55 protein-coding genes, 1 tRNA gene and 1 rRNA gene (1 of these 57 running past the window's edge) are annotated in these 56,981 nt (G+C 70.2%); 13 read left to right on the forward strand and 44 right to left on the reverse strand.

What is annotated here, in order from left to right:
* Both G6038_RS14445 and murA read right to left on the reverse strand, forming a co-directional pair.
* A 16S ribosomal RNA gene (locus G6038_RS14445) occupies window positions 1-61 on the reverse strand; the annotation flags it as partial.
* 638 nt (window positions 62-699) lie between these two features.
* Window positions 700-1,962 carry a UDP-N-acetylglucosamine 1-carboxyvinyltransferase gene (murA, locus tag G6038_RS14450; protein ID WP_165038545.1) on the reverse strand — a complete coding sequence of 421 codons (1,263 nt, stop codon included), beginning with the start codon at window positions 1,960-1,962 and terminating at the stop codon, window positions 700-702.
* 56 nt (window positions 1,963-2,018) lie between these two features.
* Here murA and G6038_RS14455 point away from each other — a divergent pair, with 56 nt between their 5' ends.
* Entirely contained in the window at window positions 2,019-2,591 is a 573-nt protein-coding gene (locus G6038_RS14455; RefSeq protein WP_165038546.1) for a cob(I)yrinic acid a,c-diamide adenosyltransferase, read from the forward strand.
* Window positions 2,592-2,610: 19 nt separating this feature from the next.
* On the opposite strand, the gene G6038_RS14460 is transcribed toward G6038_RS14455, so the two are convergent.
* The 13 genes from G6038_RS14460 to prmC form a co-directional block, all read right to left on the reverse strand.
* Complete coding sequence (locus G6038_RS14460) at window positions 2,611-3,033, reverse strand: DUF2550 domain-containing protein (protein WP_037200752.1); 423 nt, start codon at window positions 3,031-3,033, stop codon at window positions 2,611-2,613.
* 47 nt (window positions 3,034-3,080) lie between these two features.
* Window positions 3,081-3,446, reverse strand: coding sequence for a F0F1 ATP synthase subunit epsilon (locus G6038_RS14465; RefSeq protein WP_165038547.1), 366 nt, complete (start codon window positions 3,444-3,446; stop codon window positions 3,081-3,083).
* A 6-nt stretch (window positions 3,447-3,452) separates the two neighbouring features.
* Window positions 3,453-4,904, reverse strand: a complete 1,452-nt coding sequence (gene atpD / locus G6038_RS14470; protein WP_165038548.1) for a F0F1 ATP synthase subunit beta — start codon at window positions 4,902-4,904, stop codon at window positions 3,453-3,455.
* Between the two features lie 4 nt (window positions 4,905-4,908).
* A complete protein-coding gene (locus tag G6038_RS14475) occupies window positions 4,909-5,892 on the reverse strand; it encodes a F0F1 ATP synthase subunit gamma (RefSeq protein ID WP_165038549.1) in 984 nt (327 codons plus the stop codon).
* A gap of 48 nt (window positions 5,893-5,940) precedes the next feature.
* Window positions 5,941-7,584 carry a F0F1 ATP synthase subunit alpha gene (gene atpA / locus G6038_RS14480; protein ID WP_165038550.1) on the reverse strand — a complete coding sequence of 548 codons (1,644 nt, stop codon included), beginning with the start codon at window positions 7,582-7,584 and terminating at the stop codon, window positions 5,941-5,943.
* Between the two features lie 64 nt (window positions 7,585-7,648).
* Complete coding sequence (locus G6038_RS14485; RefSeq protein WP_165038551.1) at window positions 7,649-8,488, reverse strand: F0F1 ATP synthase subunit delta; 840 nt, start codon at window positions 8,486-8,488, stop codon at window positions 7,649-7,651.
* Window positions 8,489-8,493: 5 nt separating this feature from the next.
* Window positions 8,494-9,054 (reverse strand): F0F1 ATP synthase subunit B, encoded by a 561-nt coding sequence (locus G6038_RS14490; RefSeq protein ID WP_006944352.1) that lies wholly within the window; start codon window positions 9,052-9,054, stop codon window positions 8,494-8,496.
* A gap of 10 nt (window positions 9,055-9,064) precedes the next feature.
* Window positions 9,065-9,316, reverse strand: a complete 252-nt coding sequence (locus G6038_RS14495) for an ATP synthase F0 subunit C (RefSeq protein WP_003935756.1) — start codon at window positions 9,314-9,316, stop codon at window positions 9,065-9,067.
* Between the two features lie 89 nt (window positions 9,317-9,405).
* Window positions 9,406-10,254, reverse strand: a complete 849-nt coding sequence (gene atpB, locus G6038_RS14500; RefSeq protein WP_170914067.1) for a F0F1 ATP synthase subunit A — start codon at window positions 10,252-10,254, stop codon at window positions 9,406-9,408.
* A gap of 259 nt (window positions 10,255-10,513) precedes the next feature.
* Window positions 10,514-10,930: a hypothetical protein gene (locus G6038_RS14505; protein WP_206024729.1), complete on the reverse strand. Its 417-nt coding sequence runs from the start codon at window positions 10,928-10,930 to the stop codon at window positions 10,514-10,516.
* Between the two features lie 62 nt (window positions 10,931-10,992).
* Complete coding sequence (locus G6038_RS14510) at window positions 10,993-12,198, reverse strand: MraY family glycosyltransferase (RefSeq protein WP_165038553.1); 1,206 nt, start codon at window positions 12,196-12,198, stop codon at window positions 10,993-10,995.
* 18 nt (window positions 12,199-12,216) lie between these two features.
* A complete protein-coding gene (locus tag G6038_RS14515; RefSeq protein WP_165038554.1) occupies window positions 12,217-12,879 on the reverse strand; it encodes an L-threonylcarbamoyladenylate synthase in 663 nt (220 codons plus the stop codon).
* 36 nt (window positions 12,880-12,915) lie between these two features.
* The gene (gene prmC, locus G6038_RS14520) at window positions 12,916-13,836 is read right to left on the reverse strand and encodes a peptide chain release factor N(5)-glutamine methyltransferase (protein WP_165038555.1); all 921 of its coding nucleotides are present in this window, start codon (window positions 13,834-13,836) and stop codon (window positions 12,916-12,918) included.
* Between the two features lie 122 nt (window positions 13,837-13,958).
* On the opposite strand from prmC, the gene G6038_RS14525 reads away from it, so the two are divergent.
* On the forward strand, window positions 13,959-14,429 hold the full coding sequence (locus tag G6038_RS14525) for a hypothetical protein (protein WP_165038556.1): 471 nt from the start codon (window positions 13,959-13,961) through the stop codon (window positions 14,427-14,429).
* A 24-nt stretch (window positions 14,430-14,453) separates the two neighbouring features.
* Here G6038_RS14525 and prfA read toward each other — a convergent pair whose 3' ends face one another.
* The 8 genes from prfA to argS form a co-directional block, all read right to left on the reverse strand.
* A complete protein-coding gene (prfA, locus tag G6038_RS14530; protein WP_165038557.1) occupies window positions 14,454-15,533 on the reverse strand; it encodes a peptide chain release factor 1 in 1,080 nt (359 codons plus the stop codon).
* Window positions 15,534-15,642: 109 nt separating this feature from the next.
* Window positions 15,643-15,876, reverse strand: coding sequence for a 50S ribosomal protein L31 (gene rpmE / locus G6038_RS14535; protein WP_165038558.1), 234 nt, complete (start codon window positions 15,874-15,876; stop codon window positions 15,643-15,645).
* 141 nt (window positions 15,877-16,017) lie between these two features.
* Entirely contained in the window at window positions 16,018-18,045 is a 2,028-nt protein-coding gene (rho, locus tag G6038_RS14540; RefSeq protein WP_165038559.1) for a transcription termination factor Rho, read from the reverse strand.
* Window positions 18,046-18,400: 355 nt separating this feature from the next.
* Window positions 18,401-19,330, reverse strand: coding sequence for a homoserine kinase (thrB, locus tag G6038_RS14545; protein WP_165038560.1), 930 nt, complete (start codon window positions 19,328-19,330; stop codon window positions 18,401-18,403).
* Between the two features lie 35 nt (window positions 19,331-19,365).
* A complete protein-coding gene (gene thrC, locus G6038_RS14550) occupies window positions 19,366-20,460 on the reverse strand; it encodes a threonine synthase (protein WP_165038561.1) in 1,095 nt (364 codons plus the stop codon).
* Window positions 20,457-21,767: a homoserine dehydrogenase gene (locus G6038_RS14555; RefSeq protein WP_165038600.1), complete on the reverse strand. Its 1,311-nt coding sequence runs from the start codon at window positions 21,765-21,767 to the stop codon at window positions 20,457-20,459. The genes thrC and G6038_RS14555 overlap by 4 nt, the downstream gene beginning before the upstream one ends.
* An 11-nt stretch (window positions 21,768-21,778) precedes the next feature.
* Window positions 21,779-23,200: a diaminopimelate decarboxylase gene (gene lysA / locus G6038_RS14560; protein ID WP_165038562.1), complete on the reverse strand. Its 1,422-nt coding sequence runs from the start codon at window positions 23,198-23,200 to the stop codon at window positions 21,779-21,781.
* Window positions 23,197-24,879 (reverse strand): arginine--tRNA ligase, encoded by a 1,683-nt coding sequence (gene argS / locus G6038_RS14565; protein ID WP_165038563.1) that lies wholly within the window; start codon window positions 24,877-24,879, stop codon window positions 23,197-23,199. The genes lysA and argS overlap by 4 nt, the downstream gene beginning before the upstream one ends.
* A gap of 180 nt (window positions 24,880-25,059) precedes the next feature.
* Between argS and G6038_RS14570 the strand changes: the two genes are divergently transcribed.
* Together G6038_RS14570 and G6038_RS14575 are read left to right on the forward strand one after the other, a co-directional pair.
* On the forward strand, window positions 25,060-25,893 hold the full coding sequence (locus G6038_RS14570; protein WP_165038564.1) for a DUF3105 domain-containing protein: 834 nt from the start codon (window positions 25,060-25,062) through the stop codon (window positions 25,891-25,893).
* Between the two features lies 1 nt (window position 25,894).
* Entirely contained in the window at window positions 25,895-26,584 is a 690-nt protein-coding gene (locus tag G6038_RS14575) for a DUF305 domain-containing protein (protein ID WP_165038565.1), read from the forward strand.
* Between the two features lie 73 nt (window positions 26,585-26,657).
* Here G6038_RS14575 and G6038_RS14580 read toward each other — a convergent pair whose 3' ends face one another.
* Window positions 26,658-29,048, reverse strand: a complete 2,391-nt coding sequence (locus tag G6038_RS14580; RefSeq protein WP_165038566.1) for a phosphoketolase family protein — start codon at window positions 29,046-29,048, stop codon at window positions 26,658-26,660.
* A gap of 245 nt (window positions 29,049-29,293) precedes the next feature.
* Here G6038_RS14580 and G6038_RS14585 point away from each other — a divergent pair.
* Window positions 29,294-29,369 (forward strand) — tRNA-Arg (locus G6038_RS14585).
* 55 nt (window positions 29,370-29,424) lie between these two features.
* Here the strand turns inward: G6038_RS14585 and G6038_RS14590 are convergent.
* From G6038_RS14590 to G6038_RS14615, 6 genes are all read right to left on the reverse strand, one after another.
* On the reverse strand, window positions 29,425-29,805 hold the full coding sequence (locus tag G6038_RS14590) for a limonene-1,2-epoxide hydrolase family protein (protein ID WP_165038567.1): 381 nt from the start codon (window positions 29,803-29,805) through the stop codon (window positions 29,425-29,427).
* A gap of 13 nt (window positions 29,806-29,818) precedes the next feature.
* Complete coding sequence (locus G6038_RS14595; RefSeq protein ID WP_165038568.1) at window positions 29,819-30,814, reverse strand: MBL fold metallo-hydrolase; 996 nt, start codon at window positions 30,812-30,814, stop codon at window positions 29,819-29,821.
* Window positions 30,815-30,867: 53 nt separating this feature from the next.
* Window positions 30,868-31,983, reverse strand: coding sequence for a 3'(2'),5'-bisphosphate nucleotidase CysQ (locus G6038_RS14600; RefSeq protein ID WP_165038569.1), 1,116 nt, complete (start codon window positions 31,981-31,983; stop codon window positions 30,868-30,870).
* Complete coding sequence (cysC, locus tag G6038_RS14605) at window positions 31,980-33,815, reverse strand: adenylyl-sulfate kinase (protein WP_165038570.1); 1,836 nt, start codon at window positions 33,813-33,815, stop codon at window positions 31,980-31,982. Before cysC ends, G6038_RS14600 begins: the two co-directional genes overlap by 4 nt.
* The gene (gene cysD / locus G6038_RS14610) at window positions 33,815-34,732 is read right to left on the reverse strand and encodes a sulfate adenylyltransferase subunit CysD (RefSeq protein WP_165038571.1); all 918 of its coding nucleotides are present in this window, start codon (window positions 34,730-34,732) and stop codon (window positions 33,815-33,817) included. The genes cysC and cysD overlap by 1 nt, the downstream gene beginning before the upstream one ends.
* A gap of 189 nt (window positions 34,733-34,921) precedes the next feature.
* Complete coding sequence (locus G6038_RS14615) at window positions 34,922-35,836, reverse strand: helix-turn-helix domain-containing protein (RefSeq protein ID WP_165038572.1); 915 nt, start codon at window positions 35,834-35,836, stop codon at window positions 34,922-34,924.
* Window positions 35,837-35,919: 83 nt separating this feature from the next.
* On the opposite strand from G6038_RS14615, the gene G6038_RS14620 reads away from it, so the two are divergent.
* The 3 genes from G6038_RS14620 to G6038_RS14630 all read left to right on the forward strand — a co-directional run bounded on the left by G6038_RS14620 (window position 35,920) and on the right by G6038_RS14630 (window position 39,093).
* On the forward strand, window positions 35,920-37,086 hold the full coding sequence (locus G6038_RS14620) for a hypothetical protein (protein ID WP_165038573.1): 1,167 nt from the start codon (window positions 35,920-35,922) through the stop codon (window positions 37,084-37,086).
* Window positions 37,083-37,883 carry an SDR family oxidoreductase gene (locus tag G6038_RS14625; protein ID WP_165038574.1) on the forward strand — a complete coding sequence of 267 codons (801 nt, stop codon included), beginning with the start codon at window positions 37,083-37,085 and terminating at the stop codon, window positions 37,881-37,883. The genes G6038_RS14620 and G6038_RS14625 overlap by 4 nt, the downstream gene beginning before the upstream one ends.
* A gap of 61 nt (window positions 37,884-37,944) precedes the next feature.
* On the forward strand, window positions 37,945-39,093 hold the full coding sequence (locus G6038_RS14630; protein WP_165038575.1) for a sulfotransferase: 1,149 nt from the start codon (window positions 37,945-37,947) through the stop codon (window positions 39,091-39,093).
* Here G6038_RS14630 and G6038_RS14635 read toward each other — a convergent pair.
* The gene (locus G6038_RS14635) at window positions 39,078-39,623 is read right to left on the reverse strand and encodes a low molecular weight phosphatase family protein (RefSeq protein WP_165038576.1); all 546 of its coding nucleotides are present in this window, start codon (window positions 39,621-39,623) and stop codon (window positions 39,078-39,080) included. The two genes, G6038_RS14630 and G6038_RS14635, sit on opposite strands and share 16 nt — an antisense overlap.
* 189 nt (window positions 39,624-39,812) lie before the next feature.
* Between G6038_RS14635 and G6038_RS14640 the strand changes: the two genes are divergently transcribed.
* Entirely contained in the window at window positions 39,813-40,340 is a 528-nt protein-coding gene (locus G6038_RS14640) for a MarR family transcriptional regulator (RefSeq protein ID WP_165038577.1), read from the forward strand.
* A gap of 54 nt (window positions 40,341-40,394) precedes the next feature.
* Here the strand turns inward: G6038_RS14640 and G6038_RS14645 are convergent, their stop codons facing one another.
* The 7 genes from G6038_RS14645 to G6038_RS14675 form a co-directional block, all read right to left on the reverse strand.
* A complete protein-coding gene (locus G6038_RS14645) occupies window positions 40,395-41,171 on the reverse strand; it encodes an enoyl-CoA hydratase (protein ID WP_165038578.1) in 777 nt (258 codons plus the stop codon).
* Window positions 41,168-42,076, reverse strand: a complete 909-nt coding sequence (gene mmsB, locus G6038_RS14650; protein WP_165038579.1) for a 3-hydroxyisobutyrate dehydrogenase — start codon at window positions 42,074-42,076, stop codon at window positions 41,168-41,170. Before mmsB ends, G6038_RS14645 begins: the two co-directional genes overlap by 4 nt.
* A gap of 1 nt (window position 42,077) precedes the next feature.
* Entirely contained in the window at window positions 42,078-43,139 is a 1,062-nt protein-coding gene (locus G6038_RS14655; RefSeq protein WP_165038580.1) for an enoyl-CoA hydratase/isomerase family protein, read from the reverse strand.
* Window positions 43,136-44,290: an isobutyryl-CoA dehydrogenase gene (locus G6038_RS14660; protein ID WP_165038581.1), complete on the reverse strand. Its 1,155-nt coding sequence runs from the start codon at window positions 44,288-44,290 to the stop codon at window positions 43,136-43,138. Before G6038_RS14660 ends, G6038_RS14655 begins: the two co-directional genes overlap by 4 nt.
* A 12-nt stretch (window positions 44,291-44,302) precedes the next feature.
* On the reverse strand, window positions 44,303-45,808 hold the full coding sequence (locus G6038_RS14665; protein WP_165038582.1) for a CoA-acylating methylmalonate-semialdehyde dehydrogenase: 1,506 nt from the start codon (window positions 45,806-45,808) through the stop codon (window positions 44,303-44,305).
* A 186-nt stretch (window positions 45,809-45,994) separates the two neighbouring features.
* Window positions 45,995-46,753 (reverse strand): SWIM zinc finger family protein, encoded by a 759-nt coding sequence (locus G6038_RS14670; protein ID WP_165038583.1) that lies wholly within the window; start codon window positions 46,751-46,753, stop codon window positions 45,995-45,997.
* Window positions 46,750-49,554, reverse strand: coding sequence for a DEAD/DEAH box helicase (locus tag G6038_RS14675; RefSeq protein WP_240918500.1), 2,805 nt, complete (start codon window positions 49,552-49,554; stop codon window positions 46,750-46,752). Before G6038_RS14675 ends, G6038_RS14670 begins: the two co-directional genes overlap by 4 nt.
* A gap of 182 nt (window positions 49,555-49,736) precedes the next feature.
* Between G6038_RS14675 and G6038_RS14680 the strand changes: the two genes are divergently transcribed.
* A complete protein-coding gene (locus G6038_RS14680) occupies window positions 49,737-50,063 on the forward strand; it encodes a hypothetical protein (RefSeq protein WP_006940172.1) in 327 nt (108 codons plus the stop codon).
* A 180-nt stretch (window positions 50,064-50,243) separates the two neighbouring features.
* Here G6038_RS14680 and G6038_RS14685 read toward each other — a convergent pair whose 3' ends face one another.
* From G6038_RS14685 to G6038_RS14705, 5 genes are read right to left on the reverse strand one after another with little or no spacing between them, the layout of a single operon-like run.
* Window positions 50,244-51,056 carry an ABC transporter permease gene (locus tag G6038_RS14685; RefSeq protein WP_165038584.1) on the reverse strand — a complete coding sequence of 271 codons (813 nt, stop codon included), beginning with the start codon at window positions 51,054-51,056 and terminating at the stop codon, window positions 50,244-50,246.
* Window positions 51,053-52,216: an ABC transporter substrate-binding protein gene (locus G6038_RS14690; protein ID WP_346772820.1), complete on the reverse strand. Its 1,164-nt coding sequence runs from the start codon at window positions 52,214-52,216 to the stop codon at window positions 51,053-51,055. Before G6038_RS14690 ends, G6038_RS14685 begins: the two co-directional genes overlap by 4 nt.
* A complete protein-coding gene (locus G6038_RS14695; protein ID WP_165038586.1) occupies window positions 52,213-52,953 on the reverse strand; it encodes an ATP-binding cassette domain-containing protein in 741 nt (246 codons plus the stop codon). The genes G6038_RS14690 and G6038_RS14695 overlap by 4 nt, the downstream gene beginning before the upstream one ends.
* Window positions 52,929-53,978, reverse strand: a complete 1,050-nt coding sequence (locus tag G6038_RS14700) for an acyl-CoA dehydrogenase family protein (protein WP_165038587.1) — start codon at window positions 53,976-53,978, stop codon at window positions 52,929-52,931. The genes G6038_RS14695 and G6038_RS14700 overlap by 25 nt, the downstream gene beginning before the upstream one ends.
* Before the next feature lie 8 nt (window positions 53,979-53,986).
* The gene (locus G6038_RS14705; protein ID WP_165038588.1) at window positions 53,987-54,502 is read right to left on the reverse strand and encodes a DUF4242 domain-containing protein; all 516 of its coding nucleotides are present in this window, start codon (window positions 54,500-54,502) and stop codon (window positions 53,987-53,989) included.
* Between the two features lie 253 nt (window positions 54,503-54,755).
* Here G6038_RS14705 and G6038_RS31345 point away from each other — a divergent pair, with 253 nt between their 5' ends.
* The 3 genes from G6038_RS31345 (at window position 54,756) to G6038_RS14720 (ending at window position 56,970) form a co-directional block, all read left to right on the forward strand.
* On the forward strand, window positions 54,756-55,331 hold the full coding sequence (locus G6038_RS31345) for a helix-turn-helix domain-containing protein (RefSeq protein WP_346772821.1): 576 nt from the start codon (window positions 54,756-54,758) through the stop codon (window positions 55,329-55,331).
* Between the two features lie 95 nt (window positions 55,332-55,426).
* Window positions 55,427-56,095, forward strand: coding sequence for an HNH endonuclease family protein (locus G6038_RS14715; protein WP_165038602.1), 669 nt, complete (start codon window positions 55,427-55,429; stop codon window positions 56,093-56,095).
* Between the two features lie 50 nt (window positions 56,096-56,145).
* Entirely contained in the window at window positions 56,146-56,970 is an 825-nt protein-coding gene (locus G6038_RS14720) for a shikimate 5-dehydrogenase (protein ID WP_165038590.1), read from the forward strand.
* 10 nt (window positions 56,971-56,980) lie between these two features.
* Here G6038_RS14720 and G6038_RS14725 read toward each other — a convergent pair whose 3' ends face one another.
* Window position 56,981, reverse strand: partial view of a sulfurtransferase gene (locus tag G6038_RS14725; RefSeq protein ID WP_165038591.1) — a 1-nt sliver only. It continues 836 nt past the right edge of the window; only 1 of the gene's 837 nt is visible here; its start codon lies beyond the right edge, outside the window; its stop codon straddles the right edge of the window (only 1 of its three bases is visible, at window position 56,981).

A 56,981-nucleotide genomic window follows, 5' to 3' on the forward strand; every position in this document is an offset into this window, starting at 1 on the left:
CTTGCATGTGTTAAGCACGCCGCCAGCGTTCGTCCTGAGCCAGGATCAAACTCTCCGTTGAAGACTCACAATCACACCCCGAAGGGCCGATCAGTCATAGACATCGAGCCAAATCACCAGCAAAAAAACTCAAACTAGCACAACACTGACCACCACAGACGGAAGAATGCGGCAGCCAGCAACAACCACCCCCCAAAGGGAGGCGGTCGCACCAAACAAAATATTTGGCACTGACATTCATCGGCACACTGTTGAGTTCTCAAAGAACACGCACACACCAGCACCCCACGAACCAACGTCCGCGGCGTTCCGGGGCAACCGTTCCAGCCTACCCACACCACCCGGCGAAAACAAACCCGACGCGCTCGGTGGGATCGGCAACGGCCCAGAACCCTACCAGAAGATTCCGAACCGAACAATCAGGCGCCCGCGTCCAACCTCGTTGTCCCGAGCCCCTGCGGGCCGGGTCGGTGTCCGTGTCGCTCTGACCTGGAATAAGTTACGTGAGGAACAACCGTGCGCCAAATCCGCTGGTCAAGCCCCGATGCGGCACTGTTTTCCCAGTTCACAGGTCGCCCCCGGCCCCGCCTCCGCGCTACCCGTCCTCCGTGATGCGCAGCACATTCGGCCCAGCCCTGGCGTCCTCCGGGTGGTGCTACTCGAAAACGACTGGGGTACAGCCCTTTTAGGCACACCGCATCAGGAGTCGGAGTCGACCCGTTCGATGACGCCACCGAGTTCCTCGATGATCTCCACGAACCTCGGGTAGCCGCGGTCGATGTGGTAGACGTCGTGCACCTCGGTGACGCCGTCCGCGCACAGCCCGGCCAGGACCAGTCCGGCACCGGCACGGATGTCCGACGACCACACCGGCGCGCTCGACAGCTCCTCGACACCGCGGACCACGGCATGGTGCCCGTCGGTGCGCGCGTCGGCGCCGAGCCGGATCATCTCCTCGACGAACCGGAACCGCGCCTCGAAGACGTTCTCCGTGATCATCGACGTGCCGTCGGCAACCGCGGCGAGTCCGATCGCCATGGGCTGGAGGTCGGTCGGGAAGCCGGGATACGGCAGGGTCGCGAAGTTGACCGCCCGGGGACGGTCGTGCTGAACGACCCGGAAGCCGTCCACCTCGGGCGTCACTTCCGCGCCGGCGGCACGGAGCTTGTCGAGCACGAGGCTCAGGTGCTTCGGGTTGACGCCCCGCACGCGGACGTCGCCGCGCGTCATCGCCGCCGCGATCCCCCACGTCGCCGCGACGATGCGATCCCCGATGACGCGGTGGGTGGTGGGTTCGAGCCGGGAGACGCCCATGATCGTCAGCGTCGAGGTGCCGGCCCCGGAGATGCGGGCACCCATCTGAACCAGCATGGTGCACAGGTCGACGATCTCCGGCTCCCGCGCCGCGTTGTCGATCGTGGTCTCCCCGTTCGCGAGGACGGCCGCCATCAGGATGTTCTCGGTGGCCCCCACCGACGGGAAGGCCAGGCGGATCGCGTTGCCGTGCAGGTCGTCGGCCTCGGCCACCACACAGCCGTGCTCGATCGTGCTGTGCGCCCCCAGCAGGCGGAGCCCCGTCTGGTGCATATCGAGCGGCCGTGAGCCGATCGCATCGCCGCCCGGCAGTGCGACGACGGCCTTGCGGCATCGAGCCACCAGCGGTCCGAGAACACACACCGACGCACGGAATTGCCGGACGGCGGCGAAGTCGGCCTGGTACTTCGGCTGTGCGGGGGTCGTGATGCGTACCTCGTCGCCGTCGAGCTCCACGTCGCATCCGAGGCCGCGGAGAACCTCGGCCATCAGCGGCACGTCGAGGATGTCCGGGCAGTTGGTGATGACGCTCGTCCCCTCCGCCAACAGGGCGGCTGCCATCAGCTTGAGCACGCTGTTCTTGGCACCCCCGACGACAACCTCACCGACAAGCCGGTTACCACCGGAGACAAGAAAGCGATCACTCACAACGCCACAGCCTATCGACCACACTGCGGGAATACGGGAGCGGTACCGTGACGTGCATGGCTGTCCATCTCACACGGATCTACACCCGCACCGGCGACGACGGTACGACGGGCCTCAGCGACTTCTCCCGGGTCTCGAAGAACGACCCGAGACTGATCGCCTACGCGGACTGCGACGAGACGAATGCGGCACTCGGCGTGGCGCTGGCTGTGGGCGACGTACCGGAACGGATGGTGCCGGTCCTGCGCCAGATCCAGAACGACCTGTTCGACGCCGGAGCCGACCTGTCGACGCCGGTGGTGCCTGAGCCGAAGTACCCGCCGCTGCGAATCACGCAGACGTACATCGATCGGCTCGAGCGCTGGTGCGACGAGTTCAACGAGGAACTGGCGCCGCTCGATTCCTTCATTCTCCCCGGCGGCACCGCGCTGGCGGCCCTGCTGCACACGGCCCGGACGGTGGCACGGCGGGCGGAGCGTTCCGCCTGGGCCGCGGTGGCCGCCCACCCGGACGATACGAACGTGCTGCCGGCGAAGTACCTCAACCGGCTGTCGGATCTGCTCTTCATCCTCGGCCGGGTCGCGAACCCGGACGGTGACGTGCTCTGGAAGCCGGGCGCGGGCGCGTGAGGACCCGGTCGGCCGGACGTCAGTTCGGCCGACCGCGCAGGGATCGGTCCGAAGGCCGGGATTCGAGCCAGGACAGGAAGGCGGTGAGTGCACCGCTGTCGAGAGCGATCTCGAAGTTGTTTGCGCCGTCCTGGATTTCGAGGATCACGATGTCCTCGGTCATGATGTCGTGCTCACTGCCCTCGGGCGCGCGACGGCTGCGCACCTCGACTCCCTGCCGGGCGAGCCGTGAGTCCGGGCCGGGGCGCAGACTGGAGAGCTTGTAGAACACGAGCGTGCGCTCGCCGTAACGGATGACACCGTGCCGCCACCCGGCGCCGGCGCCGTTGGGCAGCCGCCGCAGGATCGCGGCGGTGCCGCCGCCCCGCAGGGTGACGAGGCGATAGAGAAAAGCCGCGACGGCAGCCGCGAGCAGTATCACCAGAACGATGAGAACAATCATTCCAACTGACACTGCTCGTCGGCTCCGTCGCGGCTTCTCGTGTCCGGTCAGGCCCGCTCGACGGCCCGGAGTCGGCCCCGCGCCGCGGCGATCTCGGCCTCGTCCTGGCTTTCGCTCAGAACGGTGCGCGCGGACTCGACATCGATGTTCTCCGTCAGCTCCGCGGCCTCGGCGAGGATCGTCACCGTCGTGGCGGTCACCGAGAGGAAGCCGCCGTGCACGGCCGCGACGACGCGCTCGCCGTCGCCGGTCGTGATGGTGACGACGCCGCCCTCGACGAGCTGGCCGAGGACCGGCTCGTGGCCCGGCATGACACCGATCTCGCCCTCGGTCGTCTGGGCGCTGACCAGCCGGGCGGTGCCCGACCACAGGCGCTCCTCGACGGCTACGAGGTCCACGGTCATTTCAGCCATCGCGGACTACTTCCCGGCGATCTTCTTGGCGGCGGCCTCGACGTCGTCGAGTCCACCGCAGCTGTTGAACGCCTGCTCGGGCAGGTGGTCGAACTCACCCTTGGTGACGCGGTCGAACGCCTCGATGGTGTCGCGCAGCGGCACCACGGAGCCGGGCTCGCCGGTGAACTTCTCGGCGACGATGAAGTTCTGGCCGAGGAACTTCTGGATACGACGGGCGCGGCCGACGAGGACCTTGTCCTCTTCGGAGAGCTCGTCCATGCCGAGGATGGCGATGATGTCCTGCAGTTCCTTGTACTTCTGCAGGATCCGCTTGACCTCGTTGGCGACGCGGAAGTGCTCGGCACCGACGATGCCGGGCTCGAGGATGCGCGAGGTCGACGTCAGCGGGTCCACAGCGGGGTAGATACCCATCTGCGAAATCGGACGCGAGAGCTCGGTGGTCGCATCGAGGTGCGCGAACGTCGTGGCCGGCGCCGGGTCGGTGTAGTCGTCGGCGGGGACGTAGATCGCCTGCAGCGAGGTGATCGAGCGGCCACGCGTCGAGGTGATGCGCTCCTGGAGCTCACCCATCTCGTCGGCCAGCGTCGGCTGGTAACCCACGGCCGAAGGCATACGGCCGAGCAGGGTCGAGACCTCGGAACCGGCCTGGGTGAACCGGAAGATGTTGTCGATGAACAGCAGCACGTCCTGGCCCTGGATATCGCGGAAGTACTCCGCCATGGTCAGCGCGGACAGGGCGACGCGCATACGCGTTCCCGGCGGCTCGTCCATCTGGCCGAAGACGAGGGCGGTGTCCTGGAGGACGCCCATCTCCTCCATCTCCAGGTGGAGGTCGGTGCCCTCACGGGTGCGCTCGCCGACGCCGGCGAAGACCGACGTGCCGGAGAACTCACGCGCGATACGGGTGATCATCTCCTGGATCAGAACGGTCTTGCCGACACCGGCACCACCGAACAGACCGATCTTGCCGCCCTTGACGTACGGGGTCAGCAGGTCGATGACCTTGATGCCGGTCTCGAGGATCTCGGTCTTGCCCTCGAGCTGGTCGAAGGCCGGCGGCTTGCGGTGGATGCCCCACTGCTCGCCGTCGCGTCCGGTGCCCGGGGCGTCGAGGCAGTCACCGAGGGCGTTGAACACGTGGCCCTTGACGACGTCGCCGACCGGCACGGAGATCGGACGGCCGGTGTCGACGACCGTGGTGCCGCGCACCAGGCCGTCGGTGGGCTGCATGGAGATCGTGCGCACCAGGTTGTCACCCAGGTGCTGCGCGACCTCGAAGGTCAGGGTCTTCGCCACGGACGGCAGAGTGACCTCTGCGTGCAGGGCGTTGAACAGAGAGGGAACGGCACCACGCGGGAACTCGACGTCCACGACGGGGCCGATGACCCGAACGACGCGGCCGGCGGTGGCCGAGGCCGCCCCCGCCCCGTAGTTATCGGTTACTGCTGCGGTCATGTGCTTAGTCACTTCCTGCACTCGAGGCGAGCGCGTTGGCACCGCCGACGATCTCGCTGATTTCCTGGGTGATCTGCGCCTGGCGGGCCTGGTTGGCCTGACGGCTGAGGGTGTTCACCAGTTCCGTGGCATTGTCGGTGGCCGCCTTCATGGCGGTACGCCGAGCAGCCGACTCCGACGCCGCGGCATCGAGCAGCGACGCGAAGATGCGGGTGCTGATGTACTTCGGCAGCAGCGCCGCGAGCAGCGTCGAGGCCTCCGGCTCGAAGTTGTAGCCGGGCCGGGGCCCGCCGTTGCTGCCGGCGTGCCGGCCGTCGGTGAGCATGTCCTCGCCGAGGTCGATCTCGTCCTCGGTGACGGTCACCTCGAGCGGCGCCATCCGGCGCACCTCGGGGGTCTGGGTCAGCATCGAGACGAAGCGGGTGTAGACGATGTGCAGTTCGTCGACGCCCTCGATCGTCCCCTCACCGTTCGGCGCGGGCACCTCGTTGCCGGACCCGGCCATGAACAGTTCCACCAGGTGACGACTCGCCTTGGCCGCATCCGTGTAGCGCGGCTCCTGCGAGAACCCGGTCCACGCCCCCGCGACCGGCCGGCCGCGGAAGGTGTAGTAGCTCAGGCCCTTGGCACCGAGCACGTAGAACACCGGCTCCTTGCCCTCGCTGACCAGCAGCTGCCGCAGCTCCTCGGCCTCCTTGAGGACGTTGGCGTTGTAGCCGCCGGCCATGCCACGGTCGCTGGTGACAACCAGGACCGCAGCACGCCTCGGGTTGGGCCGCTCGTTGAGCAGGGGGTGATCCAGCGACGCGGACGCGCTCGCCAGCTCGGAGAGCACCTTGGTGATCTCCTCGGCGTACGGCTTGGACGCTGCCACTCGGGCCTGAGCCTTCGTGATCCGCGACGTCGCGATCAGCTCCTGCGCCTTGGTGATCTTCTTGGTCGAGTTGACCGACTTGATCCGCGAGCGGAGCTCGCGCAGGCTTGCCATTCGTCGATCACACTCCCTTCACAGGACGCTGGGTCATGGTCTCCACGCTCACTTGCGAACTGTGGTGCGCTTGACGGAAACCTGCTCCTGCTCGACCTCGTCGGCGCCCAGGGCCTCGGCCTCGGCCTCGTTCACGACGCGGGTTCCGTCGGAGGCGATGAAGCCCTCCTTGAACTTGTTGGTCGCGGCGAGCAGCGCGGAGGCGGAGTCGTCGGTCAGCGCCTTGCCGCCGGCGATCTGCTCGTAGACGCCCGAGGCGCTGTGGTGCAGGTCCTCGAGCAGCTCGGCCTCGAAGCGACGCACGTCGCCGACAGGAACCGAGTCGTAGACGCCCTGACCCGCGAGGTAGATCGACACGATCTGGTCCTCGACGGCGACCGGGGAGTACTGGTCCTGCTTGAGGAGCTCGACCAGACGCTGGCCACGCTCGAGCTGCGCCTTCGAGGCCGCGTCGAGGTCGGAGGCGAAGGCGGCGAACGCCTCGAGCTCACGGAACTGCGCGAGCTCCAGACGCAGCGAGCCGGACACCTTCTTCATGCCCTTGGTCTGCGCGGCGCCACCGACTCGGGAAACCGAGATACCGACGTTGATGGCGGGGCGGATGCCCTTGTTGAACAGGTCGGACTCGAGGAAGACCTGGCCGTCGGTGATGGAGATGACGTTGGTCGGGATGTACGCCGAGACGTCGTTGGCCTTGGTCTCGATGATCGGCAGGGCCGTCAGCGAACCGCCACCGAGCTCGTCGGACAGCTTGGCCGAGCGCTCCAGCAGACGGGAGTGCAGGTAGAACACGTCGCCCGGGTAGGCCTCACGTCCCGGCGGGCGGCGCAGCAGCAGGGAGATCGCGCGGTACGCCTCGGCCTGCTTGGTCAGGTCGTCGAACACGATGAGCACGTGCTTGCCCTGGTACATCCAGTGCTGGCCGATGGCCGAACCGGTGTAGGGGGCGAGCCACTTGAAGCCGGCGGAGTCGGAGGCGGGGGCTGCGACGATGGTGGTGTACTCCATCGCGCCGTGCTCCTCGAGGGCAGCCTTGACGCCCGCGATGGTGGAGCCCTTCTGACCGATCGCGACGTAGATGCAGCGGACCTGCTGCTTCGGGTCGCCGGTGGCCCAGTTGGCCTTCTGGTTCAGGATCGCGTCGACGCAGACGGCGGTCTTGCCCGTCTTGCGGTCGCCGATGACCAGCTGGCGCTGGCCGCGACCGATCGGGGTCATCGCGTCGATGGCCTTGATGCCGGTCTGCAGTGGCTCCTCGACCGGCTGACGCTGCAGCACGGTCGCGGCCTGCAGTTCGAGAGCCCGGTTCTCGGTCGCCTCGATGTCGCCGAGGCCGTCGATCGGCTGGCCCAGGGGGTTCACGACGCGGCCGAGGTAGCCGTCGCCGACCGGCACCGACAGAACGTCGCCGGTCCGCTTGACTTCCTGGCCCTCTTCGAGGTCCTGGTAGTCGCCGAGGATGACGGCACCGATCTCGGTGGCGTCGAGGTTCAGGGCCACGCCCAGCACACCGCCGGGGAACTCCAGCAGCTCGTTGGCCATCGCCGACGGCAGACCGCTGATGTGCGCGATGCCGTCACTGGTGTCGGCGACCACGCCGACCTCCTCGCGGGAGGCCTCCGGGGAGTAGCTCGCGGTGTAGTTGTCGATCGCGCTACGGATCTCGTCGGAGGAGATCGTCAGCTCCGCCATGTTCTTCCTGCTCTCGGTATCTGGTCTTCGAAAAGATCGCTATGTGTGTGTGTTCGGTAGTGGACTACGTGAGGCTCTTGCGCACTGCGGCGAGTCGACCCGCGGCGGTGCCGTCGATGACCTCGTCGCCCACCCGGACGACCAATCCACTGAGAAGCTCGGGAACCACCTCGACGTGCACCGTGACCGGTTTCCCGTACGTTCTGGTCAGGATACCGGTGAGCCGTTCGGCCTGCGCCGCGCTGAGGGGTGCCGCGCTGCGCACGTGGGCGACGGCGCGGTCCCGCTGGGTGGCGGCGAGGTTCGACAGTTCGTCGAACGCGTCGGCCGGGGCCTTGTCCTTCAGCCGTCCGACGGCCTGCACGGCCAGGGCCTCGGTGATCGCCGTGGACTTGCCGTAGAGCAGACGCGAGAGGAACTCCCGCTTGGCGGCCAGCGGCTTGGTGCGATCGGAGAGGGCCTGTTCGAGTTCGGCGTTGCCGGCCACGATGCGGCCGAGCCGGAACAGCTCGTCCTCGACGGTGTCGAGCTGGTTCTGGTCCGCCGCCGCCGACAGGAGGGCTTCGCGGCCCAGCTGAACGAGGGAGTTGGTCAGGTCGGACTGGGTCGACCAGTCCTGCCCTGCCGCCGCCTTCAGAGTCGCGAGGGCGACGGGCGAGACCTTGCTCCCGAAGACCCGCTCGGCCAGCGCCTGCCGACCGACTGCCGGGGTCGAGGCGTCGGCCAGCGCACTCCGCAGGGTGCGCTGATCGTCGAGTACCTCGACCACCGAGAACAGCTCGGAGCCGGCCTGCGCCGCAGCTGCAGTTGCGGCACCCGCGGCAGCGGATGCGGTGCTCGACGCCAACGCGCCCTGCAGCGCGGAACGCGTCTGAGCGAGTGCCTCACGGCTTGCTGCGTACATGGTGCTCACTTTCGGGATGCAGAGTCAGCGCTGAGGGAGTCGAGCTCGCTGAGGAAGCGGTCGATCGAGCCGGCACGCTTGACGTCGTCGGAGAGGGACTCCCCGATGACCTTCTCGGCCAGATCCACGGCGGTGCGTCCGAGATCCCCGCGCAGCTCGGTCACGATCTGCTGGCGCTGGGCCTGCAGTTGGTTGTGACCGGCAGCGACGATGCGGTCGCTCTCCTCCTGGGCCTGGGCCTTCATGTCCGCGATGATCTGCTGGCCCTGGGCACGGGCCTCCTCGCGGATCTGCGCCGCCTCGGTGCGGGCCTCGGCAAGCTGCGCGCGGTACTGCTCGAGCGCGGCCTTTGCCTCGGCCTGAGCTTCCTCGGCCTTCTTGATGCCGCCTTCGATCAGCTCCGAACGCTCGTCGAGCACCTTCTGGAACAGCGGAAGCACGTACTTCCAGAAGACGAGCCCGACGATGATCAGGGCGACCAGCGACCAGACGATGTCATACGTCGCGGGGAGCAGAGGATTTTGGTCCTCCGCCTCCGCCGCGAGCAACAGGATGCTGTCAGCCATGGTCGTCAGATCAGAAGATGAAGCCGGCGACGATACCGATCAGCGCCAGGGCCTCGGTGAACGCGATACCGAGGAACATGGTGGTGCGCAGCTGGCCGGCCATCTCGGGCTGGCGGGCCATGCCCTCGATCGCCTTGCCGACGACGATGCCGATGCCGATGCCGGGGCCGATGGCCGCGAGGCCGTAGCCGACCGCACCGAGACCGCTGATGGTGCTCTCCGTCTGGGCGAGGACGTCAACTGCCTGAAGCGCAACGCTCATTGGTGTTCCATTCCCTTTCTTGTGGCTCGGCCCCGGGGATCGGCAACCGAGTCAGTCTGTGTGTTGTGTGGGTAGTGCCGGTCGGCGCGCTAGTGCTCTTCGGCGTGCAGCGCCAGGTCGATGTACACCGCCGTCAACAGCGAGAAGATGTATGCCTGCAGGACGATCACCAGCAGCTCGAAGAAGGTGAACGCGACGCCACCGATCAGCGAGCCGATGCCGAAGATCTTCATCGCTCCTTCGGAGCTGAAGAAGAAGAACTGGGTTGCGCTGAAGAACAGCACCAGCATGATGTGGCCGGCCAGCATGTTCGCCATGAGACGGATGGTGAGCGTGAACGGGCGCAGCAGGAACGTCGAGATGAACTCGATCGGGATGACCAGCACGTGCAGCGCGGGGGGCAGGTTCGGAACGACGATGCTGCTCTTGACGTAGCGGAAGAACCCGTACTTCTTGATGCCCACGTAGTTGAAGACGACGTAGGCCAGCGCGGCCAGCACGATCGGCATACCGATGCGCGCGTTCGACGAGATGTTCAGGAACGGGATGACCGACGTCAGGTTGAGACCGACCACGAGGAAGAAAATGGTCACGAGCACCGGAAGGAATCGGCGGCCCTGCTGCTTGCCGAGGATGTCCTCGGCGATGTTGATCCGCACGAAGTCGATCATGATCTCGGCGACGTTCTGCACACCGCGGGGCACAATCTTCGGGCTGCGCATCGCGAGCGCGAAGAACAGCGCCACAAGCACGGCCACGACGACGCGGATGAGCATCAGGCGGTCCATTTCGAAGGGGGTGCCTTCGAACAGAACTGCTGGGGGGAAGAAATCGGCTAGTGACGGCGCGTGGAATTCTCCGGCAGCCAAGGTGGTGACGCTCAGCGCTCTCTCCCGTAGTCGGCCGCAGGCATTGCCGTCTGCGGTTCGATCGGACATTGACGATCCAACAAGTCGACCAGGTCGGCTCGCGTATTCGCCAGCTGCTGTCGGCTCCCGATCGGGGCCAGCGTCTGTCGGTGTCGGCGACTCTCGTCGACTCGGCGGCCATTCGAACACGACCGCCTGCGAGGGCACAACCGCACTCGACTCCTCGGGAATCGCAGGCAGTCGCACTCGCTTGGGACGACCTTATCAACACTTCTACGACGTTGTGTAGGCGGGTGCCCGTACCGCCAGGTCATTGACAACGGCGGTACTACCGCTCGTCGTTGTTCCCCTGCTCAGCGCTACCGGCAGGCTCCACGTACAGCGCCCGCTGCGACAGCACACCGTAGGTCTCGGCTCCCAGGACGATGAGCAGCGCGAAGACGATGGTGAGCACCAGCACACGCTTGTCGTAGAAATCGAGCGGCTCGAGCAGCATCATCACCACGATCGCGAGGATCAGCTTGAGGAGCCAGGTGCCCAGCAGCACCGCGCCCGCCGTCGTCGCCGGAAGCCGGACGGTGAGGAGCACGCCGAGGGCGGTGAAGAGAATGAACCCCCCGCCGACGGCCGCGCCGATCAGCGCACCCCACACGCCCGGCAGGCCGGCGACGAGGCCGCCGATCACCGTCGCGACGACCGTGAGTGCGATCAATCCGAGGACGCCGTAGCGGACGGCGGCACGCATCGGCGCGGAAGAGTCGGGCAGGGCGGGCAGGGGCCGATCCGAGGAGGTCACGGGAATCAAGCCTAACGGACCCGGCGCCGGCCCCAGCGTCGCCGGGGACGGTCGGTGTCCTCGTGACGCAGCGACGGCACCGCCGTGACGACCAGCGCGAACACCAGTCCGCCTGCCACGAGCAGCACGACGGCCCGCCGGTCGAGCAGGGACGAGCCGACGGCCCCGAACGCGAGCACCCCGACCCACAGGTAGATCAGCAGCACCACCCGGCGGTGCGAGTGCCCGATCTGCAGCAACCGGTGATGCAGGTGCATCTTGTCGGGACTGAAGGGGCTGACCCCGGCCCGGGTGCGCCGGACGATCGCCAGCAGCAGGTCGAGAATGGGAATGAACATGACCGCCCCCACGAGGATCAGCGGGGAGAGCAGACCGAGCAGGTCGCGGGTGCCGTAGGCGGCCAGGGGGATGCGTCCCGACGCGCTCGTCGAGATCGCCGCCAGCATCAGGCCGATCAGCATCGATCCGGAGTCGCCCATGAAGATCCGGGCCGGCTGGAAGTTGTGCGGCAGGAAGCCGAGGCAGGCGCCGGCGAGGGCCGCGGCGATCAGGGCGGGCGGATACGCGCTGACGTCGCCGCCCTGGTCGTGCAACAGCCCGACGGAGAACACACAGATCGCGACGGCCGCGATCAGCCCCAGGCCGGCCGCGAGCCCGTCGAGACCGTCGACGAAGTTCATCGCGTTGATCATCACCACCGCGACCAGCACGGTGAACAGCCCCGCCTGCAGCTGGTCGAGGATGAGGGTGCTGCCGCCGAACGGCTCGTAGATGACGATCCAGCTCACGCCCATCACGACGAGCACACCCGCCGCCGTGACCTGCCCGACGAACTTGGTCAGGGCGTCGAGTCCCCAACGGTCGTCGATGATCCCGACGACCACGATGATGGTGCCCGACACCAGCGCCGCACCCATGTCGGGGGTGTACTCGAAGCCTCTGGTCAGCGCCGGCAGCTGCTGGGCGAAGAGCAGGCCCGCCACCAGCCCGATGTACATGCCGACGCCGCCGAGGCGCGGCGTCGGCTGGACGTGCACGTCGCGGTCCCGGGGTACCGCGACGGCACCGAACCGGATCGCGGCGATCCGCACGGCCCCGGTCGAGAGGAAGGTGACGACCGCGGCGGTGAGGAGCACGAGCAGCAGCTCACGGATGGGCACGCCGGCGCCGCGGCCCGACTGGGCCAGCACCAGGGATGCCGTGTCGGCGGCAGTCACTTCGCCCGGTCCCCGCCGTCACTCCCCGCCGGCACGCAGCTGCGCCGGATCCTCGCCCAGCACCTCCGCGATGTCCTCGACCGCCACGGCGCCTTCGCGCAGCACGCGGGGCCGATCGGCGGTCAGGTCGACGATGGTGGAGGCGACGGCGTGTTCGGCCGGTCCGCCGTCGAGGTACACGCTTGCCGACCCGCCGAGCTGGGTGCGCGCGTCGTCCACGGTGGTGGCCGGGGGACGGCCGGAGACGTTCGCGCTCGACACGGCCAGCGGGCCCACCTCGCGCAGCAACTCGAGCACCACGGGGTGCAACGGCATGCGCAGCATCACGGTGCCGCGGGTGTCGCCCAGGTCCCATGCGAGCGAGGGAGCTTGGTGCACAACGAGACTCAGACCGCCGGGCCAGAAGGCGCGGATGAGTTCCCGCGCCTGCGGACGAACGGTGTTCACCAGGCCGTCGATCGTGTTCCACGAGCCGACCAGCACCGGCACCGGCATGTCCCGGCCCCGGCCCTTGGCGCGCAGCAGGCCGGTCACCGCATCGCTGTCGAAGGCATCCGCCGCGATCCCGTACACCGTGTCCGTGGGCACGACGACGAGCCGTCCGGCCTTCAGCGCACCCTTGGCGGCGGTCAGCCCAGCGGCGCGGGAATCGGGGCGACTGCAGTCGTAGACGGTGCTCACGAGTTCATCCTTCCACTGCCGTGAACGTGCCCGACATCACACACCCGTCCCGCCCTGGGATCCGCCGCGCCGCGCCTCCACGTCGGTCGGCACCCGGCGGGCGACGACGAACCGCGGCCGGCCCGCCAGATCGGGGTGCTCGGTCACGTCACCGAACACGCGGCGCTGCGCGAACAGCTCCGCGACCTGGGCACCGTTCGTGTCGTCGTGCTCGACGCCGACGGCACCGCCGATCCGCAGCCAGCGGGCGATGTTCGACACCATCGGCTTGATCACCGACAGCCCGTCGGGACCGCCGAACAGCGCCGAGTGCGGATCGTGCTCGAACACCTCGGGCGGGAGGTCGGTGCCCTCGGGAATGTAGGGCGGATTCGACACCACGATGTCGACCCGGCCCTCGAGCGACGTGAGCAGGTTGCGGTCCGTCACGTCGCCCTGATGCAGGAGGATCGGCGTGTCCCCCGCCGCCGCGCAGCGTTCCGCGTTCCGCCGCGCCCAGGCCAGGGCATGGGGCTCGAGTTCGACGGCGTGCACGACCGCGTCCGGCCGGGCGTGCGCAACGGCCAGCGCGAGGGCGCCCGAGCCGGTGCACAGGTCGAGCACCACCGGCGGATGCTCCTGGATGCCTTCCAGGTACGCCAGGGCCCAGGCCAGCAGCAGCTCGGTCTCGGGCCGCGGGACGAAGACGCCGGGGCCGACCTCGATGTCGATCTCCCCCATCCCCGTGCTGCCGGTGATGTACTGCAGCGGGATCCGCTTGGCGCGCTGCGCGATCATCGCGCGGTACGCGTCGACCATGGCGGGATCGACGAGCGGCACGAGCCCGAGACGGGTGCGCTCGATGCCGAGGAGATGCGCGGCGAGCAGTTCGGCATCCACACGCGGGCTGGGGACTCCGGCCTCCTCGAGCACCGACACCGCTTCGAGGATCGCCAGGCGCAGAGGTTGACGAGTCACGGCGTACAGACTGCCATGCCGGTCATCACACGGAAACGGACAGGTCACGCATCACGCCGGTCTGCGGCATGATCGAGATCGTCCATGTCGGGCAGGACTAGGAACGACGGAAGGATCTTCCTGTGACGAAGTCGAGATTCGCGGTTCGGACAGCGGCCGTCGTCGCACTCGGAGCCGCAGGCAGCCTCGCGGCACCCGGACTCGCCTCCGCATCGCCGATCGACGTCCCACCCACGCCGCTGCTCTGCAGCTACGTCGCGCCGATCCACAGCGTGACCGAGACGGACAGTGACGCCCTCGAGGAGGGTCAGCTGTTCTTCGCCGTCGGCGAGCAGAAGGCGCAGAACGGTCAGGTCAACTGGATCAACACGGCCACCTGGCAGTCGGGGGGCGCCTCGTTGACCGCGACACCGCAGAGCGGCGACGTCCCGATCGCGCTGCTGAACACCGGACCGGGCACCGTCGTGTCCGCCGTGTGGGGACCGCATCAGAACGCGAAGGGCGAGAACTGCTTCCTGCTTCCCGGCATCGACCTCTCACAGGTGCCCGGGGACGACGATCCCGGCGACGAACCCGGCGAGACCGCGCAGTAGCCGCCCGGGGCCCGGTTCACAGCGTCACTCCGCTGCGAGCCGGGTCTCCCGATCGGCCTTGCCCAGGGCGTCGAGCAGGGCGTCCATGTCGCCGTCGAGCACGCCGTCGAGATTGTGGGCCTTGAAGCCGATGCGGTGATCGGTGATCCGGTTCTCGGGAAAGTTGTAGGTGCGGATGCGCTCGGAGCGGTCCACCGTGCGCACCTGGCTGGCGCGGCCCGCGGAGGCCTCCGCCTCGGCGGCCTCCTCCGCCGCGGCCTGCAGTCGCGCGGCGAGCACCTGCATCGCCCGCGCCTTGTTCTGCAGCTGGGACCGCTCGTTCTGGCACGTGACGACGATGCCGGTGGGCAGATGCGTGATGCGCACCGCCGAGTCGGTGGTGTTGACGCCCTGACCACCCTTGCCGGAGGAGCGGTACACGTCGATGCGCAGGTCCGACTCGTCGATCTGGACCTCCTCCACCTCGTCCGGCTCGGGGTAGATGAACACGCCGGCCGCCGAGGTGTGCACCCGGCCCTGGGACTCGGTGACGGGGACACGCTGGACGCGGTGCACGCCTCCCTCGAACTTCAGGCGCGACCAGACGCCGTCACGCACATCGCTCTTCGACTTGATCGACAGCGTCGCGTCCTTGTAGCCGCCGAGGTCGGAAATGGTCGCGCCGAGGACCTCCACACGCCAGCCGGCGCGCTCGGCGTACCGGCTGTACATGCGGGCGAGGTCGGCGGCGAACAGCGCGGACTCCTCACCGCCCTCCCCCGACTTGACCTCGAGCACCACGTCGTCGCCGTCGTGCGGATCGCGCGGGGCGAGCAGGTCGGTGAGCGCCTTGTCGAGTTCGGTCACCCGTTCCTCGAGCGCGGGAATCTCGGCCGCGAAGGCGGCGTCGTCCGCGGCGAGTTCACGCGCGGCCTCGAGATCGTCGCGCGCGGCCCGCAGCCTGGTGTAGGTGGCCATGACGGGAGCGAGCTCGGCGAACCGCTTGCCGACCTTGCGGGCCGTCGACGGGTCGTTGTGCAGCGCCGGATCGGACAGCTGCTGCTCGAGACCGGCGTGTTCGGCCAGGATGTCGTCGATGGCCGACGGCTTGGTCTGACCCGCCATGTGATTCGCTCCACTCGTCCTCGTGCCGATCCGTGCCGCGCCCGGATCGGGATGGAAAAGGCCGACGCCCGGCCTGTGGCTGAGACAGAACCGGGCGTCGGCGAGACAGCTACTTGTCGGCAGCAGCCTTCTTGGTGTCGCGCTTGCCGTAGCGGGCCTCGAAGCGGGCGACGCGTCCGCCGGTGTCGAGGATCTTCTGCTTGCCCGTGTAGAACGGGTGGCACTGCGAGCAGACCTCGACGGTGATCCGTCCCGACTCTGCGGTGCTGCGCGTCTCGAACGTGTTCCCGCAACCGCAGACGACGGTGGTCGTCCCGTAGTTCGGGTGGATTCCTGCCTTCATGGTGTCCCTTTCGTGGCCGCCGGGTCGCCTCCGCGGATCGGAGACGTGAACCGGGACCGGACTGAGCTGTTCGATTATGCCAAACGCATGCCCGGGGGAAGAAATTCCGCCCCCGGGCACACGGCGCCGCCGCCGCGGCGATCAGTCGTCGAGTGCTCCCGGTGCCGTCTTCGACACCTGCAGGAGGAACTCGATGTTGCTCTTGCTCTTCTTGAGCCGGTCGATGAGCAGATCGATGGCCTGGTGCGAGTCCAGACCGGAGAGCACGCGGCGCAGCTTGTGCACCACGCCGAACTCGTCGGGGCTCATCAGCAGCTCGTCCTTGCGCGTGCCGGAGGGGTTGACGTCCACTGCCGGGAACACGCGCCGCTCGGCGATCTTGCGGTCGAGCTTGAGCTCGGCGTTGCCGGTGCCCTTGAACTCCTCGAAGATCACCGTGTCGCCCGTCGAACCCGTCTCCACCATGGCCGTGGCGATGATGGTGAGCGAGCCGCCGTTCTCGATGTTGCGAGCCGCGCCCAGGAACCGCTTCGGCGGGTACAGGGCGGTCGAGTCGACACCGCCGGAGAGGATGCGGCCCGACGCCGGCGACGAGTTGTTGTACGCGCGGCCGAGGCGGGTGATCGAGTCGAGCAGGACGACCACGTCGCGGCCCTGCTCGACGAGCCGCTTGGCACGCTCGATCGCAAGCTCGGCGACCGACGTGTGATCCGCCGGCGGCCGGTCGAAGGTCGAGGCGATGACCTCGCCCTTGACCGAGCGCTGCATGTCGGTGACCTCTTCGGGCCGCTCGTCCACCAGCACGACCATGAGATAGCACTCGGGGTTGTTGGTCGTGATCGCGTTCGCGATGTCCTGCATCACCGTCGTCTTGCCGGCCTTCGGCGGCGACACGATCAGGGCACGCTGGCCCTTGCCGATCGGCATGATCAGGTCGATCACGCGGGTGGTCAGGATGTTCGGGGTCGTCTCGAGCCGCAGTCGCTGGTTCGGGTACAGCGGGGTGAGCTTGTTGAACTCCGGGCGGCGCTTGGCGGCATCGACGTCGCCACCGTTGACCGTGTCGAGCCGGACCAGCGGATTGAACTTCTGACGCTGGTTGCCCTGCTCCCCTTCGCGCGGCACGCGGACCGCACCGGTGATGGCGTCGCCCCGGCGCAGGCCGTTCTTGCGCACCATGTTCATCGAGACGTACACGTCGTTGGGGCCGGCCAGGTACCCGGAGGTCCGGACGAACGCGTAGTTGTCCAGGACGTCGAGGATGCCGGCGACCGGCTGCAGAACGTCGTCCTCGCGGATCTCGGGCTCGCGCGTGTCACCGCCGGCCTCGCCGCGGTCACGTCCGCGACGACGCTCACGGAAGCGGCGCCCGCGGCGCCCGCGGCCGTCCTCGTCGTCGTCGCCACCCCGGCCGTCGCGGCCGTCGCGGCCGTCCTGACGGGGACCCTGACCACGGTCCTCGCGGCGGCGTTCTCCCTGGTCACGCTGGCCGTCGCGCTGGTCACGCTGGCCGTCGCGCTGGTCACGCTGGCCGTCGCGCTGACCGCGCTCGCGGCGACCGCCGTCGGACGGTTCGGCCTTCTCCTCGGTCTTCTCCTCGGCGCGCGGCTTCTCGTCGGCTCGTGCCTCGGTGCCGTCCTTCGGAGCCTCGACGGTGGCCGTCTCGGCGGCCTGGTCGCCACCTCGGCGACCGCGACGCTGACGACCCCGGCGGCCACCCTCGGCCTCGCCCTCGGCGGGCTGTTCCGCCGCGGCAGGCCGTTCGGGCGACGTCGTCGCGGCGGGCTGCGCCTGCGCCGACTCGGCGGCGGGGGCGGCAGTGTCCGCAGGGGCGGCGGTGTCGGCGCCGGCCGCGTCCTGGGCGGCGCCACGGGCGCGACGAGTCCGGGCGGTCCGGGCGGGCTGTTCCGGCGCAGGAGCCGTCTCGGCGGCTCCGCCGCCCTGACGCTCCTTGATCGCGGCGATGAGATCGCCCTTGCGCATCCCGGAGGTTCCCTTGATACCGAGTTCGGCCGCGAGGGTCCGCAGCTCGGCCAGCACCATGCCGGAGAGACCGGCACCACGCCGGCCGGCACGCGGTGCAGTCTGTGCAGGATCGGTGGCCTGCGCTCCCGCGGACGAATCCGTGGTATCGAGAACAGGCGTAGCGATCAGGTCCGTATCTGTCACGGAGATCCTTTCCTTCCCTCACTCGCGCCACGCAGAGTCGAGGGTTCGTTCCGCAGATCTTGCGTCGATCTGGGATTGCCGTACGTGTTCACGGATCGAACGGTCGGCACGTCCGCCATCACGCCATCCCCCGGCAGGTGCGGTCGGTCCATCTCCCCGAAACGATGTCAGGTGAGGATCGATCCAGGATCGATCGCCCCGATGGATCTGGAGTGAATGACCTGGAAAAGCCAGCGACTGAAACGCACGACGTGCGGACTAAGCACAGAATAGCGACGAACTGTACGTTGAGCAAGAAGAACCCCCGGGCGCGTCGCCCGGGGGTTCGCGCCCGACTCGAGAGGTTCGGGCTCGCTCACACGACCTGCACGCCGTCCGCGACGTCGAGTTCGAGCACGGTCATGTCGTCGGCTTCCGCGGCCGCGCGCAGTTCCGCGGGGAACGACTCGGTCGTGAGGGCGAGCACCGTGGGGCCGGCACCGGAGACCGCGGCGGGAATGCCCGCCGCGCGCAGGGTGGCGATCCACTTGGTGGTCAGCGGCAGGGCCGGGGCGCGCTGCGCCTGGTGCAGCAGATCCTCGGTCGCCGGCATCAGCAGGTCCGGCCGCTCGGTGAGGGCGACGACGGCCAGCGCCGCACGGCTGACATTGAACGCCGCGTCGCGGTGCGGCACCAGATCGGGGAGCAGCCCGCGGGTGTGCGCGGTGGACGAGCGCGACGACGGCACCAGCACGACGACCCGTATCGCCGGGTGGACCGCGAGCGGCACCGCGCGGTAGGTGCGCTGTTCGTCGCCGACGACCGACTCGCTCCACGACACGACCGCGCCGCCGAGAATGCTGGCGGAGGCATTGTCCGGGTGGCCCTCGAACTCGGAGGCGAGCTGGACGAGCTGCGCCTCGTCGAGCACGCGCTCCGGAGCGACCTTGCGCACCAGCCCGTTGGCGGCCGCCAGACCCCCGACGACCGCCGACGCCGACGATCCGAGGCCGCGCGAGTGCGGAATAACGTTGCGGCACAACACGTCCAGACCGTCGGCCCACACTCCGGCGGCCTCGAGGCCGCGTTCGACCGCCCGCACCACCAGGTGCGACGGTCCCCACGGCACTTCTTCGGCACCCTCGCCCTCGACGCGCACCTCGAGGCCCGATGCGGTTGTGGTGACCGTGATCTCGTCGTACAACCCGACGGCCAGCCCGAGCGAATCGAAACCGGGGCCCAGATTCGCGCTCGACGCCGGAACCCGGGCGGTCACGGAGATCCCTACGGGCAGCGTCTGCGTCATGTCGTCTTTCCCAATGGAGGAGGGCGGGGCGGTCACTAGGCCAGCTCGAGCGCCGCAGCCACAGCGACCGGATCGACCGGGATCGGCTCCACCTGCGGCATCCCCAGCAACGCCGTGTCGGGATCCTTCAGGCCGTTGCCGGTGACGGTGCACACGACCTTCAGCCCGGAATCGAGCCAGCCCTCCTTGCGGGCGGCGAGCAGACCGGCGATCGACGCGGCGGACGCCGGTTCGACGAACACGCCCTCGGTGGCGGCGACGAGCCGGTACGCCTCGAGGATCTCCTCGTCGGTGGCCGCCCGGAACGCGCCGCCGGACTCCTCCTTGGCGGTCATCGCCCCGTTCCACGACGCCGGGGCTCCGATGCGGATGGCGGTCGCAAGGGTCTCGGGATCCTTCACGGGGGCGCCGTGCACCAGCGGCGCCGCGCCCGCGGCCTGGACGCCGAGCATGCGCGGCTTGCGGGTGGTGAGGCCGTCCGCGAAGTACTCGGTGTAGCCGCGCCAGTAGGCGGTGATGTTGCCGGCGTTGCCGACGGGCAGCACGTGCACGTCGGGGGCGTCGCCGAGCGCGTCGGCGATCTCGAACGCCGCGGTCTTCTGACCCTCGATGCGCACGGGGTTGACGGAGTTCACCAACCCGATGCTGGGGAACTCGGCGGTGGTCTTGCGGGCGAGCTCGAGACAGTCGTCGAAGTTGCCCTGGACCTGGATGATCTTCGCGCCGTACATGACCGCCTGAGCCAGCTTGCCCATCGCGATCTTGCCGTCCGGAACGAGCACCGCGCAGCCCATGCCGGCCTTGACGGCGTATGCGGCCGCGGAGGCGGAGGTGTTGCCGGTGGAGGCGCACAGCACGGCCTGCTGTCCGCGGGCGAGGGCGTCGGTGACGGCCATCGTCATGCCGCGGTCCTTGAACGAGCCGGTCGGGTTCAGGCCCTCGACCTTCAGGTGCACCTCGCAGCCGGTCAGTTCCGACAGGTGCGCCGCGGGCAGCAGCGGGGTGCCACCCTCGCGGAGGGTGACGGTCTTCCAGTTGTCGCCGATCGGGAGCCGGTCCCGGTACGCCTCGATCAGACCGGGCCACGGGGTGTGCACGGGGGTGGCAGTGTTCTTCTCGGGCGCGCTCATTCGGCGGATCCCTCCAGTCTCAGGACGCTGGTCACAGCGATCACGGATTCGAGTTGGTCGAGCGCTGCGACGGTGTCCGACAGCGCCTTGTCGGTGGCGCAATGCGTCAGCACCACCAGGCGGGCTCCCTCGCCGGCGCCCTCCTGGCGCACGGCGGCGATGCTCACGTCCCGCTTGGCGAACTCGGCGGCCACCGCCGAGAGCACGCCGGCCCGGTCCGCGACCTGCAGGTTGACGTAGTAGCGGGTGACGATGTCGCTCATCGGGGCGATCTCGAGATCGGCGTACCGTGATTCGCGCGGGCCCCGGCCCCCGTGCACCCGGTTGCGGGCGGCCATCACGAGGTCGCCCATCACCGCGGAGGCGGTGGGCGAACCACCGGCACCCTGGCCGTAGAACATGAGACGGCCCGATGCCTCGGCCTCGACGACGACCGCGTTGAACGCACCGTTGACGGCGGCGAGGGGATGCTCGCGCGGCACCAGGGCCGGGTAGACGCGCGCCGAGACCCGGTCCTTGCCGTCGGTGGTGATCCGCTCGCAGATGGCCAGCAGCTTGACGGTGCAGTTCAGCGCCCGCGCGGTGGTCAGGTCGGCGGCGGTGATCTTCGAGATGCCCTCGCGGTAGACGTCGCCGGCGGTGACGCGGGTGTGGAAGGCGATCGAGGCCAGGATCGCGGCCTTGGACGCGGCGTCGAAGCCCTCGACGTCGGCCGTCGGGTCGGCCTCGGCGTATCCGAGCCGGACCGCCTCGGCGAGGGTCTCGGCGTAGTCGGCGCCGGTCTCGTCCATGGCCGACAGGATGTAGTTGGTGGTGCCGTTGACGATGCCGAGGACCCGGTTCACCCTGTCACCGGCGAGGGACTGGGTGAGGGGCCGGATGACCGGGATGGCGCCGGCGACGGCCGCCTCGAAGTACAGGTCCACGCGCTTGGCCTCGGCGGCCTCGGCGAGCTCGCCCGTGTACTCCGCGAGCAGCGCCTTGTTGGCGGTGACCACGGACTTGCCCGAGTCGAGGGCCGTGCGGACGAGCTTGCGCGGCAGTTCGATGCCGCCGATGACCTCCACCACGATGTCGACGTCGTCGCGGGCGATCAGGCCCTCGGCGTCCGTGGTGAGCAGGTCCTGCGGGATGCCGCGGTCGTCGCGGACGGTGCGCACGGCCACGCCCCGCAGCTCGAGCGGCGCGCCGATGCGCGCCTCGAGATCGGTGGCATCGTCGCGGATGATGCGCACGACCTCGGCTCCGACGGTGCCGTGCCCGAGCACAGCCACACCGATCGGGCGCTGCCCCGGTTCGTTGGTCACCGCTTCGGTCGTCACTCCGTAACCTCCAAGCTGAGCAGATCTTCCACGGTTTCCCGACGCAGGACGACGCGGGCGGCGCCGTCCTTGACCGCCACGACGGCGGGACGGGGCAGCAGGTTGTACCTGCTGGACATCGAGTAGCAGTATGCACCGGTCGCGGCGACGGCCAACAGGTCGCCGGCTTCGAGGTCGGCGGGCATCCAGGCGTCGCGGATGACGATGTCGCCGCTCTCACAGTGCTTGCCGACGACGCGGGACACGACGGGCTCCGCGTCGCTGGACCGCGACACCAGGCGGGCCTCGTACTCGGCCTGGTACAGGGAGGTGCGGATGTTGTCGCTCATGCCGCCGTCGACGCTGATGTAGCGGCGTGCCTGATGAGCCCCCACCGCCACATCCTTGATGGTGCCCACCTCGTAGAGGGTCACGGTGCCGGGGCCGGCGATCGCGCGTCCGGGCTCGACCGCGAGCGTCGGCTCGGGCAGGCCGGCGAGCGCGGACTCGGTCTGCACGATGTGCCGCAGCTTGGCGGCGAGTTCCTCCACGGGCGGCGGGTCGTCGCTGGGCACGTAGGAGATGCCGAGGCCACCGCCGAGGTCGACGATGTTCATCTGCGCGGTCTTGTCGACGCCGAATTCATGGACGGCGTCGCGCAGCAGGCCGATGACCCGGTGCGCGGCGAGCTCGAACCCGTCGACGTCGAATATCTGCGAGCCGATGTGGCTGTGCAGGCCGACCAGGCGCAGGTGATCGCTCGCGAACACCTTGCGGACGGCTGCCATGGCCACCCCGCCGGCCAGGGACAGCCCGAACTTCTGGTCCTCGTGCGCGGTGGAGATGAACTCGTGGGTGTGCGCCTCGACGCCGACCGTGACGCGGATCAGCACGTCCTGCACGACGTCGAGTTCGCCGGCGACCGCGTCGAGCAGGTCGATCTCCGACATGGAGTCCAGCACGATGTGCCCGACGCCCGCGGCGACGGCGGTCCGCAGCTCGGCCACGGACTTGTTGTTGCCGTGCATGGCGATCTTCCCGGCCGGGAAACCGGCGCGCAGCGCGACGGCGAGCTCACCGCCGGTCGAGACGTCGAGGGACAGGCCCTCCTGCTCGACCCAGCGCGCGATTTCGGTGCACAGGAACGCCTTCGACGCGTAGTGCACCTTCGCGCCCGGCCCGAACGCGGCCGCGATCTCCCGGCACCGGGAGCGGAAGTCGTCCTCGTCGACAACGAAGAGCGGGGTGCCGTATCTCTCCGCGAGTTCGGTGACGGGCAGACCGGCGATCGTCACGACGCCGTCGTCGCCGCGCCGCGCGTTGCGGGGCCACACGTCCGGGTGCAGCAGGTTCAGCTCGCCGGCGTTCGCGGGCCGCTCGGTCAGGCCCGGTGCGTGCGGGATCTCGGCGTGCCGGGGACCGGCGGGGTGCGCGTTCACATCCGCTCCGGGGCGCTCACGCCGAGCAGTCCGAGCCCGTTGGCCAGCACCTGACGGGTCGCCGCGCACAGCGCGAGCCGCGCCGCGTGCAGCGGGCCGGGCTCCTCGTCGCCCTGCGGCAGGATGCGGCAGGAGTCGTAGAAGCGGTGGTAGGTGCCGGCGAGTTCCTCGAGGTACCGCGCGACGCGGTGCGGTTCCCGCAGTTCGGCAGCCTTGGCGAGGACGCGCGGGTACTCGCCGATCGTGCGGATCAGGTCGCCCTCGCGCTCGTGGGTGAGCAGCGCCAGGTCAGCGTTCTCGGCGCCGAGACCGAGCTCGACGGCGTTCGCGGCGCCGAGACCGAGCTCGACGGCGCCCCGCGCGATGGACGAGAGCCGGGCGTGCGCGTATTGGACGTAGTAGACCGGGTTCTCGTTGGTGGTACTGGCCCACAGCTCGAGGTCGATGTCGATGCTCTGGTCCACCGACGAGCGCACCAGCGCGTAGCGGGCGGCGTCCACGCCGATCGCCTCGACGAGGTCGTCGAGGGTGATGACCGTGCCGGCGCGCTTGCTCATCTTCACCGCGACGCCGCCGCGCACGAGGTTGACCATCTGCCCGATCATCACCTCGACGGTGTCCGGATCGTCGCCGAACGCGGCGGCCGCGGCCTTGAGCCGGCCGATGTAGCCGTGGTGGTCCGCGCCGAGCATGTAGATGCACAGGTCGAAGCCGCGCGAACGCTTGTCCTGGAAGTAGGCGATGTCGCCGGCGATGTAGGCGGCGTTGCCGTCGCTCTTGATGACGACGCGGTCCTTGTCGTCGCCGAAGTCGGTGCTCTTGAGCCACCATGCGCCGTCCTGGTGGTACAGGCTCCCGGAGGTCTTGAGCGTCTCGACGGCCTTCTCCACGGCGCCGGACTCGAACAGGGAGTTCTCGTGGAAGTACACGTCGAAGTCGACACCGAATTCGTGCAGGGTGCGCTTGATGTGCGCGAACATCAGTTCGACGCCGATCGAGCGGAACACCTCGTGCCGCTCCTCGTCGGGCAGCGCGAGCGCGTCCGGGCGCTGCTGCAGCACGGCCTGCGCGATGTCGGCGATGTACGCGCCGGCATAGCCGTCCTCGGGCGCGGGCTGCCCCTGGGCCGCGGCGATCAGCGAGCGGGTGAACCGGTCGATCTGGGCACCGTGGTCGTTGAAGTAGTACTCGCGGGTGACGTCGCCGCCCTGCGTGGCGAGGATCCGGCCGAGCGCGTCGCCGACCGCGGCCCAGCGGGTACCTCCGAGGTGGATCGGCCCTGTGGGGTTCGCGGAGACGAACTCGAGGTTGATGCGGGTTCCGGCCAGCGCGTCCGAGTTGCCGTACGCGGCGCCCTCGGTGAGCACGGCGGCGACGATCGCGCCCTGGGCATCGGCGGCGAGGCGGATGTTCAGGAAGCCCGGGCCGGCCACCTCGGCGGACTCGATGCCGTCGGCGGCGGTGAGGGCCTCGGCGAGCCAGCCCGCGAGTTCCCGCGGATTGACGCCGGCCTTCTTCGCGACCTGCATCGCGACATTGGTCGCGTAGTCGCCGTGCTCCGGGTTGCGCGGCCGCTCGACCGTCAGGGTCTCGGGCAGGACGGACACGTCGAGGTCGCGCTCGGCGAGCACCCTCGCAGCGGTTCCGTGGAGCAATTCGGCAAGGTCGGCAGGAGTCACGGGTCTCTATCCTATTGGCTCCGTCCCACCCGCCGTGACGCCGGTCCGGCCTGTTGTCACGGTCACGGCCCGCCCGCCGCGGGGACGCCTGCCCACGGCCCGCCCGTAGAGTTGACAGAGCACGCGCGGACCGAGCGTCGTGCGCCCTCTGTTGTCCATCCGTCGAAAGAGCACCCAACGATGCCCAGCGGTTCGGTAAGTGGCGGTCCCGGCAAGAAGTCCGGTGCCAAGTCTGCGAAGGCGATCAAGGCCGCCCAGAAGAAGAGCGGCGGTCGCGGCCTGCCCAAGCAGCGGCAGATTCCGTGGCTTCTGATCGGCGGCGTGGTCGCGGTGGTCGCGCTGGTCGCGGTCATCGCCGCCAGCGTCATCCCGAAGTACCAGGACTCTCAGGCGCTGGCGGAGTGGACGCCGTCCGAGGCGAATCAGGACCCGTCGACTGCGATCGAGGGGGTCGTGACGGTCGACTACCCCGCCGGTCAGCACATCGGGTCCACGCAGCGCGTCGCGTACGACCAGAGCCCGCCGTTCGGCGGACCGCATGACGCGATCTGGGCCACATGCACCGGCACCGTGTACCCGGAGGCGATCCGCACCGAGAACGCCGTGCACTCGCTCGAGCACGGCGCGGTGTGGATCTCCTACAACCCCGACCTGGTCGACCAGGCCGGCGTCGACGCGCTCGCGGCGAAGGTGGACGGCAAGTCCTACCTGATGATGTCGCCGTACCCGGGGCTCGACTCCCCGATCGCCCTGCAGTCGTGGGGGCATCAGCTGAAGGTGGACGCCGCCGACGACGAGCGGATCGACCACTTCATCGCGTCACTGCGGCTGAACCGCTACGCCTACCCGGAGGTCGGCGCGAGCTGCTCCACGCTGCCGGGCTCGTACGACCCGAGCAACCCGCCGCCGTTCGATCCCTCGGCCCCCGGCCCGGACGCGGTGCCGATGGACGGCGGCACGGTGGACGGCACCGAGCAGGTGCCGGCCGACATGCAGGCCCCGGCGGGGAGCTGACGTGACATACGATTCCGCCCCCACCACCGACGGGACGGGCCGACGCAGGACGCTGCTGGTCCTCGGTCTCGTCGCCGCCGTCGCGATCGGTTTCCTGCTCGGATTCCTTGCCCGCATCCCGCTCGAGAACTCGCAGCCGGCGACGCCGGCCGCCGACTCCGTCGACGTGGGGTTCGCCCAGGACATGACCGTCCACCACAGCCAGGCGATCGAGATGGCGACCGTCGCGTTGACGGTGTCGGGCGACCAGAGGGTGCGCAACCTCGCGTACGACATCCTCACCACCCAGCAGAACCAGGTCGGACAGATGCAGGGCTGGCTGTCGCTGTGGGGGCAGCCGCTGCTGCCCACCGGTGACTACATGACCTGGATGACCGAGGAGTCCGGCCACGACCACGGGAGTACGAGTCACTCCGACGGCGGCGCCGGCCGGATGCCCGGCATGGCGACGTCCGAGGACCTGGCGAACCTGCGCCGCGCCACCGGCCCGGAACTCGACGTGCTGTTCCTGCAGCTGATGCTGCGCCACCACGAGGGCGGGCTGCCGATGATGGAGTACGGCGCACAGTATGCGGGCCAGCCGGCGGTGCGCACCCTGGCGCAGACGATGGTCGACACCCAGACCAGCGAGTCGGAGCTCATGACGTCGATGCTGGCGGAGCGGGGCGCGCAGCCGCTGCCGATGAACTGACCGACCGGACCCGCGCGACGGGGGACGGCCCACCGGGCCGTCCCCCGTCGGTGTCTACCGTCCGGGTCGGTGTCTACCGCCCGGCCCGGCCCCACTCCCAGTCGCGGATGTCGGGCATGTCCTCCCCGTGCGTGCGGATGAACTGGTGGTGCTCGACCAGGCGGTTCTTCAGGTGCTCACGCGCGTACGCGGAGATCGGATGCAGACGGGGCACCCGGTCGATGACGTCCATGGCGAGGTCGAACCGGTCGATCTGGTTGAGCACGCACATGTCGAACGGCGTGGTGGTGGTGCCCTCCTCCTTGTAGCCGCGCACATGGATGTTGTCGTGGTTGGTGCGCCGGTACGTCAGGCGGTGGATCAGCCACGGGTAGCCGTGGTAGGCGAAGATCACCGGCTTGTCCGTGGTGAACAGCGAGTCGAATTCGCGGTCCGACAGTCCGTGCGGATGCTCGGTGTGGTCCTGCAGCCGCATCAGGTCCACGACGTTCACGACGCGGATCTTCAGGTCGGGGAACCATTCGAGCAGGATTTCCACGGCGGCGAGGGTTTCCATGGTGGGCACGTCGCCGGCGCAGCCGAGCACCACGTCGGGTTCGACCCCCTTGTCGGTACCGGCCCAGTCCCAGATCCCGATTCCCTTGGTGCAGTGCACGATCGCCGCATCCATGTCGAGGTACTGCAGTTGCGGTTGCTTGCCGGCGACGATCACGTTGACGTACTGCCGGGTGCGCAGGCAGTGGTCGGCCACCGACAGCAGGGTGTTCGCGTCCGGCGGCAGGTACACGCGGATGACGTCGGCCTTCTTGTTGACCACGTGGTCGATGAAGCCCGGGTCCTGGTGCGAGAAGCCGTTGTGGTCCTGCCGCCACACATGCGAGGTGAGCAGGTAGTTCAGCGACGGGATCGGCCGGCGCCAGTCGATGCCGTTGGTGGTGCGCAGCCACTTGGCGTGCTGGTTGAACATCGAGTCGACGATGTGGACGAAGGCCTCGTAGCAGGAGAAGAAGCCGTGCCGGCCGGTGAGCAGGTAGCCCTCGAGCCAGCCCTGGCAGGTGTGCTCGGACAGGATCTCCATCACCCGCCCGTCGGGGGCGAGCCGGTCGTCGCTGGGCAGGATGCGGGCGTTCCAGGTGCGGGCGGTGGCCTCGAGGACGGGACCGAGCCGATTGGAGTTGTTCTCGTCCGGGGAGAACACGCGGAAGGTGGTCGCGTTCTCGCGCATGACGTCGCGCAGGAAGGTGCCCAGCACGCGGGTCGATTCGACGCTGCCGGTGCCGGGTGTCCCGACGGGAACGGCGTAGTCGCGGAAGTCCGGCAACGCCAGGTCCCGCACGAGCGGTCCGCCGTTGGCGCGGGGGTTGGCGCTCATCCGCCGCTCCCCCGCCGGGTGCAGGTCGCGGACTCCGGGCACGGGGGCGCCGCTGTCGTCGAACAGTTCCTCGGGACGGTAACTGCGCAGCCACTCCTCGAGGATCTTGCGGTGACCGTCGTCGTTGCGGGCATCGGCGAAGGGCACCTGATGCGAGCGCCAGTAGCCCTCGACCGGGAGGCCGTCGACCTCCTTCGGTCCGGTCCAGCCCTTCGGGGAGCGCAGCACGATCATCGGCCAGCGCGGCCGGTCGGTGACGCCGTCGCGGCGGGCGCGTCGCCGGATCTCCGTGATCGCGTCGAGGCAGCGATCCAGGGCTGCGGCGAACGCCTGATGCATGTGCTCGGGGTCGGAGCCCTCGACGAACACCGGATCGTGGCCGTAGCCGCGGAGCAGTTGCTCGAGTTCGTCGTGTTCGATGCGGGCGAGGACGGTCGGATTGGCGATCTTGTACCCGTTCAGGTGCAGGACGGGCAGCACGGCACCGTCGCGGCGCGCGTCGACGAACTTCGTGGAGTGCCAGCCGGCGGCGAGCGGTCCGGTCTCGGCCTCGCCGTCGCCCACCACGGTGGCGACGATCAGGTCCGGGTTGTCGAAGGCGGCGCCGTAGGCGTGCGACAGCGCGTACCCGAGCTCGCCGCCCTCGTGGATGGACCCGGGTGTCTCGGGGGCGACGTGGCTGGGGATGCCGCCGGGGAACGAGAACTGGGTGAACAGCCGGGCCATGCCCTCCGCATCCTGGGACACCTCGGGGTAGATCTCGCTGTAGGTGCCCTCGAGCCAGGCCGCGGCGACCGGCCCGGGGCCGCCGTGGCCGGGGCCCATCACGTACATCATGTCCAGCTCGCGGGCGACGATGGCGCGGTTGAGGTGGGCGTAGACGAAGTTCAGCCCCGGCGTGGTGCCCCAGTGCCCGAGCAGCCGGGGCTTGATGTGCTCGGGACGCAGCGGCTCGCGCAGCAGCGGGTTGCCCATCAGGTAGATCTGGCCCACCGACAGGTAGTTCGCGGCTCGCCACCAGGTGTCGAGCGCGGCGAGCTCCTCGGGGCTCAGTGGTCCGGTCCGGCTTGCCGTGTCGGGTCCTGCGTCCACGTACGGTCCTCTCCTGCGGGTGCGGTGTCGTCCGGTCTCGGGTTCGAGCCTGCCCCGGACGGGTGGCCCGCGCCGGCCGTTCCGGGGAACATTCGCCGAAGAACTCCCCTCCGAACGGGGCGGCCCGGCCCGTCGGATACCCGACGAGGGCCGGAGAAACCCCTTCCGACCAGGCGATGTGGCGTATCGCCGACAATGCGCTACGCTAACTCCCGCCCCACCGAGCAACCGGTGGAGTCCGGAACGCCCTCGTAGCTCAGGGGATAGAGCGCTTGCCTCCGGAGCAAGAAGTCGCAGGTTCGAATCCTGCCGAGGGCACCACACGGGAACGGCCCCGCGTCGCAGTGCGACGCGGGGCCGTTCCCGTCCCGGGCGGCTATTCCGCCGGACCCTGCTGTGCCGCCGCGGTGATCGGCGCCATGTCGAAGTAGTCGCGCCAGCCGGCGATCTTTCCGTCGACGACCTCGAAGGCCCCCATCACGGGCAGCTCGACGGTCCGTCCCCCGATCGTGAAGACGTCGACACGCTCGTTGAGCACCACGCCCCCGTGGACGGCCTGGTGCCGGATACGGAAGTCGATGCCCCCGAACGAGGCGACGAACCCGGTGATGAACTCCTCGATCGCCGCGCGCCCGCGCACCGGTTCCATCGGGATGTTGTGGTAGACGGCGTCGTCGGTGAAGTAGGACGCGAGCTCGGCGGGGTCGGGATCGGCCCAGCGGCGGCAGAATTCGGAGACGAGCTCGTCGGGGGTCATGCGGTTCCTTCCGTCAGGCCCGGGCGAAGCGCGCCGGGTCGGTGCCCGGGATCCGGCGCGCCCGGCCTCGTTCGATGAGGTGCCGCACGTGCGCCGAGGCCTCGGACAGGGCCATCTGCTTGCCCGTGGGCGGGGTCTGGTCCCAGGGGCGGTACCACGTCATGCGTTCGGCAGCCTGCCACAGCGTCAGCTCCTCGTCGCCGAACGCCGCGTACAGGTCGTCGAGGCGTCGCTCGTGGTGCTCGACGAGCGCGTCGGTGCGGGCCGCGAGGTCGTCGATCGGCTGCCGGTGCGCGGGCAGGGTGCGCCGGGCCGGGAGCGTGCCGACGGCGCGCAGCGAGTCGATGAACTCGCCGAGGGCGTCGCGTTCGGCGAGAGGGAAATCGAAGTCGCCCACGTGCGGGGTCGTGGTGGCGAGGACGTGGTCGCCGCTGAAGAGGACGTCGTGCTTCTCGATGTAGAAGCAGGCGTGGCCGGGCGTGTGCCCGGGAGTGAACACCGTGCGCAGGGTGCGGCCGGCGAGCGCGATCCGCTCGTCGGTGGCGAGCTTGCGGTCGGGATGGACGTCGGGCTTGCCGGTCGCGCGTTCCCCGTTCGTCCGGTCGAGGTAGCTCGCGATCTGCTCGTCCGGGGCGCCGGCGCGGCGCCACTGCTCGGCCTCCCACTCGGCGTTGCCGTCGCCGGAGGTCATGAGCGCGAGCTGGCCGAAGTCGTCCTCGTGCATGCCGACCCAGCAGCCCGACGCCTCCCGGATCCGGCCGGTCAGACCGACGTGGTCCGGATGGAAGTGGGTGACGACGACCCCCTCGACGTCCGCGACGGAGGCGCCGACGGCGGCGAGGCCGTCCTGCAGCGCGGCCCAGGACGTGTCGTCGTTCCAGCCGACGTCGACGAGGACCAGCCCGCGCGGCGACTCCATCGCATACACCTGGGTGTCGCCGACCGGCAGGTCGCTCACCGGTACGGGGATGCGGTAGATGCCGTCGCCGATGTCGCGGGCGTGGTCCATGGGGTCCTCCGAGCTACTCGATCGTTAGCCATTCAATGAATACAAACAGTAAACTATTTGGGTTCGTGCGGCTCGATGATCGCCACGATCGAGCGGATCTCCCCCGCCGGGATGGCGAAGTGCTCGGTGACCGCCACCGTGAGGGTGCCGTCGCCGGCGTCGAGGTCGAGCAGGAACCGCGCGACGACGTTGTCGTCCCACTCGCGAAACGTCAGCTCCCGCACACGACGGATCGGGCGGTACTCGGGGCCCTGCTCGAGCCGGTCGCGGATCTCGACCCCGCTGTCGCCGGTGCGCACGCCGTTCTCGACCCGCCACGCGTCGGCCGCGAGCCGTACGTGCGACGCGTCGTGACCGACGAGGGAGCGGATGTAGGCGCGGGCCATGGCGACGCGGGCGCTGTCGGTGGGCGCGCCGACATGCTCGGCGATCGCGGCCATCAGGGTCGGCGCCCAGTCCGGCCGGCAGATCACCAGGTCCGGCATGTAAGGGTGGGGACGGTTGTACTCGAGCTCGCTGCCGTCGATGCGGGCGCAGTACAGCCCCGCCGCCTGCGCGACCCCCACCGGCGCCGCGGAGTCCCACTCCCACTGTCCGCCGGCGTGCACGTAGGCGTCGACGTCGCCACGCACCACCGCCATGGCCTTGGCCCCGGCCGATCCCATCCGCACCACGTGGGCGCCGACGGCCCGGGCAACGTCCGCGACGAAGACCGGCGGCCGGCTGCCGCTGACGACGATCCGGGGCCGCCGGCCGGCCAGCGGCCGCAGTTCGGTACGACGGACGTCGGCGGTGCCGTAGACGGCGCCGACGGCCGGCTGCGCGACGGCGGCGGCGGTGATGCCCCTGCCGGCCTCCCACAACGCGACGTGCACGGCCCAGTCCTCGTGGTCCGGCATGCCGTACTCCTTGGACCCGTCCAACGGGTCGACGATCCACACCCGCTTCGCGTGCACCCGCACCGGATCGTCGGCGGATTCCTCCGAGAGCACCGCGTCGTCGGGGCGCTCGGCGGCGAGCCGCTCGAGGATGTACGTGTCGGCGGCGCGGTCGCCGCGACGGCCGAGTTCGCGACCGGTGAGCGCGTCGGCCTCGGCCGCGCGGACGGTCAGCAACAGTTCGCCTGCAGCGGTGGCGATGTCGGCGGCCAGGGCGGCGTCATCGGTCATGGGGCCAACAATTCCATGATCAGCCCGGCCTGCGCGACCGGATCGCCGTCCTGTGGCCGCAGCACCAGCTCCGGCCGGGTGGGCGCCTCGTACGGGTCGTCGATACCGGTGAACCCGGTGATCTCCCCGGCCCGGGCCCGGGCGTACATGCCCTTCGGATCGCGGGCCTCGCAGTCGGCGAGCGGGGTGTCGACGAACACCTCGAGGAACGGCAGTCCGGCCTCCCGGTGCTGTTCGCGGATCCGGTCCCGGTCGGACCGGTACGGGCTGATGAGCGCGCAGATCGTCACCAGGCCCGCGTCCGCCATCAGCTGCGCCACCGCGCCGACGCGCCGGACGTTCTCCGCACGGTCCTGCGGCCCGAAGCCGAGGTCGGCGTTGAGGCCGTGGCGCAGATTGTCACCGTCGAGCCGGTAGGCCGGGACTCCGGCCGCGAGCAGGCGCCGCTCGAGCGCCGCGGCGACGGTGGACTTGCCCGACGCCGACAGGCCGGTCAGCCACACCGTCGCGCCGCGCGAGAGGCGTTCGGCGCGGGTCGCCTCCGCCGCGTGCCACACGACGGGGGCGGCGGCGAGGGTGGGTCCGGTGATCATCCCGGCGGCGACGGTGCTGCCGGTCGCGTCGTCGACGAGCACGAAGCTGCCGGTGGTCCGGTTGCGCCGGTAGGGGTCGAACAGCACGGGACGGCGGGTACGCAGCTGCACCCGTCCGATCTCGTTGAGGGTCAGCGATCGTGCCGTCCCGTCGCGGTGCAGGGTGGTGACGTCGAGCCGGTAGTCGAGCCGCACCACGTGCGCGGCGGTGGCGTTGGTGGTGTGGAGCAGGGTGTAGGTGGCGTCGGGCGCAAGACCCGGACCCTCGGCGAGCCAGCACACCATCGCGTCGAGCTCGTGCCCGACGAGCGGGCGGTTCCCCGGGCGGCACAGCATGTCGCCGCGGCCCACGTCGAGGTCGTCCTCGAGCTCGAGGCACACGGCGCTGCCCGCGAAGGCGCTCGGCACCGGGTCGCCGCCCGGGCCGTGGACGGCGCGCACGCGCGTGCCGTAGCCCGAGGGCAGCACCACCACCTCGTCGCCGGGGGCGAACGCCCCGCTCGCGACGGTGCCGGCGTAGCCGCGGAAGTCGCGGTGCTCCCCGTGACCGGGGCGGAGCACGTACTGGACGGGGAAACGGGCGTCGATGAGGTTGCGATCGGAGTCGACGTGCACCTGCTCGAGACGGTGCAGCAGCGAGGCACCCTCGTACCAGGTCATGGTGGTGGTGCGCGTGACGACGTTGTCGCCGAGCAACGCCGACACCGGCACGAACGTCAGATCGTGGATGTCGAGTTTGGCTGCGAACGAGGAGAATTCGGCGCAGATCTCGTCGAAGCGCTGCTGCGACCAGTCGACCAGGTCCATCTTGTTGACGCACAGTACGAGATGGGGGACGCCGAGCAGGCTGGCGAGAAAGGCGTGCCGGCGGGTCTGCTCGACGATGCCCTTGCGGGCGTCGACGAGGATGAGGGCGAGGTCGGCGGTCGAGGCGCCGGTGACCATGTTGCGGGTGTACTGCTCGTGGCCGGGGGTGTCGGCGACGACGAAGGCACGGTGCGGGGTGCAGAAGTAGCGGTGGGCGACATCGATGGTGATGCCCTGTTCCCGCTCCGCCCGCAGCCCGTCGGTGAGCAGCGCCAGGTCGGGGGTGTCCATGCCGCGCTCGCGGCTGGTGCGGGCGACGGCGTCGAGCTGGTCCTCGGGCACGGCCTTGGAATCGTGGAGCAGGCGGCCGATCAGCGTGGACTTGCCGTCGTCGACGCTGCCGGCGGTGGCGATGCGCAGCAACGGGGTCATCAGAAGTAGCCCTCCTTCTTGCGGTCTTCCATGCCGGCTTCGGAGATGCGGTCGTCGGCGCGGGTGGCGCCGCGCTCGGTGACGCGGCTGACGGCGACCTCGGCGACCACCTCGTCGGGGGTGGCGGCGGCGGATTCGACGCACCCCGTGCAGGTGGCGTCGCCCACCGTGCGGAACCGCACCAGCGCGTCGCGCGGCTCGTCGTCCGGCAGCAGGGTGAGGAACTCGTTGAGCGCCAGCAGCATTCCGTCGCGCTCGACGACGGGTCGGCGATGGGCGTAGTAGAGCGACGGCAGCTCGATGCGTTCGTCGCGGATGTAGTTCCAGACGTCGAGTTCGGTCCAGTTGGACAGCGGGAACACGCGGATGTGCTCGCCGCGGCGGTGCCGGCCGTTGTACAGCTGCCACAGTTCGGGGCGCTGCGCCTTGGGATCCCATTGGCCGAACTCGTCGCGGAAGGAGAACACGCGTTCCTTGGCGCGGGCCTTCTCCTCGTCGCGGCGGGCGCCGCCGAACACCGCGTCGAATCCGCCTTCGCGGATGGCGCGCAACAGCGTTCGGGTCTGCAGCCGGTTGCGGCTCGCGCGGGGACCGAGGTCCTCGACGGCCCGGCCGGCGTCGATGTCGTCCTGCACCGAGGCGACCAGCAGGCGCACCCGCCGGCGGGCCGCCTCGGCGTCGCGGTAGACGAGGACCTCGGGGAAGTTGTGGCCGGTGTCGATGTGCAGCACCGGAAACGGGATCGGCGCCGGCCAGAACGCCTTGGCCGCCACGTGCAGCATCACCGCGGAGTCCTTGCCGCCGGAGAAGAGCAGCACGGGACGTTCGAAGGTGGCCGCCACCTCCCGGAAGATGTGCACGGACTCGGCCTCGAGGGCGCGCAGCAGGGACAGTTCGTACGACGGCGTGAGGGTCATCGGGGCTCCAGCTCACGAGCGCCGGTCCAAATATGTACCGGCTTGGTCGAAAGGTTTCGCCCCGAACGATAGAACGAGTTTCAGTTCCGGGTCAACGCCCCGCGGGGTGCGAGCGAATGTATCGCCCACTCGATCAGACCGACGGCATGATCCATTCGCTCGGTCCCCCGGGGACGCAACACCCGGCCGTCACCGGGCCGGGCGACGCCCCCCGAGCTCGCGGGTGACGGCTTCGGCGGTGGCCACGAGCGCCGCCCCGCGCCGGGCGATCTCCCGGTTGGCCAGGGTCGCGCCCACGTGGAGAGTGAGCACCACCGACTGCCGTCCGTCCGCGTCGTAGGCGGGGGCGGCGAGCAGGTTCACCGGATGCTCGGCGTCGGCTGGTTCCGCCCCGGTCAGCAGCACCCGCTCCCCCAGGCTGGACACCACCTCCCCGAGCAGTTCGCGCAGCTCGGGCGGCAGGTCGTGCGCCGCGACGCCGGCCATGAGTGCGTGCAGCCGCCGGCCGCCCGCGGTGAGCGACTCGACCAGGTAACCCGCGGCGCGGCACTCGTCGACCACGTCCCGCAGGCGGTCCCGGTCCAGGCGCACCGGAAGCGTCGGCTCGCGCGCGAGCCACTGCTCGAGCCGCTCGTCGGAGTCCCACAGCACGTACATCAGGCCCACCGGCGGCGCGAACGGATAGACCTCTCCCACCCGCGCCCCGGCCCCGTCCGGATCGGCCCCGGCGACGTCGAGGACCGCGATGCGGTCGCCCACCACCGCCGACGCGGCGCAGGTGGCGCCGAACTCGGTGCCGAGCGCGGCCAGATGCCGGTGGGTGACGGGACCGACGGCGAAGCCGCGCTGCGCGGCGCGGCCCGCGACGATCAGCGCGGGACCGAGGCCGTACGTCCGGTCGGCGGGATGGCGCATCAGGTAGCCGGCCTCGGTCAGGGCGGTCAGGATCCCCAGGCACGTCGGCTTGCTCATACCCAGCCGGCGCGCCAGCTCGGAGAGCCCGAACCGGGTCTCCGGGTGCGCGACCAGGTGGTCCAGGACCTGCACGACCCGCTCGGTCGGCGGCGAACGCCGGGCGGACGACGGCGCGGCGGCCTCGGTCATTGACGCCTCCTTGGAACACGTTCTATCGTCGCTGCACCGAGAGCCTACCGCATCGGTACATATTTGAACCGCAAGGAGATCGTGTGCTCACCGATCCGCTCACATCCGCCATCGCCGAGGCCGAGAAGCTCGTCGCGACGGCGCCGCAGATCCGCACCGAGCAGGACCTGATCGAGGGGTACCGCTACCTCGCCGGCGGGATCACCGCCTGCGTGCACTCGGCGTGGGCGGCCGAGAGCCCCCACCCCACGTTCGTCACCGGGACCGGGCCCTACACGAAGATGGGGCTCGACAACCCCGACACCCTCTACTTCGGGGCACGCATCCGCGACGACGCCGAGTACGTCGTCACCGGCCGCCGCGGCACCACCTGCGACCTGAGCTTCCAGGTCCTCGCCGGCAACTACACCGACGCCGAGGTGCCCGGCAACGTCACCGCGTTCGACGACCGCGAGCTGCGCATCGCCGACGACGGCACCTTCGAGGCCCGGTTCGGTCCCGGCCCCGCCGACCCCGGGAACAACTACTTCACCCTCGCCCCCGGCTCGTCCCAGCTCGTCGTCCGGGAGGTCTACAGCGACTGGTCCCAGCGGCGCGGCACCCTGCGCATCGACCGGGTCGACGCGCTCGGCACGCCGCCGCCAGAGCCGACGCAGGACGACGCCGCCGCGCGCTACCGCCGGGCCGGGCGCGCCCTCGTGTCCCGGGTGCGGACATGGCTGCAGTTCCCGCAGTGGTTCTACCTCGACCTCCCGGTCAACACGGTCACCGAACCGCGGCCGACGCCCGGTGGCCTGGCCACCCAGTACTCGTCCGTCGGGCATTTCGACCTGCGCGACGACGAGGCGATGATCCTGGCCGTCCCCGCCGCCGACGCGCCCTACCAGGGCTTCCAGCTGGGCAGCCTCTGGTACATCTCGCTCGACTACATCCACCACCAGACGTCGCTGAACAACACACAGGCCCAGGTGGATCCGGACGGGATGATCCGCATGGTCGTCTCCGCCCGCAATCCCGGCGTCGCCAACTGGGTCGAGACCCTGGGCCGCGGCCGCGGGTTCCTGCAGTTCCGCTGGCAGCGCCTCTCCCGCGACCTCACGACCGCGGACGGCCCGACGGCCCGGGTGGTCCCGTTCGACGACCTGGCCGCGGCACTGCCGTTCCTCGACCACAACCGGGTCACGCCCCAGCAGTGGTCCGCGCGGATCGCCGCCCGCCAGACCTCGATCGCCGACCGGATGCTCGGGTGAGTGCCGTGACCACCCCGAGCCCCCTGCTCGCCGGACAGACCGTCGTGGTCAGCGGCGTCGGGCCCGGACTCGGCCGCACCCTTGCGGTGCGGTGCGCCGAGCACGGCGCCGACGTCGTGCTCGCCGCCCGCACCGCCGCCCGCCTCGAGGACGTCGCGGCCGAGATCACCGCCCTGGGCCGGCGCGCGGTGTCCGTCCCGACCGACATCACCGACACCGGCTCCGCGTCCCGGCTGGTCGAGACGGCCCTCCGCGAGTTCGGCCGGGTCGACACCCTGGTCAACAACGCCTTCTCGGTTCCGTCGATGAAACCGTTGGCACGCACCGACTTCCAGCACATCCGCGACAGTGTGGAACTCACCGTCCTCGGCGCGCTGCGCCTGACCCAGCTGTTCACCGAGGCCCTGACCGAGACGAAGGGCTCGGTGGTGAACATCAATTCGATGGTGCTGCGACATTCACAGGAGCGCTACGGCAGCTACAAGCTGGCCAAGTCGGCCCTGCTCGCGATGTCACAGTCCCTCGCCACCGAGCTCGGCCCGCAGGGAATCCGAGTCAATTCCGTTGCCCCCGGATACATCTGGGGAGAAACCCTGAAGGGTTACTTCGAGCACCAGGCAGAGAAGTACGGCACCACCGTCGAACAGATCTACCAGCACACCGCGGCGGGCACCGACCTCAAACGCCTGCCCACCACCGAGGAGGTGGCCGACGCCGTGATCTTCCTCGCCTCCCCGCTGGCCCGGGCCGTCACCGGCCAGTGCCTGGACGTGAACTGCGGCGAATACCACCACTGACCAGCCGTGCGCGTTCTCGGTAGCCGGCGCTACCGGAAACGCGCACAGGGAAGGGAGATCCATGACCGAGCGCACCAGCGTCGGCACCGTCGAGGACCTGCACGCCTCCGCGACGCGGCTGACCGGCCTGACCGACTTCGGCGACGACGACTACACCGAGGCCCTCGGCGTCCTCCTCGACTCGTATGCGCGCGACGAACACCTCACCCCGCTCGGCAGCAAGATGTCGCGGGTGTTCCTGCGCGGCGCCCTCGTCGCGCGGCTGCTGAGCGAGTCGGCCTGGCGCACCCACCCCGAGCACGCCGACGTCGCGATCGAACGGCCGATCTTCGTCACCGGCCTCCCCCGCACCGGCACCACCGCGCTGCACCGCCTGCTCACCGCCGATCCCGGCCACCAGGGACTCGAGATGTGGCTGACCGAGCTGCCGCAGCCCCGGCCGCCGCGCGAGACGTGGGCCGGGAATCCGGCGTTCGCGGCCATCGAGGCCGGGTTCGCGCAGCACCACGTCGAGCACCCGGAGTTCATGGGTGTGCACTACATGTCCGCCGGCGAGGTCGAGGAATGCTGGCAGCTGCTGCGGCAGTCCTTCCGATCGGTGTCCTACGAATGCCTCGCGCACCTGCCCACCTACTCGCGCTGGCTCGCGCGGCAGGACTGGACCGGCGCGTACGCCCGGCACCGCCGGAACCTGCAGCTGATCGGGCTGCCCGACGCCGGCAAGCGCTGGGTCCTGAAGAACCCGAGCCACCTGTTCGCACTCGACGAACTGCTCACCGTCTACCCCGCCGCGCTGATCGTCGTCACCCACCGCGACCCGCGCACCGTGATCCCGTCGGTGTGCAGCCTGGCCGCGCACGCCACCGACGGCTGGTCGCACACCTTCCGGGGCGCGAGCATCGGGCGCAGCCAACTCGACCTGTGGGCGCGCGGGCTCGACACGTTCACCGCGGCACGGACCCGGCACCACCCGGATCGGTTCGTCGACGTGGACTACCGCGACTTCGTCGCCGATCCTCTCGGCACGGTCGGCGCGATCTACGACCGGTTCGGCATCCCGCTCACCGCCGGCGCCGAACAGGCGATGGCCGCGCTGCACGCCGAGAGCCGCAGCGGGGATCGCCGGCCGGCGCACCGCTACCGGCTCGAGGACTTCGGTCTGAGCGCCGCCGAGGTGGACGAGCGGTTCCCGGACTACGCCCGTCGCTGACCCGCGGCGACGGCCGCGGCGGCGAGGACGTCGAGCAGGGGGAACAGCGCGGCGGCGATGAGATCCCCGGTATCGACGAACGCCTGCTCGGACAGGCCGATCGGATCGGGGATGTTCGGGGTGCGGGCCGCGCCGCTGGGATCCCGGCAGGCATCGAGCCGGGCGATCGTCTCCGCGCCGGTGACGGTCGCGATGCGGTGCGCCTCGGTGAGGGTGAACGACTTCGCCGCGGCACCGGCGATCAGGCCGGCGACCCGGTCGCGCTGTTCCTCGCTCATGGCCAGGACCAGGTCGGCGCCCTCGACCATCGTGGCGGTCACCCGGCGGGCGCGGAAGTCGCTCGCCTCGGCGCCGAGACCGGCGATGACCGCCGCCGCCCGGGGTTCGACGGGATACCCGACGAGGGCCCGGGTACCGGCGCTCTCGGCGGTCAGGTCGGCCCACTCCGATTCGCACGCGTAGGCCCGCGTCAGCCGCTCCGCGATCACGGACCGGCAGACGTTGCCGCTGCAGACGAACAGGATGTGCACGCGCGCACTCTAGCCGCCGCGAATCGGGCGGCGGCCCCGCACTTTTGGGAGTCGCCCGGTGTTCACGGGACGTTGGCCCGGCCGTCGCGTGTCGTTCACCCTCGGCGGCCGGTTCGCGGGCCGCCCCGGCGGGGTCCGGAAGCCGTGTCCGCGTCACCTCGACGCGGCGCCACATGGGATGATCGACGTATGCCCGCACCCCTACCGCTCGATCCGATCGCCGAGGCCCACCGCCAGTGGGCGGCCCACGGCTGGGGTGAGGTCGCGGACGGCATGGCCGCGGTGACCTCCGTGATGCGCGCGCAGCAGATCATGATGGCGCGGGTCGAGGAGGTCCTCAAACCGTTCGGGCTCACGTTCGCCCGGTACGAACTGCTGACCCTGCTGCACTTCACCAGGACCGGGGCGCTGCCCATGGCGAAGGCCAGCGCCCGGCTGCAGGTCCACCCCACCAGCGTCACCAACGCCGTGGACCGGCTCGAGACCGCCGGGCTCGTGCGCCGCACCCCGCACCCGAGCGACCGTCGCGCCACACTGGTCGAACTGACCGACGAGGGCCGGGCGCTGGCCGTCGAGACCACCGAGAAGCTCAACGCCGAGGTGTTCGCCCGGCCCGGCGTGCCCGACGACCAGCTCGAGACGCTGCTGCGGATCCTGGCCGGCCTGCGCCGCGACGCCGGCGACTTCGACACCGGCGGCGATCCCACCAGGTGGTGACACGGATCGGGGCCGTCCCGCACGATGCGGAACGGCCCCGGTCGAGGACGACGATCAGGCGTGCTTGAACTCCGGCGCGCGCTTCTCGACGAACGCGGCCATGCCTTCCTTCTGGTCCGCGGTGGCGAACGTCGAGTGGAACACCCGCCGCTCGAACTTCACGCCCTCGGCGAGGGTGGTCTCGAAGGACCGGTTGACCGCCTCCTTGGCCATCATCGCCACGGGCAGCGACATCGCCGCCACCGTGGTCGCGGCCTCGAGCGCCACGTCGAACAGCTCCGCGGCCGGCACGATGCGCGACACCAGGCCCGCGCGCTCGGCCTCCTCGGCGTCCATGTTCCGGCCGGTCAGGCACATGTCCATCGCCTTGGCCTTGCCCACGGCACGGGTGAGCCGCTGCGAGCCGCCGATGCCGGGGATGACGCCGAGCTTGATCTCGGGCTGGCCGAACTTGGCGGTGTCCGCGGCGATGATGAAGTCGCACAGCATGGCCAGTTCGCAGCCGCCGCCGAGGGCATACCCGGAGACGGCGGCGATGATCGGCTTGCGGGCCGAGGAGAGCCGATCCCACTGCGAGAACAGGTCTTCCGCGTACACCTCGGAGAACGTCTTCGGCGCCATCTCCTTGATGTCCGCGCCCGCGGCGAACGCCTTCTCGGAGCCGGTGAGCAGGATGGCGCCGATACCGGCGTCCGCCTCGAGCTCCTCGACGGCCGCCACCACCTCCCGCATCAGCTGGCTGTTGAGGGCGTTGAGCGCCTTGGGCCGGTTCAGCGTGATGATGCCGACGCGGTCCTTGCGGTCGAGCAGGATCGTCTCGAAGTCCGTCACTGGGTTTCCTGTTCTGTCGAGCGGTTGCGGATCTCGGTGATGATGGCCGAGAAGTCCAGTCCGCCGCCACCCGACTCGTTGAAGCGGTGGTAGATCTCCGCGGCCCGCAGCCCCAGCTCGGCGTCGACGCCGTTGGCGCGCAACGCGTTCGCGGCCAGGCCGAGGTCCTTGTCCATGAGCGCGGCGGCGAACCCGGGCTGGTAGTCGTTGTTGGCCGGGGTGGTGGGCACCGGCCCGGGCACCGGGCAGTTGCTGGTCAGCGCCCAGCACTGGCCGGAGGCGTTGGACGCGACGTCGAAGAGGGCCTGGTTGGTCAGTCCGAGCTTCTCGCCGAGCACGAAGGCCTCGCTGATGGCGATCATCGACACGCCGAGGATCATGTTGTTGCAGATCTTGGCGGCCTGGCCGACGCCGGACCCACCGCAGTGCACGACCTTGCGGCCCATCACCTCGAGCAGCGGCTTCGCGGCTTCGAAGTCGTCCTCCGACCCGCCGACCATGAAGGCGAGGGTGCCGGCGGCCGCGCCGGCCACGCCGCCGGAGACGGGCGCATCGATGGCGCGGTGCCCGGCCTGCACGGCCTTCTCGTGGGCTGCCCGCGCGTCGGCGACGTCGATGGTGGAGCTGTCGACGAACAGCGTGTTCGCCCGGGCGGCCGGCAGGACCTCGTCGTACAGCTTCAGGACGAGGGCGCCGTTGGGCAGCATCGTGATCACGACGTCGGCATCGCGGACCGCGTCGGTCGCGGACTCGACGATCGTGAGGCCGTCGGCGCGGCCCTGTTCCTGGGCCGCCGGCACCGGGTCGAAACCGGTGACCGGGTAGCCGGCCTTGACGAGGTTCGCGGCCATCGGCCCGCCCATGTGGCCGAGACCGAGGAAGGCGACGTTCGGCAGTGTGCTCATGTCAGGCGGTTTCCTTCTCGGGTGCGACGAGCCCGAGTTCGAGCTCGCCGAGTGGCTGGAAGTACGCGTCGACGTCGGCGTCGGTGACGTCGGCGAGGGTCGCCGGCGACCATGCCGGGTTGCGGTCCTTGTCGACCACCTGCGCGCGGATGCCCTCGACGAGGTCGTGCGAGCGCAACGACGCCAGCGACACCCGGTACTCCTCGTTCAGCACCTCCTCGAGGCTGCCGAGTTCGCGGGCGTGGCGCACCGATCGCAGGGTCACCTTCAGCGCGACGGGCGACTTGCCGAGGATCTGCTCGGCGGCCGCGCGGGCCTCGGGCTCCTCGGCGGCCTGCAGGCGGGCGACGATCTCCTCGACGGTCGGCGCCGAGTAGGCGGCGTCGATCCAGGAGCGCTGCGCGAGCAGCGACGACTCCGGGGCCGGCTGTGCGAATTCGGCGAGCGCCTCGTCGACCGTGCCGGATTCGAGGGTGGCGACGAACTTGTCGAGCGCCTCGGACGGCACGAAGTGGTCGGCGAAACCGAGGGCGATGGCGTCGCCGGCCGTCATGCGACCGGTGGTCAGAGCGAGGTGGGTGCCGAGCTCGCCCGGTGCGCGCGAGAGCAGCCAGGTGCCGCCCACGTCGGGGACGAAGCCGATGCCGACCTCGGGCATCGCGATCGTGGAGCGTTCGGTGACGACGCGGACGTTGCCGTGGGCGGCGATCCCGACGCCGCCGCCCATGACGATGCCGTCCATGATCGCGACGTACGGCTTCGGGTAGCGGCCGATGGCGGCGTTGAGGATGTACTCGTCGCGCCAGAAGTCCTGCGAGCCGGTGCCGCCGTCGCGGGCGTCGTGGTAGATCGAGACGATGTCACCGCCGGCGCACAGGCCGCGCTCCCCCGCCCCGTCCACGACGACCGCGCGGACCGAGTCGTCCCCGGCCCACTCGCCGAGCGCGGCGGCCGTCACCTTCACCATGTCGTAGTTCAGGGCGTTGATGGCCTTGGGCCGGTTCAGGGTGATCCGGCCGATGCCGCCGGAGACCCGGACGAGGACGTCTTCCGTCTCGGTCATTTTGCTCCGTTCTGCGCCGCGGCCACCACGCTGCGCGCGACGACCACCCGCATGATCTCGTTGGTTCCTTCGAGGATCTGATGCACCCGCAGATCCCGCACGATCTTCTCGAGTCCGTACTCGGCAAGATAGCCGTAGCCGCCGTGCAGTTGCAGCGCGTCGTTGGCGGCGTCGAAGCAGGCGTCGGTGGCGAATCGCTTCGCCATGGCGCACAGCTCGACCACGTCGTCGGCGTTCCGGTCCAGCGCGTCGGCGGCGCGCCACAGCAGGGTACGGGAGGCCTCGATGCCGGTGCGCATGTCGGCGAGGCGGAACTGCAGGGCCTGCGAGTCGAGCAGCCGCTCCCCGAACGCCTTGCGTTCGGCGAGGTAGCCGACGGTCTTGTCGAGCGCGGCCTGAGCGCCGCCGACCGAGCACGCGGCGATGTTGAGCCGGCCCCCGTTGAGCCCGTGCATGGCGATGCGGAAGCCGCTGCCCTCCTCGCCGAGCAGGTTCTCGGCGGGCACCCGGGCACCGTCGAAGATCACCTGCCGGGTGGGCTGGGCGTTCCAGCCCATCTTCTTCTCGTTGGCGCCGAAGGACAGCCCGGGGGTGTCCTTCGGGACGATGATCGCGGAGATGCCGCGCGGACCGGGCTCGCCGGTGCGCGCCATCACCACGTACACGTCCGACGTGCCGGCGCCGGAGATGAACTGCTTGGCGCCGGTGAGGACGTACTCGTCGCCGTCGCGGACGGCCCTGGTGCTCAGGGCCGCCGCGTCGGAGCCGGCGCCGGGCTCGGTCAGGCAGTAGCTGGCGAGCTGGTCCATCGTGCAGAGCCCGGGGACCCAACGGCGGCGCTGCTCGTCGTTGCCGAACCGGTCGATCATCCACGTGACCATGTTGTGGATGGAGATGTAGGCGGCGATGGACGGGCAGCCCTTGGCGAGTTCCTCGAAGATCCGGACGGAGTCGAGGCGGCGCAGGCCCGACCCGCCCACGTCCTCGCGGACGTAGATGCCGCCCATCCCGAGGGCCGCGGCCTTGCGCAGGACGTCGACCGGGAAGTGCTTGGTCTGGTCCCATTCGACCGCGTTCGGGGCGAGGAACTCGGCGGCGAAGTCGCGGGCGGTGTCGCGGATCGCCCGGTCGTCGTCGGTGAGGGTGAACATCGGTATCTCGTCCTAGTCCATCGTCGGGATGACGAAGTGGTCGGCGTTCTCCTTCAGGCCGGAGAACCAGCGCTGGGTGACGGTCTTGGTCTTGGTGTAGAAGCGGATCGAGTCCGGGCCGTGCTGGTTGAGATCGCCGAAGCCGGACCGCTTCCAGCCGCCGAAGGTGTGGTACGCGATCGGCACCGGGATCGGCACGTTCACGCCGACCATGCCGACGTTGACGCGGTTGGTGAAGTCGCGGGCGGTGTCGCCGTCGCGGGTGAAGATCGCCACGCCGTTGCCGTACTCGTGCTCCGAGGGCAGCCGCAGGGCCTCCTCGTAGTCGTGCGCGCGGACGACGATCACGACGGGGCCGAAGATCTCCTCGCGGTAGATCTTCATCTCCGCGGTGACGTTGTCGAACAGGGTGGCGCCGGAGAAGAAGCCGTTCTCGTGGCCCTCGAGCACGAAGTCGCGCCCGTCGACGACGAGCTCGGCGCCCTCGTCGATGCCGGACTGGATGTAGTCGTGCACCCGCTGACGCGCCTCGGCGGTGACGAGCGGGCCGAAGTCGGCGTTCGGGTCGTCGCTGCGGCCGACCTTCAGCTTTCCGACGCGTTCGGTCAGCTTCGCGACGAGCGCCTCGGCGGCCTCCTCACCGACGGGCACCGCGACGGAGATGGCCATGCAGCGCTCACCGGCGGAGCCGTAGCCGGCGCCGACGAGGGCGTCGGCCACCTGGTCCATGTCGGCGTCGGGCATGACGATCGCGTGGTTCTTGGCGCCGCCGAAGCACTGGGCGCGCTTGCCGTGGGCCGCGGCGGTCTCGTAGATGTACTGGGCGATCGGCGTGGAGCCGACGAAGCCGACGGCCTTGACGCGCTCGTCGGTCAGCAGCACGTCGACGACGGTCTTGTCGCCGTTGACGACGTTGAACACCCCGGCGGGCAGCCCGGCCTCGATGAACAGCTCCGCCAGGCGCAGCGGCACCGACGGGTCCCGCTCGGACGGCTTGAGCACGAACGCGTTTCCGCACGCGATGGCCGGTCCGGCCTTCCACAGCGGGATCATCGCGGGGAAGTTGAACGGGGTGATGCCGGCGACGACGCCGAGCGGCTGGCGCATCGAGTAGACGTCGATGCCGGTGCCGGCGGAGTCGGTGAACTCGCCCTTGAGCAGGTGCGGGATGCCGGTGGCGAACTCGATTACCTCGAGGCCGCGCTGGATGTCGCCCTTGGCGTCGGCGACGGTCTTGCCGTGCTCGGAGGACAGCAGCTGCGCGAGGTTGTCCATGTCGTCCTGCACGAGCTGCAGGAACTTCATCAGCACGCGGGCGCGCTTCTGCGGATTGAACGCGGCCCATTCCTTCTGCGCCTCGACGGCATTCGCGATGACGGCCTCGGTCTCGGCGACGTCGGCGAGCGGAACCCGGGCCTGCACCTCGCCGGTGTTGGGGTCGAAGACGTCGGCGAATCGGTCGGAGGCACCGGGGATGTGCTTGCCCCCGACGAAGTGGGTGAGTTCTCGAACGCTCATGTCCGGATCCGTCCTAACTGGTCGAATTCTGGTGTTCAGGTGGGATGATCGGGGGCAGCGGACGACACCCCCGGCAATGTGTGCTCATCCTATAGTTGGAAGTCCACGTATGTCCATAGGCGGCTGCGCCGGTGCGTCCTTCGGGTTGCCGCAGCCGCCCAAAGGACGCACCGGCCGCGGAGCGGCCTATCGCAGGCGCCGGTACATCTCCTCCAGGTCCGACGTGCCGCGGAGGACGACCGACTCGTCCGTGCCGCCCGCCCGCAGCGCCCGGCGCAGCAGCGTCGGATCGAGATCGTCCGGCGCGGGCCGGTACGGCTCGGCCGGCAGATCCGGCAACCGGATCGCGTCCCCGTAGAAGTCCTCGTCGTCGGTCTCGGCGGCGTCCACCCCGCCGATCAAGGCGTTCAGGTCGACCCCGCGCAGGGTGAGCACCGCCAGCGGCTGCTCGTCGACGTGCTCGGCCAGCAGGTACCCGACCGCCGCCGCGTGTTTGCACGGCCACCCGTCATCCGGGCACGTGCAGTCGAAGTCCAGTTCACCGGCGCGCCGCGGCAGCAGCAGCGGACCCAGTTCCTCCGGCAGCGCACCGCCCGCGAGCCGGACCAGCATGCCCGGGGCCGACCGCACCCGGTCGATCAGGCCCGCGACCGCCTCCTCGTCGAGCGTTCGGATCGAGACCGTCGAGGTGAACGGGCGCAGTTGACTGCCCTGCACCTCCCCCACGGCCGCGCCGGGCTCGAGCCGCAGCGAGACCACCTGTCCCGACCGGGCGTAGGTCCGGCCCCGCGCCAGGCGGCCCTTGTCGGCGACCTGCTCCATCGCCGAGACCAGCTCCTTCGACCACCAGGTGCGCCCGATCGACCCGCGTTTGGTCCGCGCCTCGATGCCGCCGACGACCCGCCGGCGCTTGCCGTAACGGTCGAACCCACCGGCCGGGCTCACTCGCCCACCGCCTCGTCGCCCAGGGACAGCAGCGAGTGCAGTTGCTCGGTGGACAGCTCGGTGATCCAGTTCTCGCCCGCTCCCACGGCAAGTTCCGCCAATTCCTGTTTCCCCGAGATCATTTCGTCGATCCGTTCCTCCAGCGTGCCGACGCACACGAGCTTGCGGACCTGCACGTCGCGGCGCTGGCCGATGCGGAACGCCCGGTCGGTGGCCTGGTTCTCCACCGCCGGATTCCACCAACGATCCAGGTGCACCACGTGATTCGCGGCCGTCAGGTTCAGGCCCGTGCCGCCGGCCTTGAGCGAGAGCAGCATCATCGGCGGGCCGTCGTCGCCCTGGAACGCGGCGACCATCGCGTCGCGCCGGCCCTTGGACACCCCACCGTGCAGAAACGGCACCGTGGTGTCGAACCGCTCGGAGAGGTACGGGGCGATCAGCGCACCGAACTCCCGGAACTGGGTGAACAGCAACGCCTTCTCCCCGTCGGCGAGGATCGACTCGACGATGTCCTCCACCAGCCCGAGCTTGCCCGAACGGTGCCGGCCCCGGCGCAGCACCCCGGAGCCGTCGCCCAGGTAGTGCGCGGGGTGGTTGCATACCTGCTTGAGCCGGGTCAGCGCGGCGAGCACCGCGCCCTTGCGGGCCATGCCCTCCTTGTCCCGGATCTGCCGCATCATCTCGTCGACCACCGCCCGGTACAGCGCCGCCTGCTCGGCGGTCAGATTGGCCCGCACCGTCTGCTCGAACTTCTCCGGCAGGTCCGAGATCACCGACGGGTCGGTCTTGACGCGGCGCAGCACGAACGGCGACGTCAACGCGCGCAGCCGCGCGGCGGCGGCCGCGTCGCGCTCCCGCTCGATCGGGACGGCGAACCGGGCCCGGAAGGTCGCCGGCGAACCCAGCAGGCGGGGATTGGCGAAGTCGAGGATCGAGCGCAGTTCCTCGAGCCGGTTCTCCACGGGGGTGCCGGTGAGCGCGACGCGGTGCCGCGCGGGGATCGCCCGCGTCGCGCGGGACTGCGCGGTCGCGGCGTTCTTCACGTGCTGGGCCTCGTCGAGCACCACCCGGCCCCAGCGCAGCGACCTCAACGGCGCCACGTCACGCGCGACGAGCGCGTACGTCGTGATCACCAGGTCGCTGTCGGCGACCGCCGCGGCCAGCGCGGCGTCGCGCAACCGCGCCGGGCCGTGGTGGACGTGCACACGCAGGCCCGGCACGAACCGCTGGGCCTCGCGCTGCCAGTTGCCCACCACCGACATCGGGCACACCAGCAACGTCGGGGCCACGTCGTCGCCGCCCGCCCGTTCGTGGGCGAGCAGCGCGAGCACCTGCACGGTCTTGCCGAGGCCCATGTCGTCGGCCAGCACCGCGCCCAGCCCGAGGCCGCTCATGAACGCCAGCCACTCCAGGCCGCGCTGCTGGTACGGACGCAAGGTCGCATGAAGGCCGGGTGGGGGCGGCACCGGTTCGGGCCGGACCTGCCCGTCGAGCAGGGTCGCCACCCAACCGGTCGCGGCGACGTCGGTGACCTCCACCGGTGGCGGCTCGTCGCCGGTGAACCGGCCGAACAACGTCGCCAGCGTCGCGTCCGTCGCGCCCTGGCCGGCGACGTAGCGGGCGGCCCGCGCGAGCGCGATCGGATCGGCCTGCACCCACTTGCCGCGCAGCTTGACCAGGTCGCTGTTGGCCGCGATCAGCCGTTCCATCTCGGCGGGGGTGAGCAGCATGTCGCCCACGGCAAGCTGCCACTCGAACGAGACGAGCGCGTTCATGCCGACGGTGTCGTCCTCGGCGGCGACGGGTGCGACCGACGAGGACACCTGCAGCCGCAACGACGGCTCGAGCCGCGCCCATGCGCGCGGCAGCAGCAACGCGACGCCGGCCTCGCCCAGGGCACGGCCACCGTGCTCCACGAGGTCGGTCACGACCCCCGTCGGCAGCAGCAGGTCCAGGCTGTCCGGGTCGCGCGGCACGTCCTGCAGCCGCGGATACGCCTTCAGTGCGGCGCCGAGCTTGCGGATGCCGATCTGCAGCAGCTGGGCGTCGGAGCCGTCCACCGGCACCGGCACCGGCGCCTGCCCCTCCGACCGCAGGCACACCTCGAGCCGCCACAGCGTGTCCGAGCCGATGCCGTCCTCCTCGTCGTCCGGTTCGACGAGCCGCAGCACCAGATCGGGCTCGTTTCCCGCGAGCGAGGCCCGCCATTCGTCCAGCGCCTCGGCCATGCGCTGGGAGCCGCTGTGGTGCGGCTGCCCCTCGGCCAGGGCGGCGATCAGCGGATGCAGCGAGGTGCCGACGTTGCCGATCAGCGACCGGGTGATCGGATCGGTGAGTTCGGTGGCGAGGTCGTCGAGGATCGCCGCGGGCCGTCCGGCCTGCCGCTGCACCGGCGGCATCGCGGCGGACAGTTCGGCCGCCCAGGCACGGGTCCGGTCGCCGCCGAGCACCCGCCACCGCGCCCACCACTGCCCGTCGGCGCGGTGCAGTTCCGGGGCCACCCGCCCGGCCTGCGCCCAGCGCTCGAGGCCGCGGGCGACGTGGGCGAGGTAACGCAGGTCCCCGGCCACCCCCTCGGCGTGCCGCGGCAGCGCCAGCAGCAGCTCCGCGGCGTCGGGCGGCGCGACCGCCACCGCGGGGATCCGCCGCGGACCGTCGTCGCCGGGCAGGCGCAGCTCGACCCGGTGCCGGAACGGCCGGTCGATCCATCGACGCAGTACAGCGGGTGCGTCGCCGGGCGGGTCGTCGCCGTCGCGCCACAGCATCAGGCCCGCTCCCGGTGACCACAGCCCGTGCAGCATGCCCACCATGGTGCCAGTCGCGACCGACACCGTCGTGACGGGCTGGGGCGCACGCCCGCCGTCGTGGCGGGTGGGCACGCGCGCAAGACGGTCGTGCGCCGAGCGCCGGTGACGATCGGCCCTGGATCGGGCTCGCTCCCCGGAGGACACTGGGCTGCAGGTGCACCCACCAGGAGACTGCGATGTCGATCATGATCCAGGTCCTCGAGCAGGCCTACAGCGCCCACACCCCTTGGGAGCAGGTCAAGTACGCGTTCGTCGACTCCGAGCACATCACCACGATGCGGCTCGACGGTCAGTGCGGCGTGTGGCTCGACGGGACGAAACACGGTGAGTCCCACCGGCTCGCCGCCACCGCGACCGCGGAGCAGGCGGTGTTCTTCCTGCTGACCGTGTTCGACCGGATCGCCGAGTGCAGGCAGCACGGCGGGTCGTGGATCGTCGGGCACGACGGCCGCACCATCGAGTCCATCCACGCGACGCGGTTTCCGCTGACGACCGACGGCTGAGGCCTGATCCACCGTCGTTGATCGCGATCCGGGTCGGGATCGGATTTCGGGACGGGTGATCTCGGGACCTGCCCGGCGACCTCGGCGCGGGCGACGGTGACCGCCCGTGCGGAGTATTCGACGTACGAACGCCTACCTCGATGCAATTGCCCACCTTCGGGCCCGCATGCAGGGCACGAGCTAGGCGCGCTGCAGGTTCTCGTCTTCGGCGTCCTCGACGCGCACCGCGCGGCGTCGGTCGCGTAGCAGGTGGCGCGCCGCCCAGTCGAGGCAGAATCCGAGCACACCGATGACCGCGATCACGGCCATCACCTGGTCGTAGGCGAGCTGGTCGCGGGCGTTGAGGATCTGGTAGCCCAGGCCGGAGCGGACGCCGAGCATTTCGGCGGGCACCAGGACCACCCAGGCGATGCCGAGCCCGACCCGCAGCCCGGTCTGGACCTGGTCGCGGATCGCGGGCAGCACCACGGAGGTGAGTTGCTCGAACCGGGTCGCCCCGAACGACCGAGCGACGAGCAGGTGCCCGGGGTCGACGGCGTGCACGCCGGCGGCGGTGTTGATGACGATGGGCCACACGGCCGCCGCGGCGATGAGGAAGAACACCGGCTGATGGCCGATCCCGAACAGCGCGACGGCGATCGGCGCCCACGACAACGGCGAGATCATTCGCAGGAACTGCATGACCGGCATGGTGGCCCGCTCCACGACCGGGTTCAGTCCGATCGACAGGCCGACGGGGATGCCGACCGTCGCGGCGATCAGCAGACCGACGAGCAGCCGCCACATGCTGGCAGCGACGTCCGGCAGCAGCACGCGGCGTTCGACGAGGTCGATCAGCGCGGGAACCACATGCTGAGGAGCGAACTCTCGTAGCAGCGAGTCGGGTGCGGCGACGACGCTGGTGAGCAGCCACCACAGCAACACTGCGACGAGAACCGCGACGAGTTGCGGCACGAGCGACGGTCGCCGCGGTGCGGGAGTGGAGAGGTTCAAGAGGGGTCGACCTCCTCGATACGGGTCAGGCCTGCGGGCAGCCCGAAGGCGGCGGGACCGCCGAGACGGGCGAGCGACGCCCGGACGAACCGGTCGTCGACGAGGTCGTCGTGCACGGTCGCCGGGTCGAGCCGGTCCAGGAACCGGGTGTCGCCGTCGACGAGGGTGTCGTGCATGGCCTCGACCAGCGCCGCGGTGAAGCTGGGGAACGGGAACGGTTGGTAGCCGACCTGCTGCGGCCGCCAGTGCGGATGCACGCCGGCGGCCCGGTCGGGATAGGTGAGGGCCTCGGTGATAGCTGGCAGCGACTGCGGCAGGTATCCGCCCGCGAGCATCGTTGCCGTGGCCGGGCGATCGGCGCCGATCCGCTGCTGCGCGGCGACGAGCGAGTCGGTGACGGACTGGGCGACGGCGGGTCGCTGCTCGAGGAGGTCCTCGTGAACGAGCAGCGCACAGCACGCATGATCGCGCCAGACGTCGCCGAGAAAGCGGTGGATGCGGCCCACGCCGCGCAGTTCGGCGGCGGCGTTGAAGGGGTCGGCGACAGTGAAGCCGCCGATCGAGCCGTTGGCGAGCGCGGGGATCATGTCCGACGGACTCATCACGATCAGCTCGACGGTGCGATCGGTGCGGGACGCGGACCGCCGGATCACCGGGCGCAACCCCTGGGAACGCAGCAGTTTCTGCAGGACGATGTTGTGGATGGACCACCAGAACGGGATGGCTACCTGCCGGCCGGCGAGCTGCCCGAGGTCGGTGACGTCGGGCGCGACGGTCAGGGCCGAGCCGTTGGTGTGATTCCAGCCGAGGATGCGCACGGCGCTGCCGAGGGCGTAGCGCAGTTGCACGGCCATCGGCATCAGCAGGTGCACGACGTCGACCTGCCGGGTGAGGAACGCCTCGGCCAGCGACGCCCAGCTACGGAACAGCACCGGCTTCGCGCCGTCGACGACGCCCTGCGGGTACAGGCCGGCACCGTGCGCGACGAGCAACGGCGCGGCGTCGGTGATGGGCAGGTATCCGATCCGCAACTGCCCGGTGGTGTTGGCGCGGTCGGTAGCCGCGACCCGGCCGAGATCCACGAGGCCGGCCACGCCCCCGGCTGCGGCCAGCCCGACGGCACCGCGCAGCAGCGTCCGGCGCGTGATCACGGCGCTCACCGCGCGGACAGCGACGTGTCGCGGTAGCGGGCCAGGATCTCGGCACGCAGATGGTCCGGATGCTCGTCCGGACGGGCGCCGAGGTGCCATTGCTGCTGCACGGTGCCCCCGCCGCCGAGCAGTGCGATGCGGTCCGCGAGCAACAGCGCCTCGTCGATGTCGTGGGTGACGAGCACCGTGGTGAAGCCGAGTTCGCGAGCGAGGTCGCGCAGCCACACCTGCAGGTCGGCGCGGATAGCCGGGTCGAGCGCACTGAACGGCTCGTCGAGGAGCAGCAGGCGCGGGCGGACAGCGACGGCCCGGATCACCGCGACGCGCTGGGCCTGCCCGCCGGAGAGCTGATCGGGGTAGTACCCGGCGAGGTCGGCGAGCCCGAACATCCGCAGCAGCTCGTCCGCGTAGGCGGCGTCGAACCGGTCCCGGTGCGCGGCGAAGCGTCCACCGAAGGCGATATTCTCCCGCACCGTCAGCCACGGCATCAGAAAGGGTTGCTGGAACACCACTCCCGTGTGCGGGCGGGTGTCGTCGTCGGAGGTGGGCCAGGTGACGGTGCCGCCGTCGAGGCGCTCGAGGCCGGCGACGATTCGCAGCAGGGTGGACTTGCCGCTGCCGCTCGTGCCGAGCACGACGAGGAACTCGCCGTCGGCGATGTCGAGGTCGACCCCGCCCAGGACGGGCGGGTTACGTCCTGAAAAACTCTTGTATCCGTTGGTTATTCGTACTGCGAGAGTTCCCACCGCAGCTGTCCTTCCGAGGGCGACTGAATGGGCAGGAAGGCGGCCTCGCGGAACCGACGGTTGGTTGCGCTCGAGGAGGCGTAGCCCGCGCCGCCCCGCAGGGTCGACTCGAGACGGGTCGCGGCGACCGCGACGATCGAGCCGTCGAGCCGCAACCGGATCAGGTCGGCCGGGCCGGCCGTGGCCGAATTCGCGGCGAAGCGGTGCAGGCGGTCGCGCAGCGACTCGTACCGGGCCGCCAGCGTCTGGTATTCCTCCGCGAACTGGGCGCCGAGACCGGTGAGGCGGGCTGAGGACTCGGTCAGGGCCGTGCGGGTGATGCCGCTGCAGAACGCCGTCTGCAGCAGGAGGAACGTCGGGCGGATGTTCCCGCAGAAGCCTGCGAGGTCGTCGGTGACGATGTGGTCCGCGTCAACGTGCACCTTGTCGAACGTCAGCGACGTCGAGGACGTGGCACCGAGCGCGAGCAGCTCCGGCGCCGGGGCGATTCGCACGCCGGGCGCGTTCGCCCGGACGGCGGCGACGTATCGGGTGCCGTCCGTGCCGTGTGCCGGGAAGACGATGAGCGACTCGGGGAAAATGTTGGAGGCCCAGTGAATCGGGCCGGACACCGCGAGACCGTCGGCGGTGCGCTCGGCCGTGAGGGGCAGTTCGCCGAGGCCCGCGAGATGTTTGAGTGCGGCGGCCATCGCGGTGACGCCGACGAGCCGCCCGGCGGCGAGGTCGTCGCGGTACCTGTTCCGTAGTGGCGTCGGAGCTCGGTCGATGTACTCGAGGCTCATCCGCTGCGCCCACAGCGAGAAGCCCACGGCGAGGCTCTCGGCGGCGATGTCCTCGATGACCGCGACCATCTCGCCGATCCCGTCCCCACCGAGGCCGGCGGCAATCAGACAGCTTTCGCCGATCGTGGTGAGATCGACGCGGATGTCGGTCTCACCACGATCGAGCGAGTCCGCCCGGTCGCGAACGGATTCGGCGACGGTTCGGCGCCGTTCGGTGAGGGGTTGTGAGACAGCCGCGGTCATCGTGGAGGTCAGCTTTCGAGGGTGTGGATGCGGTCGACAGGGGTGCTCACGGCGTCGCGGGCGCGGAACACCGCGGCCTCGTCGGGCGCGTTGTAGAAGCACAGGCACTTGTCCATGTCCTCGCGGACGTAGGTGCGCAGAAAGCTCACCTCGGGGACGTTGGCGTACTTCGGCGAGTTCGCCTTCTTGCGGGCGAGGTAGGTGTCCATGTCGATCTCGGCGGGGATGTCCCATTCGACGAGATAGCCGGCCTCGGGCCGTGCCGCCTTGATCTGGTCGAGGTCGGCGCCGACGAGGCGGACCTGGTGCGGTCCGTCGAGTTCGGAGACGGACAGCGCCGCGGCGTCGAGGTCGGGAGCATTGCATCCGTCGAACTCGGCGATGGCGAAGACGCGCTGCGCGCCGGCGGTCACCTGGGCCTCGATCAGCTCGCCGCCGGCGGTGGCGACCCGGGCGTCGAATTCCTTGAGCGCCTGGTCGGCATTGTCGGCAGTGGGCACGAGTTCGTACAGGTACAGGGACATGGGTCACCTTCCGGGGACTGAGGAGAAGGGCGGGGCGCGCCGAACCTGGAGAAGATTGCGCGCGGAGGCTGCGAGCCGAGGGGCTCGGTCAGCGACAGGAGTGACGACACACCGCAGCGGCCACGCGCACGAGATCCACGTGCAGGCGGCGGGTGAGGTTGCTGCGGGTCACGCCGTCCACACTACAGACGGACAGAACGATCTGTCTATCCGGCCGCTCGGTTACCCTGGATCCGTGCCCGCTTCCGCCGACATCCGCGTGGACACCACGCCCGAGTCCCGTCCGGTCAAGGTGCCGCCCGCCGAGCGGCTGCTCGCCACGGCGGTGGCGCTGTTCTCCCGTTACGGGATTCGTGCCGTGGGCATCGACCGCATCCTCGCCGAATCGGGCGTGGCCCGCGCGAGCATGTACTCCGCCTACGGATCCAAGGACGCATTGGTCCTGGCGTACCTCGAGCACCTCGACCGCCGGGACCGCTCGCGCTGGACCGCAGCCGTCACGGATGTCGCCGATCCCGTCGAAAAGGTCCTGATGTTCTTCGACCTCGCCCTCATGTCGGCTCCGGCGAGGAACTACCGGGGATGCCAATATGCCAACGCGGCGACCGAGTTCCCGGACGAAGAACTGGCGCCCGTGCGGGCGCACCGAGACTGGCTGCGCAAGACTCTCGTCGCGCTGCTCACCGAGGCCGGGGTGGCCGCCCCGGAATCAGCTGCCCGGCAGATCCAGCTGATCTACGACGGGGCACTGTCCGGCTCCAAGCTCGAACACTCCGAGGAGCCGCTGCGGCTCGGCCGCGAGCTCGCCGCCGCGATCGCAACGGGCTGACTTTCAGGCACCGAGCGGGCACCGGCGCCGCCGCTGTCGGTGCGGTCGGTGAGAATGTCCGCGTGCGAGGGGGCGCAGCGTTCTGGGGGCTGGTGGTGGCGGTCGCGATCGTCGTGTCGTGGGGTTGGGACCGGATCGAGTCGAACGCACCACCGGCACCGGGCAGTCCCGGCCGCGGCGAGCTCGAACAGCTGCTGGCGCGGGCGGCGGTGGTGCCGCACCGGCCGCAGGTGCCGGGGTACGAGCGGGGGTGCGGACCGGGCGAGGGGTGCGTGTTCGGGGAGGCGTGGTCCGACGACCATCCGGGCCCCGGCGGGCGCGACGGGTGCGACACCCGCAACAACGTGCTCGCCCGCGATCTGCGCGACGTGGCGTTCCGGCCCGGCACCGGCGACTGTGTCGTGCTGTCGGGCACGCTGGCCGACCCGTACACCGGGGCGCGGCTCGAATTCCGTCGCGCCGAGGGCCGGGCCGTCCAGATCGACCACATCTATCCGCTGGCGGCGGCGTGGGACCTCGGGGCGGCGGCCTGGCCGGCCGAACGTCGCCGGCAGTTCGCCAACGACGTCGCCTACAACCTGATCGCGGTGGACGGCCCGGCGAACGAGGACAAGCGCGATCACACCCCGGGCGAGTGGCTGCCGCCGGCGGCGGCGTATCGCTGCTGGTTCGCGGGCAAGTACCTGTCGGTGGCGGTGCGCTACGGGCTGCCGATCACGGTGGCCGACCGGCGGGCGCTGGCCTCGACGATCTCCGCGTGCTGAGGGCCGGCGCCGTGCCCCGCATCTGCGCGCGGGGAACTAGCGTGGCACTCATGGTTTCGCGCATCACCAAGGACACCCGCCTGTGCATCTCGCTGTCGGGCCGCCCGAGCAACATCGGCACCCGCTTCCACAACTACCTCTACGACGAACTCGGCCTGGACTTCGTGTACAAGGCGTTCACGACGACCGACCTGCCGGCGGCGGTGGCCGGGATCCGCGGCCTCGGCATCCGCGGGTGCGGGGTGTCGATGCCGTTCAAGGAAGCGGTCATTCCCCTGATCGACGAGCTGCACGACTCGGCGCGGGCCATCGAGTCGGTGAACACCGTCGTCAACGAGAACGGGGTGCTGCACGCCTACAACACCGACTACCAGGCGGTGGTGGATCTGCTGCGCGAGCACGAGGTCCACCCGGCGTTGCCGGTCGCCGTCGCCGGCAGCGGCGGGATGGCCAAGGCGGTGGTGGCGGCCCTGCGCGACAGCGGGTTCGCGAACGTGTCGGTGATCGCCCGCAACGAGAAGACCGGCCGCCCGCTCGCGCAGCAGTACGGATTCGACTGGCGGCCCGAGCTCGGTGAACTCGCTCCGGGCCTGCTCGTCAACGCCACGCCGATCGGGATGGCGGGCGGGCCGGAATCCGGGCAGCTGCCGTTCCCCGAAGCCGCGGTGGACGCGGCGACGACGGTGTTCGACGTGGTGGCGATGCCCCCGCAGACGCCGCTGATCCGCGCGGCCCGGGAGCGGGGACTGCCCGTGATCACCGGCGCCGAGGTCATCGCCCTGCAGGCGGCGCAGCAGTTCGCGCTGTACACCGGCGTGACCCCGACGCCCGAGCAGGTGCGCCGCGCGTCGGAGTTCTCCCGATCCGCGGCCTGAGCCCCGGCATT

The sequence above is a fragment of the Rhodococcus sp. 14C212 genome, from assembly GCF_011058195.1.
Lineage (GTDB): Bacteria > Actinomycetota > Actinomycetes > Mycobacteriales > Mycobacteriaceae > Rhodococcus > Rhodococcus aetherivorans.

Excerpts from the sequence above, each read along its gene's own strand:
- G6038_RS14455 (WP_165038546.1), top strand. The coding sequence starts at position 2,019 with ATGGCTGTCCATCTCACACGGATCTACACCCGCACCGGCGACGACGGT.
- G6038_RS14460 (WP_037200752.1), bottom strand. The coding sequence starts at position 3,033 with ATGATTGTTCTCATCGTTCTGGTGATACTGCTCGCGGCTGCCGTCGCG.
- G6038_RS14465 (WP_165038547.1), bottom strand. The coding sequence starts at position 3,446 with ATGGCTGAAATGACCGTGGACCTCGTAGCCGTCGAGGAGCGCCTGTGG.
- atpD (WP_165038548.1), bottom strand. The coding sequence starts at position 4,904 with ATGACCGCAGCAGTAACCGATAACTACGGGGCGGGGGCGGCCTCGGCC.
- G6038_RS14475 (WP_165038549.1), bottom strand. The coding sequence starts at position 5,892 with ATGGCAAGCCTGCGCGAGCTCCGCTCGCGGATCAAGTCGGTCAACTCG.
- atpA (WP_165038550.1), bottom strand. The coding sequence starts at position 7,584 with ATGGCGGAGCTGACGATCTCCTCCGACGAGATCCGTAGCGCGATCGAC.
- G6038_RS14485 (WP_165038551.1), bottom strand. The coding sequence starts at position 8,488 with ATGTACGCAGCAAGCCGTGAGGCACTCGCTCAGACGCGTTCCGCGCTG.
- G6038_RS14490 (WP_006944352.1), bottom strand. The coding sequence starts at position 9,054 with ATGGCTGACAGCATCCTGTTGCTCGCGGCGGAGGCGGAGGACCAAAAT.
- G6038_RS14495 (WP_003935756.1), bottom strand. The coding sequence starts at position 9,316 with ATGAGCGTTGCGCTTCAGGCAGTTGACGTCCTCGCCCAGACGGAGAGC.
- atpB (WP_170914067.1), bottom strand. The coding sequence starts at position 10,254 with ATGTCCGATCGAACCGCAGACGGCAATGCCTGCGGCCGACTACGGGAG.
- G6038_RS14505 (WP_206024729.1), bottom strand. The coding sequence starts at position 10,930 with ATGCGTGCCGCCGTCCGCTACGGCGTCCTCGGATTGATCGCACTCACG.
- prfA (WP_165038557.1), bottom strand. The coding sequence starts at position 15,533 with ATGGCGGGTCAGACCAAGCCGTCGGCCATCGACGACATCCTGGCCGAA.
- rpmE (WP_165038558.1), bottom strand. The coding sequence starts at position 15,876 with ATGAAGGCAGGAATCCACCCGAACTACGGGACGACCACCGTCGTCTGC.
- thrB (WP_165038560.1), bottom strand. The coding sequence starts at position 19,330 with ATGACGCAGACGCTGCCCGTAGGGATCTCCGTGACCGCCCGGGTTCCG.
- thrC (WP_165038561.1), bottom strand. The coding sequence starts at position 20,460 with ATGAGCGCGCCCGAGAAGAACACTGCCACCCCCGTGCACACCCCGTGG.
- G6038_RS14570 (WP_165038564.1), top strand. The coding sequence starts at position 25,060 with ATGCCCAGCGGTTCGGTAAGTGGCGGTCCCGGCAAGAAGTCCGGTGCC.
- G6038_RS14590 (WP_165038567.1), bottom strand. The coding sequence starts at position 29,805 with ATGACCCCCGACGAGCTCGTCTCCGAATTCTGCCGCCGCTGGGCCGAT.
- G6038_RS14595 (WP_165038568.1), bottom strand. The coding sequence starts at position 30,814 with ATGGACCACGCCCGCGACATCGGCGACGGCATCTACCGCATCCCCGTA.
- G6038_RS14600 (WP_165038569.1), bottom strand. The coding sequence starts at position 31,983 with ATGACCGATGACGCCGCCCTGGCCGCCGACATCGCCACCGCTGCAGGC.
- cysC (WP_165038570.1), bottom strand. The coding sequence starts at position 33,815 with ATGACCCCGTTGCTGCGCATCGCCACCGCCGGCAGCGTCGACGACGGC.
- cysD (WP_165038571.1), bottom strand. The coding sequence starts at position 34,732 with ATGACCCTCACGCCGTCGTACGAACTGTCCCTGCTGCGCGCCCTCGAG.
- G6038_RS14615 (WP_165038572.1), bottom strand. The coding sequence starts at position 35,836 with ATGACCGAGGCCGCCGCGCCGTCGTCCGCCCGGCGTTCGCCGCCGACC.
- G6038_RS14630 (WP_165038575.1), top strand. The coding sequence starts at position 37,945 with ATGACCGAGCGCACCAGCGTCGGCACCGTCGAGGACCTGCACGCCTCC.
- G6038_RS14640 (WP_165038577.1), top strand. The coding sequence starts at position 39,813 with ATGCCCGCACCCCTACCGCTCGATCCGATCGCCGAGGCCCACCGCCAG.
- mmsB (WP_165038579.1), bottom strand. The coding sequence starts at position 42,076 with ATGAGCACACTGCCGAACGTCGCCTTCCTCGGTCTCGGCCACATGGGC.
- G6038_RS14655 (WP_165038580.1), bottom strand. The coding sequence starts at position 43,139 with ATGACCGAGACGGAAGACGTCCTCGTCCGGGTCTCCGGCGGCATCGGC.
- G6038_RS14660 (WP_165038581.1), bottom strand. The coding sequence starts at position 44,290 with ATGTTCACCCTCACCGACGACGACCGGGCGATCCGCGACACCGCCCGC.
- G6038_RS14665 (WP_165038582.1), bottom strand. The coding sequence starts at position 45,808 with ATGAGCGTTCGAGAACTCACCCACTTCGTCGGGGGCAAGCACATCCCC.
- G6038_RS14675 (WP_240918500.1), bottom strand. The coding sequence starts at position 49,554 with ATGCTGCACGGGCTGTGGTCACCGGGAGCGGGCCTGATGCTGTGGCGC.
- G6038_RS14680 (WP_006940172.1), top strand. The coding sequence starts at position 49,737 with ATGTCGATCATGATCCAGGTCCTCGAGCAGGCCTACAGCGCCCACACC.
- G6038_RS14700 (WP_165038587.1), bottom strand. The coding sequence starts at position 53,978 with ATGACCGCGGCTGTCTCACAACCCCTCACCGAACGGCGCCGAACCGTC.
- G6038_RS14705 (WP_165038588.1), bottom strand. The coding sequence starts at position 54,502 with ATGTCCCTGTACCTGTACGAACTCGTGCCCACTGCCGACAATGCCGAC.
- G6038_RS14720 (WP_165038590.1), top strand. The coding sequence starts at position 56,146 with ATGGTTTCGCGCATCACCAAGGACACCCGCCTGTGCATCTCGCTGTCG.